We start from the raw sequence: 57,671 nt of genomic DNA on the forward strand, positions 1-57,671 counted from the left end.
CCTTTTGTACTTTTAATCGGTGAAACGGAAGCTCAAAATAAAACTGTTACTATAAAGAATATGGTCACTGGCGAGCAAATAACTACTGATTTTGATGGTGCTTACGAAATAGTTAATGTATAAATCAATATTCCACAAAAAGTATAAAAATATTTTATTTTTTGTGGGGTAATCATACTTGTAAACTAAAACAAAGGTTAATTCTAGAATATCAATATGAGTTCATATATTGATATTTTAGAATTAACCTTTGAATATATTATTAGCCTTTTTTAGTCACCTTTTCTTCATAAGCCTAATACTATATACTGTAAATAATTTTACGAGGAGGATTATATGTCTAGTAAAGATAATAGTCCAAGCTACAGAGATCTGATACTTGGCATAAACAAAAAGGTACCCCTTATATCAGGAAAAAATGTTACTGCAATTAATTTTGATAACGCAGCAACTACACCTCCCTTTAAATCTGTTATGGAAGATATTATTGATTTTGCTCCGTGGTATTCCTCCATTCACCGTGGTGAAGGGTATAAGTCTCAACTAACTACTAGATTATATGACGATTCTAGAAATATCGTCAGCAAATTTGTTAATGCTGATTTTAATAATACAGTAATTTATGTTAAAAATTCCACAGAAGCCTTTAACAAGCTTTCCAACCTATTAACCGACCCCTATAAAAAAAATGTTATTCTATCAACAGATATGGAGCATCACTCAAACGACCTACCTTGGAGAGATAAATTTATTATCGATTATATATCCGTAGATGCGGATGGTCGCTTGTCCTTAGAGGATTTAGAAGCTAAGTTAAATAAATATAATAATCATATAAAATTAGTTACGATTACAGGTGCTTCAAATATAACTGGCTATAAAAACCCTATTTATGATATCGCTAAATTAGTTCATAAATATGGTTCAAAACTACTTGTGGACGGGGCACAATTAATACCCCACGCTCCTTTTATTATGAGTAATAAGAATTCAGAATATAATATAGATTTTTTAATCTTCTCTGCTCATAAAATGTATGCCCCTTTTGGCACAGGTGTATTAATTGGTCCTAAAAATATCTTAGATAAATGTGAACCCGATTTAGTAGGCGGTGGAACAGTAGATATTGTTACTCATGATTTTATAAAATGGGATGAATCTCCTCAGAGGCATGAGGCTGGCTCACCCAATGTTATAGGCTCTATAGCTCTATCATCTGCTATTAAAACCTTGAATAAAATTGGTATGAACAACGTGGAGTATATCGAAAAAAAATTGACCGCCTACGCCATTTTGAAAATAAAAAATATTCCAAACTTAAAAATCTATTGTGATACTTCTAAAGGAGTTGACCGGGTTAGCATAATCCCCTTTAATATTTGCGGAATTAACCACGCCTTAGTTGCAAAAATCCTTTCCTATGAATGGGGTATTTCAGTGAGAAGCGGATGTTTTTGTGCTCAACCATACCTTGCTAAGCTATTGAATATTTCTAATGAGTTTGCACTTAATCGCATAACAAATCCTGATTTATACCGTCCTGGAATGGTTAGAATCAGTTTTGGGCTGTATAATACTTACTCAGAAATTGATACATTAGCTTATGCTCTAAATAAAATTTCATTAAACAAAAATTTTTATGTTACCAAATATGAAAATATGAAAGAAACTCTTTTTGATGTATAACTCCTAAAATCATTTACCGGTAAATAAAAATAATATACTTTAGTTTTTATTTAAAATTAAGAAGATACAAGTCTCACTATGGGGAGCTTGTCTCTCTTAATTTTGTTTTAGCGTTATTAGAAAAAATTGTTATGAACCTAAATACTTGCTATTTATTTTTAGGTATTATAAAATGTAATTCCTTCCGTCTTCTTATGATTATTTAGTATTTTTATAATCTACAATAAGAGCTTCACACTTTTTCAAAAAACAAAACACCTAGAAAATATAAACTACTTTCTTGGTGCTATAAAGCTTTTTTAGCGTAAAATATTTAATTTATAACTTCTATAATATATTATGAAAGAACTCTATGATTTGTTTTTAGTATATATCCTCCACCAGAGATTGTGGCATCATATGTTCCAGCCATAGTTTCCATACTAACAATCCAATTAAATGTAGTCACCCCTGTTCCATCAGTAGTTCGCCATTGAATGACTGAAACTGTTTTATTTGCTAATTTATAAGAAGTCTTTATATTGTATAAAGTATTCGGCGTTCCCTGTATTGTTATAACACCTGTTTCTCCACGTTTAACAACGGATACTTTATTTATAATTTTTATTTGACTTTGAGCTATTGCAGACTGTTTTTGTGGGATATTTAAATCTTCTATCATAGTTGCGGTGTCAATAGTGCGATTACATCCTATCATACACATACCTAATAATAAAACACATGTTATCTTAATTTTCATAAATTCACCTCTTTTTATATATTAGGATGCCCATATTATAATTATATATTGCAGTAAATTATTTTATATTTTGTAAATATATGTTATAATTTCATTTGCAGGAACAATAAAATTATAATGGGAGGATCATTTCAATGATTGAAATTTTAAATCAATTTAGCTCTACGTCTGGTCAATCTATTAAACTTATTGCTATCATATTATTTGTTTTTGGAATTTTACAATGTTTTTTAGGGTATAAGATATTTAAATTTTGGATTGCTGTTTATGGATTTTTAATATTTGGTATACTAGGTGGATTAGTCAGTGTATTTATTATAGGAAGCTCAGGAGCAGGAATATTTTTCGGGTTGCTATTCGCTATAGGAGGAGCTTTTATATCATTAAAGATATATAAGGTAGGAGTCTTTACTCTTTGTGGTCTTATGGGATTTTTATTAGCTTACATATTGGCACAGAGTATTGCATTATCAATATTTATATCATTAGTGGTAGGTATTTTAAGTCTATTTTTTGTAAAACATGTAATTATTCTCTCCACTAGTGTTTCAGGTGGCTTCGCGGCTGGCATGAGTTTACTTGTAATACTTAAAACAGATAGTGATTTAGCTAGTATACTTATTAGTGTAGCTTTTTCTATAGTTGGAGTATTAGTACAATTAGCTTTACACAAAAAAGCAACTTATTCAAATTCATGCTTCTCAAAAATCAAGTCACAGCAACTTAAAAATCTTCCACTAAGAAATACTTTCTCTTCGAATATAAAAAACAAAATAGAAATGGATAATTCGCTTGTGGCAAAAGAAGCAACTGGGTTAACTTTTGATAAAGTTTGTCAAAATCTTCTTGAAGTGCTTTATTCCTATAAAGGCTCAAAAACTATTATGCCATTTATAGATTATATTTTATATTTTGTAAGCTTTATATCCATTGCAATATCCATTTTTACTGACTTTATATGGATTAACAGTAGCGTAACAGTATTATTGCTTGTAGGTGCTTTGTGCTTTATAAAGAAAAAGTATATTGCTCTTACTCTATCCTTTCTAGTTGTTACTATCTCGAAATTAATAATGCTAGCTAGCTCTTTGTCAAAAATACAGCATTTCAAACATAGTATTCCTTACGAATTAATAGATACAGCAATTATAGGGTATATTGCATTTGAATCACTAAAATGCTTTTTAAAATCAGACGAGGGCATTTTATTAAAGAATAAACTACAAAATTTATTTCAAAAGCGAAATCACACTAACCATAATACTACCACACCACCTCAATCTTCAAATGGACTTAAAATTATGATAAGATGTCCAAATTGCTCTGCACTTAATAGCGAGACTTCTGAATTTTGTAATAGTTGTGAATCAGTGTTAATAGCTAAAAAGACTGCTGCAAACGATGCCGAAACTCAAGATATAAATGTGTAAAAGCTAGACATAAATCAACTTTCTAGTATAAATCACCACTTGCAATAGGCTACAACAAAATTCTAATAAATATAAGTATCGCACCAGTATATTTACTGATTATACTACGAATTTAGAACTTTTAATCCAACAAGTAAATAGCGCTATGTATGAAGCTAAAAAAAGAGCACCTGCCAATAAGCAGGTGCCCTTCCATACACACAAATATTATGTTTCTACTCCACTAGTACAATGGGAATTTACTACATAATTGTATTACTTTTTCTCTAATTGGTTCTAAGTTCCCTTCTCTATTTTCTAGAGTTTCATTTATAAGTTCAGCTATTTTTTTCATTTCTTCTTCTTTAAATCCTCTTGTAGTTACAGCAGGCGTACCAATTCTTATTCCACTTGTAACAAATGGACTTAAAGTTTCATTTGGTACAGTATTTTTGTTTACAGTAATACCTACAGTATCTAATAACTTTTCAGCTACTTTTCCAGTAATATTTTTGTTTGTTAATTCTATAAGTAAAAGATGGTTATCTGTACCTCCGGATACTAATTTAAACCCATATTTTAAAAGTTCTTCTCCCAATACCTTTGCATTTTTAACTACTTGGTCAATGTAAACTTTGAATTCCGGTTTAAGAGCTTCTCCAAAGCAAACAGCTTTGGCTGCAATAGTATGCATTAATGGTCCACCCTGCATTCCTGGAAAAATAGACTTGTCTATTTGTTTTGCATATTTTTCTTTACATAAAATTGCTCCACCTCTAGGTCCTCTTAGTGTTTTATGTGTTGTAGTAGTAACAAAGTCAGCATATGGCACTGGAGACTGATGGGCTCCTGTTGCAACAAGTCCTGCTATATGAGCCATATCAACAAACATATATGCGTTTACCTCATCGCAAATTTCTCTAAATGCTGCAAAGTCTATAGCTCTTGGATAAGCAGACGCCCCAATAACTATCATTTTAGGATTATGCTCTTTAGCTAAAGCTCTCACTTTTTCATAATCTATAGTTTCTGTTTCTAAATTAACGCCATAAGGAACAACGTTATATAAAATTCCGGAAAAATTCACTGGACTACCATGAGTTAAGTGTCCACCATGACTCAAATTCATACCTAGTACTGTATCTCCTGGCTTAAGCACTGAAAAATATACAGCCATGTTAGCTTGTGAACCTGAATGAGGTTGCACGTTAGCATGTTCTGCTCCAAAAAGTTCTTTCATTCTATCACGAGCTAAATTTTCTATTTTATCAACTACTTCACACCCACCATAATATCTTTTAGCAGGATAGCCCTCTGCATATTTATTAGTTAATATAGAACCATTTGCTTCAAGTACGGCTCTGCTAACAACGTTTTCAGAAGCAATTAGTTCAATATGATCCTCTTGCCTCGTATTCTCCTCTTTAATAATATCGTAAACTTTTGAATCATTGTTTTTTAAATACTCTGTCATGTCATACCCATCCTCTCATCTTTTAGATTAAATAATTCACTAAAATGGTTTCATTAATAATTTTTGAAATAAATAAGAATAATACTCTAAAATTATAAAAATATGTATTACACTTATATTATAAAAGTTAATAGCATATTTATCAACAAGAACATGAAAATCTTCTCATTTTTTTATTAAATCATCTCCTGCGGAGCTGCACAGCTTTAAAGAAGATGAATTGACGACTTCAGAAGGAGATTTATACTCCCACTTATAGAAGTAGGAGTATAAATCTCCTTCTGAAATATCGTTAAATATAATTATTATAGGAATTTCACACTTCTTATTCTATAGTCATATTATACGCGTTTATGTATACATGTCAATTTTTCTACTACAAATACTAATAAATAATAATAATTTTTCAACTAATAATTATTTATTTGATTTATGGTATATAATGGTGTAGGAATTTTATTATATACCATACAAAATTAAATATTTAAATCTTGTAATAGTCTACAAAAACTAAATTTAATTTTAAACTGAAAGGAGATACCATGCATATTGATGATATCATTCATATAGCTACAGAAGCTGGTAAAATCATATTAGAAAATGGTGGAGAAACCTATAGGGTTGAGCAAACAATCACTATGATATGTAAATCCTACGGCATACCAATTACTGAAAGTTTTGTTACCCCTACTGGTATTATGGTTTCTATAACTAATAGTAAAAATCGGACCATTTCATTAGTTAAAAGAATAAATATTAGAACAGTTAACCTTAGTAAAGTTTCCATGATTAACAATCTCTCTAGAGAAATAGTTTCTAATCCATTATCCATTGTGGATATAAGAAATAAAATTGATTATATCAACAATTTACAACCTTATTCCCAGAAGACCACTACATTTTTTTCTGCTTGCTCTGCTGGATTTTTCACTTTACTTTTTGGTGGCAATTATAAAGACTTTTTTGTAGCCTTTATAATTGGAGCTCTTATAAATTGTTTAAGTGTATTTTTAGATAAATTAGATGTAAATGACTTTTTAAAAAACATGCTTGGTGGTTCTTTGGCTGCATCCATAGCCCTATTAGCTACATCTATAGGTCTAGTAGGTAATGTAGATACTATAATAATAGGCTCTATAATGCTACTAGTACCCGGTATTGCCATTACAAATGCAATAAGGGATACTATTGCTGGTGATTTAGTTTCTGGCATGTCGAGGTCAATAGAAGCTTTATTCATAGCCATTGCAATATCTGCAGGCACAAGTATAGTTTTCAAAATATGGTTCTTGTTATTTGGAGGTACTCTTATATGATTGTTAATGCTTTTTATGCTTTTTTAAGTTCTCTTGGTTTTGGAATAATATTTAATATTAGAGGTAAAAACCTAATAATTGCTTCATTTGGAGGAGGCCTCGGCTGGTTCACCTATCTTCTTGCCTCAAGACTACAACCTTCCATAGTTTTTTCATTATTCCTTGCCTCTATGGTTGCGAGTATTTACTCAGAAATAGCGGCAAGAATATATAAGAATCCGGTGACCATGTTTATAATCTGTGCAATTATACCTCTTGTGCCCGGTGGTGGAATGTATTATGCTACTCTCGAGGCAGTAAAAGGAAATTTAAACGCTTCTCTATCTAAAGGAACTGAAACCCTGTTTAGTGCAGGTGCCATTGCAATTGGAATAGTTTTTGTGTCCTCAATAAGTAAGATCTTCAAAAAAATAAAGAAGTAAAATTTAGTATCAAATTTTACTTCTTTATTTTTTACTTCAAAAACATAAGAAAAGTTGAAACTAACTCTTCGATTTTTTCTTCCTCTGCTGCATCATCTTCATGTATAAGACAGTTTTTGGTATATCTCTCTAAAACAAGACCACCAACTTTATTCATAGCAGCTCTAGCTGCAGCAACTTGCACCAATATGTTTTTGCAGCAAGCTTCACTGGTAACCATCTTTTCAATCCCTTTAACCTGACCTTCAATTTTCCTTAGTCTCACTTGGATATCTTTCACTAATTCATCGTTCATTGCTTTTTCTTTTTCATTTATCATTTTACCACTCCCCTACACAATATAGTGGACAATTGACAGTTAGACACAAACAAATAAAAAACAAACCAGTCTCCTATTTCTCCTCTGCTTTTTTGATGCCGAGTTCTTTAAGCTGTTTATCATCAACCATGTTTGGAGCTTCACTCATTGGACAGTAAGCATTTTGATTCTTAGGAAATGCTATTACGTCTTTAATGTTTTCAGTTCCTGCTAAGAACATTATCATTCTATCTAATCCAAAAGCAAGGCCGCCGTGTGGTGGTGGTCCATATTTAAATGATTCTAGTAAGAATCCAAATCTTTCCCATGCTTTTTCCTGAGTAAATCCTAAGACTTTAAGCATAGTTTCTTGCAATTTAGAATTATGTATCCTTATACTTCCTCCACCTAATTCTTCTCCGTTTAAGACTATATCATAGGCTTTAGCACGAACTCTTCCTGGCTCTGATTCTAGATACTGTAGATCTTCATCCATTGGCATTGTGAAAGGATGGTGCGCAGCAACATATCTATTTTCTTCTTCGCTATAATCAAATAATGGGAATTCTGTAACCCAAACAAAGTTAAATTCCTTGTTATCTTTTAAAACTTCAAGTTCTTTAGCTACATGTAATCTCAATGCACCTAAAGACTGCAAGGCAACGCTATCTTTATCCGCAACAATAAGTACTAGATCTCCAGTTTTTGCCTCTACCTTATTTAAAACAGCCTGTATTTCTCCGTCACTTAAAAATTTAGCTATAGGTGATTTAATCCCATCTTCTTTCCACGCAATCCATGCAAGTCCTTTTGCTCTATAAGTCTTAACAAATTCACCTAATTTGTCCAATTTCTTCCTGCCCATATCTGCAGCATTACTAATCTTTATTGCTCGTACGCTGCCACCATTATCTATGGCGCCTTTAAATACTACGAATTCACATTCTTTTACCTCTTGGGTAATATCTTTTATTTCCATTCCAAATCTTAAATCTGGTTTATCTGATCCATATTTATCCATAGCTTCTTTATATGTAATTCTTTTTATAGGAAGCACAACATCCTCATTTACAACTTCTTTAAATACCTTTTTAATTAAAGCTTCATTAACAGCTATAACATCTTCTTCTTCAACAAATGACATTTCTATATCTATTTGTGTAAACTCTGGTTGTCTATTCGCTCTTAGATCTTCATCTCTAAAACATCTTGCTATTTGGAAGTACTTATCATATCCAGACACCATTAATAATTGTTTAAACAATTGTGGTGATTGTGGAAGTGCATAGAACATTCCTTGGTAATTCCTACTTGGAACTAAATAGTCGCGAGCACCCTCTGGAGTACTTTTTGTGAGCATAGGTGTTTCTATTTCTAAAAAACCATTCTCATCTAAAAAGTCGCGAACAGCCTTAGTTGTTTTATGGCGTATCATAAATATTTTTTGCATATCCGGTCTTCTTAAATCAAGATATCTATATTTTAGACGTATGTTTTCTGACGCATCTAAACCCTCTTTTATATATATAGGTGGAGTTTCTGATTCAGATAATATCTTTATGTTTTCACCTTTAACCTCTACAAATCCTGTTGGTAAATTTTCATTCGGAGATTGTCTGTTAATAAGTTCACCGGTTACAGCAATGCAGTATTCCGGTTTCACTAAATCTGCCTTTTGAAAAGCTTCTTTATTTATTTCTTCTCCAAATACTAATTGTAATAAACCTGTTCTATCTCTTAAATCGATAAAAACAAGTCCTCCTAGATTTCTTTTTCGTTGAACCCAACCCATTACTGTTACTATGTTTGATATATGTGCTTCTCTAAGATCACCACACATATTGGTTCTCTTTAAACCATCTAATGCTTCTGCCATTTTGCTTCCTTCCTCTCTAAATACTATTTTTATTACTTATTTGTTAACTCTCAATTATCAATTATATAAAGTATTGAGCAATGCGATTTTCTTCTCAATCATCTCATCTACTCTTTTTATATACTCTCTAACATCTTTGATATTGGCAAACCTTTCATGCCTGTTTTCCTCTAAAAAAACAACTTTACAAACCGCATCCGCACCAAGTGCAATAACTGTCTGCTTCTCCTCAATCATTTGAATATTGTATATTCCTTCTTTTCCAGGTGTGGTATATCCAATGTTCTCCATATTACCCACCATGTTTTTCTGCCTATACATATAATAAGGTTTCATATGAAGTTTTTTAGATAATTCAACAGTGTGCTCATACATTTGGTTTAATTCTTCTTGAGCTGGAATTTGAAACCTATAATTATTAAGCATATTTTCATGAAGCTTTGAAGCTCTTTTTATGGACATTCCATGAATTGTAATGCTGTCAGGTTTAATTTGAAATATTTTATCGCAAGTTCTTATTATATGTGAAATCTTCTCTCCCGGCAGTCCTACTATTAAATCCATATTTATATTATCAAAGCCTAGTTCCCTGGCCATAGCAAATTTTTCGTTAACACTATTTACAGAATGATATCTTCCAATTAATTCCAATGTATCATCGTTCATAGTTTGAGGATTTATACTTATTCTATGGACTCCATACTTTTTCATAGTAGTTAACTTTTCAAAAGTTATACTATCAGGTCTTCCGCATTCTACTGTAAATTCGCTCACATTATCATTTTGAATAAAAGCTTCATAAATGCACTTCATAATAAATTCAAATTGCTCATCATTTACGGAAGTTGGAGTCCCACCTCCAAAATATACACATTCAATGTTAAGCTTCTTGTCTTTAATATATTCACTTATTTTTTTAATTTCATGAGACAAGGCCTCAAGGTAAGGTTCTACTATGTTCTTACAACTACTTATAGGATTAGATGCAAATGAACAGTATAAACAACGTGTAGGGCAAAAAGGCATACCAATATAAACACTTATATTGTCTTTCTCATTGTTTACAATACTTTTTTCAAACTTTGCAACATCAATACAAAGTCGCGCCTTATCTTCTCTTGTAATATGTTTTTCTTTAAATTCTTCTATGATATCCTTCTCAGAAATGCCCTTTTGGAGTAGCTCAAGAGCTCTTTTAGAAGGCCTAATTCCTATTAAAGTTCCCCAAGGTAGCTCACGAGTTGTATCCTTTGAAAAATATAAGAAAACAGCTTTTTTAACCTCTTCTTTAAGTTTGTATAATTTATTAATTGTGTACTCAAAACTTTCGAAGCCTTTTTGAATAACTACCATATTTTCTTTTACCTCAATATTAAAATCGTAATTTTCTTCAACAAATTTAATATCTGGAAATAAAAAAAACAAATTTATCATTTGATATACATCATAATTAAATTCTGCGTTATTTAATTTTACCTTAATCATCCTAACTCCTTAATGAAACATAGCTTATAAAATTTCTTGTGCTATTATCCCCTATATTAATTCTGTAAAAATGGATTGTTTAATTTTTCATTATTTATTGTGCTACATGGTCCGTGACCAGGATACACTATAGTGTTCTCTGGCAAGCATAAAAGCTTTGATTTTATACTAGTAATTATAGTATTAAAATCTCCTCCTGCAAAATCTGTTCTTCCGATTGAACCTGCAAAAAGAGTATCTCCGGTGAAAGCACAGCTTTTTATTAAAAAGCTCATACCACCAGGTGTATGACCTGGTGTATCTATACAGGTAATTTTCAAATTAGAAACTCTTATTATATCCCCATTCTTTAGTAATTTATCTGCCCCACCTTCAATAAGCGGCCCAAATAAATTTACGCCTTTAGTTATTAAATCATCGTCTTTCTTGCTCATACATACTACTGCATTTGTGATGGTTTTAAGCTGCGCAACTCCTGATGTATGATCTAGATGTCCATGGGTCAATAGTATATACTTAACTTTCGCACCTATAGTATCTATAGCCTTAACAATATCATCCACATCTCCACCTGGGTCTAACACTATCGCTTCATTGGTATTCTTATCCATTACAATATAACAATTTGATCCATATATTCCTGTAACAACTTTTCTAATTTCCATTTTAATCCTCCTAGAAGTCTTTTTTACTCTCTAAAAGTAAGGTTACTGGTCCATCATTTTGTATATAAACCTGCATATCTTCTCCAAAATCTCCAGTTTTAACTTCACCTAATACTTCTTTACACTGTTTAACAAATTCTAAATATAATATTTCAGCTTGCTCCCCACCAAGCGCTCTCATAAAATTTGGTCTTCTACCTTTTCTGCAATCTCCATATAACGTAAATTGAGAAACTACAAGAAGTTCTCCCCCTACGTCTATTAATGACTTACTCATTTTCCCATCTTCTTCAAAAATTCTCAGGTTTAATATTTTATCCTTTAAAAATTTTATATCATCTTCCGTGTCTTCTTCACAGATTCCAAGTAAAACATTTAATCCAAAACCTATTTCACTAACTAATTTACCACTTACTTCAACCTTTGATGATTTAACTCTTTGCACTACTGCTCTCATAAATATCCCTCTCCCAAATGAAGTAAAACTATTATCTTAGTTTTTTATTCTGTAAACTTCTATTACACCAGATAGCTTTGTGATTTTTTTCTGTAATTCTTTCAAATTCTCTACATCAGTAACCCTTAGCTTTATATTTATTAAAGCAATATTATTTTTTAAAGTTTTTGCATTGATTGAGTATAACTGTGTTTTTGTGAGTGTTATTATCTCCATTAAGTGGGACAATAGTCCATACCTATCATCTGCTTTAATTTGGATTTCAGTAATATAGCCTTTTCCTTCGGAAGCTCCCCAGCTTACCTCAACCACTTTATTTATTTCATTATTTATTAAGGCTTCAGCATTTTTGCAATCACGTCTGTGAACAGAAACTCCGCGACCCTTAGTTATGTAACCTATTATATCGTCACCTGGAACGGGATTACAGCACTTAGCGAAGCGTGCTAGTAAATTGCCCTCACCCTTGACAATTAAACCTTGGTAACCCATTATCTTTTTATCATCTTTACATTCACTCTTGGTTATCTTTTGCTCAATGTCCTCAATGGTCATATTCTCTTGCTTGTTTTTATTTTCAAAAGACTCTCTCAATTTATTAACTACAGTTGGAGGCATAATATCTCCCACTCCAACATAAGCGAATAAATCGTCTACAGTTCTAAAATTATATTTCTTGTATATTTTTTCTATTGATTCGCCCTTAGCAATTTCTCCAAAATTATATCCTTGTCTCTTTGATTCTCTTTCTAATAATTCTTTACCTTTTTCAATACTTTCATCTCTTTTAGCCTTTTTAAACCAAGCTTTAATTTTACTTTTAGCTTGATTGCTCTTTGTAATATTCAGCCAATCAATACTAGGACCCTTAGTCGTAGATGAAGTTACAATTTCAACTATTTCTCCGGTTTTCAAGTGATATTCTAAAGGTACCATTCTTCCATTTACTTTTGCACCCATACACTTATGCCCTATATCTGTATGAATTCTATATGCAAAATCAATTGGTGTTGCGTCAAGTGGTAAATTAATAACCTCACCCTTTGGCGAAAATACAAAAACTTCATCTGAAAACAAATCGATTTTAAACCCTTCCATAAACTCTTCTGCATCAAAGGTTTCTCCTTGCCATTCAAGAATATCCTTAAGCCATGAAAATTTAGAATCGATGTTTTCATCTTCACTATCCTCTGTCCCTTCTTTATATTTCCAATGAGCTGCAATACCATACTCTGCAGTTTTATGCATCTCATAGGTTCTAATTTGGATTTCGAAAGGTTTTCCGTGTGGGCCTATTACTGTTGAATGTAATGATTGATACATGTTGGGTTTTGGCATTGCAATATAATCTTTAAATCTTCCGGGAATTGGTTTATAAACCGTATGCACTATACCTAGAGCTGCATAACAATTTCCAATATCATTCACTAAAATTCTAACTGCAGTCAAATCAAAAACTTGATCTATAGTCTTATTTTTATCAACCATTTTTCTATAAATGCTGTAAAAATGTTTTGGTCTTCCATCTATGTCAGCTTCTATTCCAACCATATCTAAGTTGAACTTTAATTCCAGCATTATGTTATTTATATTTTCTTCTCTCTCAACTCTTTTTTCTGCAATTTTCCTTACTAAATTATAATATTCGTTTGGGTTTAAATACCTAAGTGATAAGTCCTCGAGTTCCCATTTAATCTTAGACATTCCAAGTCTGTGAGCAAGAGGAGCATAAATATCCAAAGTTTCTTTTGCCTTTTGTTTTTGCTTTGCAACTGGCATATATTTAAGCGTTCGCATATTATGAAGTCTATCTGCAAGCTTAATAAGGATAACTCTAATATCCTTTGCCATAGCTAAGAGCATTTTGCGAACATTATCAGCTTGTTCCTCTTCCTTAGTCTTATATTTTATGAGTCCAAGCTTAGTTACACCCTCTACTAAATTTGCTACTTCTATATTAAACTCCCTGCTTACATCTTCAAAAGTATATACTGTGTCTTCAATTACATCATGGAGCAAACCTGCAACAATTGTGCTAGTATCAAGTCCCATCTCTGCTAAAATGCAGGCTACTTCTAATGGGTGCACAATATAAGGCTCACCCGACTCTCTCTTTTGCTCTTTATGTGCAGCGTAAGAAAAATTAAAGGCTTTAATAATAAGATCTTTGTCTACAGCATTACAATTAGTTTCAATCTTATGTAACAATTTTTCTAACATGCTTATACACTCCTAAAATCAAAGGCTGGTTAAATAACCAGCCAATACTTTTTACTAATATTATATAATATCTTGTAGGATTTTGCAATTTTATTTAGTAATTCACTACTCTAAATTTAAATAAGAACTAAATATCGTACTTTACAAGAGACATTATATCATAGCCCTGCAATTTGTCTTTTCCATTAAGCTCTGTTAATTCAATTACAAAGTTTAAGGAAACAATTTCTCCACCCATTTGCTCTATAAGTTTTGTTACGGCTACCACTGTCCCACCCGTCGCAAGTAAATCGTCAACTATCGCTATTTTTTGTCCAGGCTTTATTGCATCCTTATGAATTTCAAGTTTATCCGTGCCATATTCAAGGGCATACTCAATTTCTATTGAGTCATAAGGTAACTTACCAGGTTTTCTAACTGGTACAAATCCTGCGCCAAGAGCATAAGCCACTGGTACACCGAATAAAAATCCTCTTGCTTCTGGTCCCACTATAACATCTACTTGTTTATCTTTTAAATATGCTACCATACAATCTATAGTGTACTTAAGTGCATCACCCTCTTGTAGTAACGTAGTTATGTCTTTAAAACTGATATCTTGTTTTGGAAAATCTTCTATTATTCTTATACTATTTTTTAAATCCACAGTTATTCCCCCTAAAATAAAATCAAGGTATAGAAGCACACGAACACTTTATTCTTTTTCGACTTCCACTTCTTATTATATAATATATTGCCTTATATAAGCAATACGATATTATGTAGTATTTCATCAAATCATCTTCTACGAAGCTGCATAGCTTTGAAGAAGCTGATTTGACGACTTCAGAAGGATATTTATACTTCCACTTATATAAGTGGGAGACTTTACTTCTGAAATGTCATTAAAATATGAGACTGTTTTTTAGTTCATTATCTAAGTACTTTGATATCTGTAGTGCTCTATTTTTATCTGTGGTAATAAATAACTCAACAACAATTTTAGCATTATCCATTCTTCCAACAGGATTAATTGTAGGCATTACCTTTAATGCCAATTTTAATACTGTATCTTCATTAATAATCTTAATATTATGAGTTTTTAGGAGTGCACAAATTCCATAATTATTAGTGCAATTTAATTGCTTTATACCTTCCTCAGCAATTATTTTATTTTCACTCTCAAGCTTTGCTTTACTATAGCTAGTACCTATCATTACCAAATCCATATATTTATTTATAGACTTCATCTTGTAGTAAGAAGAAATTGCTTGAGCTAGTTTAAATGTAAGTCCTGAAGCACATAATCCCTTGAATGGATAATTGCAACCCTTCTGTTTTGGATCCACAACAATAGTGTCAGGGACGTTTTTAATAGGTTCGTGGAAATCTGTGATTATAACATCAATTCCCATGTATTTACATGATTCTATTTCACTGAAAGAATTGATCCCACAGCCTACTGTTATTATAAGTCCTGGTCCTAAATATTTTATATGATTATTAATATCTTTTTCATTTAAATCACGGCTTTCACTTAGTTCATTTGGTATAAAATACTCAACATCAGCATTTACAAACTTCAGTACCAGCATCAATAAAGAAATTGCCGTAATACTATCCACATCATAAAAACCATAAAGGACAATTTTTTCTCTCTCATTTATAGCTTTGACAACCCTATATAATGCAGCCTCCATTCCTTTTAATAAAAATGGATTATACATATTATAATCTATAAAGCTATTTTTATTCATTTGCATGTTTTTAAGATAATCCAGCATAAAAGCTCCTCAAAGTTAATAGAAAACACATTGTTGTAATTCAAATTAGTTTTTTACAATAAATGCAAAAGTAATTATTTTTCAATGATTTTCTACTCAATAATTGATTTTAAATTTTCTGATTTCCTATTATAAAAATAAAAAACAAAGAAGTAATTAATACATCATACTTCTCTGCTTTAATTTTTAACCATTTGAAACAATCCTTAGCTTAGTAATCTGGAACAGCTTAGACTGTTGCTTTCTTACTTCTTTTTTTAAGAAATACCCAAACAGGACTTGCTATAAAAATTGAAGAATAGCATCCAACTAATATACCGATTATTAATGGTAAACTAAGCTCTCTTATAGATGGTACAAATACATATACCGCAATTATAGTAAATAAAGTTGTAGCAACTGTATTTATTGATCTTGCCATGGTTTGTGTAATACTAGTATTAGTAATGTCTTCTATAGATGCTTTTCTCATATTCTTTTGATTTTCTCTTATTCTATCAAATACAACGATAGTATCATTAATAGAGTAACCAACTATAGTCAGAATAGCCGCTATAAACGTTGCGTTTACCGATATTTGGAATATTGCATACACTCCAACCATAATTAAAATATCATGTACTAATGCAACTATGGCCGCAACTCCGAATTTAAATTCAAATCTTAATCCGATATACGCTAGCATACAAATCATAGCAATAATTAAGCCACTCATAGCTTTTGTCTGTAATTCATTACCAACAGACGCCCCTATTGTATCTTCTGAAATTAATTCACTAGATTTAAACTCTGCCTTAATTTCCTTTATCATAGTTGCTGTTTCATCAGCAGAAAGCGCATCACTTTTTACGGTTATTTCCAAGTTTTTACCATCATCTACTGTTTTTGATAAATATTCATTCTTTGCGTGTTTATCAATTATTTTATCTACATCGGCTTTTTTAAATTCCTGATTCATATTTATAGTAAGTGCTGTACCACCTTTAAAATCTATACCTAAGTTTAGCCCTTTTGTTACCATGAATCCCATTCCTACTACAATTATGAATAGAGACATAGCAAACCATAGTTTAGTTTTTTCAACTATTTTCAGCATATGCTTACCCCCTCTTCACGCCAAAATGAGATAGTTTACTTAATAGTCCCATTTCGACAGCTAATTTTAATAAGAATTTAGTACTAGTAAGTGCTGTAAATACACTTATAACTATGCCAATCATCAATGTAAGTGCAAATCCTTTAACTGCGCCTGTTCCAACTGTATATAGAACTAAAGCAGCAATTATAGTTGTAATGTTTGAATCTAATATTGATGACAATGCTCTATGAAACCCAGCATCTACAGATGCTTTTATTGATTTTCCAGTTCTAAGTTCTTCTCTTATTCTTTCAAATATTAACACATTTGCATCTACTGCCATACCAACTGTAAGTAAGAATCCCGCTATACCTGCAAGTGTTAAAGTGGCATTAATGGCTGAGAATGCTCCAAGAACCAATACCACATATAAAATTAAAGATATATCTGAAATCATACCTGGTACTCTATAATATAAAAGCATAAATATTAATATAAATAATATTCCTATAGCTCCAGCCTTCATACTTAATGGCAATGCATTTTTACCTAAAGTAGCTCCAACTGTTTTAACGGAAACAGCTTTTAAAGTTACAGGCAATGCTCCTGATTTTATAATTTGAGATTTTGTTGTAGCTTCTTCTAATGTCTTACTCCCTGAAATCATAGCCTTACCGTCTGTTATAACTGCTTCTACTGTAGGACTAGTTAACTCATCAGCATCCATATAAATAGTAATTGGCTGTCCTAAAAACTTCTTTGTAGCTGTTGCAAATTTTTGCTTTCCTGATTCATTAAGTTCAAGCCCTATAGTAGGTTTATTATCTTGACCTATGTATGCAGTAGCATCTTTTACATCTTTACCAGTAAGAATTGTCACTTTATCAGGACCAACAAATTTAAGCTCTCCTGATTTTGCGACAGTATCAAGAATTTCTTTAGAATCGAACTTTCCTGGTATCTCAATTCTAATTCTATTATCGCCTTCCTTGGCAACTAGTGTCTCACTAACTCCCATTTTGTTGATTCTCATAGAAATAAGCTCAATTGTTGTGTCTAAGGTTTTTGAATCAGCCTTTCCACCTTGAACTTCTTCTAAGACAGAAATTCCACCCTGCAGATCTAACCCTTTATTTATTGTTTCAGTAAATGGTTTAAACCTATAATTTCCTATTTCAAGTCCATAAAAACCTGCAAATGCCAATATCCCCACAACTAAAACACTGGTCAGAAAAAGCATCATACTTTTTTTCTTTTTCATCTTTATCTCCCCTTCGTTGCATATTCATAAGTACAATTATATTATGATTAACTGTTTTAGTCAATATTTGTCAAAATAATTTTACTTATTCATAGTTTTTGATTTTAAAGCTATAGCACATTCTATTCTTTTCTTTTGCATCTTGCAGCCAAGTTCATAAGGAATATGCATATCTCCGTTAAAGTTAAAGTTATTTGCTTGGCATCCACCACTACAATAAAATTTAGCCCAGCACTGCATACATGTAGGTTTGTTGTAAATATGTGCTTCTTTAAACTCTTGTACCATTTTTTTATTAGTAATTCCATTATATATATCGCCCATTATATAATCTTTATTACCAACAAATTGATGGCAAGGGTATATATCTCCCTTAGGGGTAACAGCTATATATTCATGACCCGATCCGCATCCAGAAATTCTCTTATAAACGCAAGGTCCACCTTTCAAATCTATATTAAAGTGGTAAAATTTAAATTCATTTCCATCTTTATATCTCTGAAGCATATCCGTATATAATTTATCATATTGCTCAAAAATAACTGGTAGATCTTCTTCTCTAATTGAAAGTTCATGTTCAGATGGTAACACTACTGGTTCTATAGATATTTCTTTAAACCCTAAATCTGCCATATGTTTTACATCTTCAAAAAAGTCAGTATTTCCTCTTGTAAAGGTTCCCCTAGCATAATAAGCTTTTGACTTATCTCTCATTTCTACCATTTTTTTTATGTTAGGAAGTACCCTATCATAGGAACCGCTTCCATCTACTCTTACTCTAACCTTATCATTAACAGATTTTCTACCATCTATGCTAAGTACTATATTACCCATGTTTTCATCCATATATTTCATGATTTCATCATTAAGTAATGTAGCATTAGTTGTCATAGTAAATCTTATACTTTTTTTATATTTTTTTTCTTGCACTTTAGCATATTCCACTACTTCTTTTATCATATCAAAAGCCATAAGTGGTTCTCCACCAAATAAATCCACCTCAATGTTTTTTCTTGTCCCAGATTTTTCCAGAACGAAGTCTATTGCTTTCTTGCCAACTTCCGCTGACATTACTTCTCTAGCGCCATGGTACTCACCCTCATCAGCAAAACAATATTTACATCTTAAATTACAATCGTGTATTACATTAAGACATAAAGCTTTTATGTACGACTCCGCTTGTCCACTTTCTTTTGCAATTGATTCATATAAATCTTTTGTGTATAGCATTTCTTCCTGTATTAAACTTTGAATTTCACTATACGCTTCCTGAATATCTTCTACCTTATATTTACCTTTTAAACTTTCTATTAACTCTTCTTTTTCCCCAAGGGAAGCCTCATCTAAAAGATCATAAACTATTTCATCAACTACATGTAGTGCCCCAGAATTTACATCTATTACGTAATATTCGCCATTTTGGATATATTTATGAATTAGTGACAATTTTATTCCTCCTAACAAATTTAAAGCAGTAACCTTAAGTTACTGCCACATTAATATTATTCGTTTTCACAAGCTAAGTTTGCTACTGTGCAAGAAGTTTTACATGCTGATTGGCATGAATTAGCACATTCCTTACATCCTGGTTTTTTCAAACTTTCTTTAATGCTTGATTTGTTTATAGTTCTTATATGTTTCATATTTATTCCTCCATATCGTAAAGTTTCTGCATAATTATATCATAATATCCTAGCTAAATAAAGTATTCTTATAGATTTATTCCAAGCATTCCTGAAAAAGCACCGGTGCCTAGAGCTAAAGCTGTTCTTACTACTTCCCTCATACCTATAGCAGTGCTTCCACCGCCAACTACTTTAACTAAGTATAAAACTAACATGTAAGTAGCTGCCACCAAAATACCCATTAGCCATCCTTTTTCTCCTGCTTTTTTTGCAGCAAATACAGATCCATAAAGCACACTAACTAATGTTATTACAATGTAAAAAACGGATGTTACCTTCATGCTAGCTGGTAGAAAGGTTGTTATTATAGAATAAATCACTAATATAATTAAGGTTAAAATTGCAGCCCTAAATACTCCTTCTGCAGCATAAGAATATTTTTTTTTATTTTCCATGTATATTCCCCCTTTACTATAGATTTCAATATTTTTTTCATTGAAATCTATAGTATTAATTATGATTAAAAAGGGGGGTTTATTACTAATTTTCTACTTTTTCTCTACTACTTCATCATTGTCTAAATTTATAACTGCGCCTATTCCACTTTTTGATAATTTAATTCTAGTTCTGTCTGGACCACTTTCAACTATAACGTACTCATCTTGAATATTGATAATTTTTCCCATTATACCGCCTTTAGTCATTACTTCATCATTTACTTTTAAATTATTTAAAAGTGCAGCATATTTTTTCTTTCTTTTGTTTTCTGGTATAAATACTACTAGATAAAATACAGCAAGCATTAATACTATAGATATTAATGAACCGAATTGTCCCATCTATGTTCCCCTCCTTTCAATAAAAATTTAAGACTTATAATAAAATAATTTCCTATAAACTTAATTCCTAAAGGACTACAACATCCCTTATTACATTTATAGGTTAATTATATTATAGTAACTACTTATATTTCCTCATTCCACTGAGCAAGTTTCTCAGCCTTAAACTCTTCAAAACAATCATTATCAATGGCATTCCTAATGTCTTCCATAAGTTTATTATAAAAATATAGATTATGAAGCACACAAAGCCTCATGGCGAGCATCTCTTTTGCCTTAAATAAGTGTCTTATATAGGCTCTTGTATAGTGCATGCAAGCAGGACATTGACATTCTTCATCAATCGGAGCGCTATCCAGCTCATATTTAGCATTCATTATATTTATTTTACCATCACTCGTAAACACATTTCCGTGCCTACCATTTCTTGCTGGCAATACACAATCAAAAAAGTCTACTCCCCTAGATACTGCTTCTAAAATATTACTTGGATAACCCACTCCCATAAGGTATATTGGTTTATCCTCCGGTAAGTGTGGAACAACTGCATCAATGACTCTATACATGTCTTCATGGGTTTCTCCTACTGCAAGTCCTCCTATAGCATATCCATCTAAGTTCATTTTACTAATTGTTTTAGCATGTTCTATTCTAATATCCGCGTATGTTCCACCTTGATTTATGCCAAATAACATTTGTTTGTTATTTATGGTGCCTGCACGCGAATTTAATCTATCCATTTCAGTCTTACACCGTTCTAGCCACCTTGTAGTTCTTGCTACTGAATCTACTACATATTCTCTGGTAGATGGATTGGGTATACATTCATCAAAAGCCATGGCAATGGTAGATCCTAAATTGCTTTGTATTTGAATACTTTCTTCTGGCCCCATGAATATTTTTTTTCCATCAATATGTGAATTAAAGTAAACTCCTTCTTCTTTAATCTTTCTCATTTTAGATAAAGAAAATACTTGAAACCCACCGGAATCTGTAAGAATAGGTCTATCCCAATTCATAAATTTGTGAAGTCCTCCCATCTGCTTTATAACCTTATCGGTTGGCCTTAAGTGCAAATGATAGGTGTTAGATAATTCTACTTGACAGTTAATTTCTTTTAAATCCATAGTAGAGACAGCACCCTTAATAACCGCTTGAGTTCCTACATTCATAAATACAGGTGTTTGAATAGTGCCATGAGGTGTTGTAAACTCACCACGTCTTACTTTACCACTTTTCTTAAGTAATTTATACATGTTTCCCCTACTTTCTATACTATAATAAATAGTTAATTAATATAAAAACATTGCGTCTCCAAAACTGAAGAATCTATATCTTTCTTTTACTGCCATATCATATGCACTCATAATTAAATCTTGGCCTGCAAAAGCGCTAACTAACATTATTAGTGTGGATTCTGGCAAATGAAAATTTGTTATTATTGCATCAACAATTTTGAATTTATATCCTGGATAAATAAATATATCTGTCCAGCCTGATTTTTCCTCTACTCTTCCATTATCATCTGCTATACTTTCGAGTGTTCTATTAGATGTAGTACCTACTGCAATTATTCTGCCGCCCTTCTCTTTTACTTCATTAATTACCGCTGCTGCTTCAGAACTAAGCATATAGTACTCTGAATGCATTTCATGTTCTTCTACTGTATCTGCTTTTACAGGTCTAAAAGTACCCAGTCCTATATGTAATGTTACAAATACAATTTTAACACCCTTAGCTTTAATTTGGCAGAGCAAATCTTCTGTAAAATGGAGTCCTGCAGTAGGCGCCGCTGCAGAGCCTACTTCTCTTGAAAATACAGTCTGATATCTTTCTTTATCTTCTAATTTTTCAGTTATGTATGGTGGTAGTGGCATCTCTCCGAGTTTATCTAAGACTTCTTCAAAAATTCCTTTGAATTCAAATTCCACTATTCTACTTCCACCCTCAGAAACGCTCATGATCGTTGCCTTTAGCTCTCCATTCCCAAAAACAAACCTAGTTCCAGTCTTTGCTTTTTTACCCGGTTTAACTAAGGTTTCCCAATGGTTAACATCTATTCTCTTTAGGAGCAGGAATTCCATTTTACCTCCTGTTTCCTCTTTCATTCCTAGAAGCCTTGCTGGTAATACTCTAGTATCATTTAGTACTAAGCAATCTCCGGGATTTAAATACTCTATTATATTTTTGAACTGTTTGTGCTGTACTTCTTTATCTGTTTTATTGACTACCATAAGCCTTGACTCATCCCTTTTTTCAACTGGATGTTGAGCAATAAGTTCCTTTGGTAAGTCAAAATAAAAATCCTTTACTTTCAAAAAACTACACCCTTTCTTTAGCAAAAATCATTTAAACTTCATCATCAAATACTGTGAATTGTTTTAGATTTTTATGCTTATTTGGCTTTTTAAAAGGCCTATTCAAATGTTGATAAGCCTTTTTAGAAGCCATTCTCCCCCTTGGGGTTCTTATTATGAATCCTTTTTGAATTAAATAAGGTTCATAGACATCTTGTAGCGTTCCTAATTCTTCTCCTATAAAATATGATAAGGTCTCTATGCCTACCGGTCCCCCATTAAAATTATCTATAATCGCTTCAAGCATTTTATTATCTATTCTATCAAAGCCTTCGTCATCTATTTCAAGAAGTTCACAAGCAGACTTCGCTAAATTCAAATCAATAATTCCATTACCCTTAACATCACAATAATCGCGAACCCTCTTAAGCAAACGATTAGCAATTCTCGGAGTACCTCTTGAACGTCTTGCAACTTCAATTGCAGCATCTTCCGTAATATCTACCTTTAAAATAGATGAAGAACGAATTACTATTTCTTTTAACTCACCTTGCGTATAATATTCCATGGCACTTAGCACACCAAATCTATCACGAAGAGGTGCTGTTAATAGTCCAATCCTAGTAGTTGCCCCAATAAGTGTGAACTTAGGCAGATCTAGTCTTATAGATTTTGCTGAAGCTCCTTTTCCAATTACAATATCTAAAACATAATCCTCCATAGCAGGATATAGTATTTCTTCGACAGCTCTATTAAGTCTATGTATTTCATCAATAAAAATAACATCATAATCGCTCAAACTAGTCAAAATAGCTGCCAAATCCCCTGCTCTTTCAATCGCTGGCCCGGAGGTTACTTTTAAGTTACCCTTCATTTCCTTTGCAATAATGTTGGCAAGCGTTGTCTTGCCAAGCCCAGGAGGACCATATAAAAGCACATGATCAAGAGCTTCTTCCCTATTTTGAGCTGCTTTAATAAATATATTTAATTTTTCTTTAATCTTTGGTTGACCAATATACTCTCTAAGTTTTTGTGGTCTTAGCGAATATTCTGCGTCCATATCTTCTTCAATGACCGATGAAGTAATAATTCTTTCCTCAATATCATCCATAGTGTACTCCCACCTTAGTTCATCAAATATTTCAAACAATCTTTAATCATATTTTCAAGTGATTGTTCTTTACTTATAGCTTTTAATGCTTTTTCCGCTTCCTTTTCAGAATATCCAAGGGAAATAAGCGCTCCTAAAACCTCTATAAGTTTTCTATCATCTTCTAAACTACTACCTGAAATTTGTGATAAAGTGTTAGCTGTTGACTGTTCAATATGAATTTTTTCTCTGAGCTCTAGAATTATTCTTTGAGCAATTTTCTTGCCTATTCCAGGTGCCCGTATTAAAGTTTTTTCATCTCCCGATACAATCGCATATTTTAAATTTGTAACACTGCAAATAGAAAGTAATGATAAGCCGGCTTTTGACCCAACCCCATTTATACTAATTACAAGGCTAAACATCTCTATCTCATCTTTTGTTAGAAATCCGTATAGTCCAATAAAATCTTCTCTAACAATCTGTTTTATATATAATAATACATGCTCGTTAGTTTTGGGCATCTTTGCCATAGTACTTCCAGAGGTATATATTTTATAACCCATGCCATTATTATCTACTACAATATAGTCCTTACTAATGCCTACAAAAATCCCCTTTATATATTCGTACATAATATTTCCTCCTTGATGCTTTCGTCGAAGATATAAATTATTAATCTTTATCTTCTCATTTTTATAAAGGCTACATAACACTTTACCACCTAAACAGTATTAATTCAATAATTAAGATGCATGAAAATAAATATTAAGTAAAAAAACCTTAAGAAATACATTTTTCTTAAGGTTTTTTTACATATTTTTTTATTTCACATTAGGATTTTAAGACTTTAATAAACCCCTAGCATAATCAAAAGCCTTTTCGGGAGTTTTAAATTCTCCTTTTTCATATTCTTCGCTTTCTTCCACATCCTTACTACCATCACCGTCTTCACTATTTTTTCTACCGCGAATTAGGTCATCTACCAACCCATCTTTTTCTTTCAAATCACCTATCTTGACATATTGTAATTCCCCTTTGTCTCGAGCCTCAAAGTCATATTTCTGCTGTTTACCATTTGCTATATAAACATTTGAATTAAATAGTTTATGAGCTGTTATGTCTCCATTTTCATCTGTTTTATAAATTGTTACAAGGTCCTCATATACTCCCAAAAAATACCTATTAGCTTTGTAACTGTACCTATTACTATTATTAACAAAAACTATTTCATCATTACTCATACTAAAAACTGTGTAACCTTGGTTTTCAAAAAATTCATTAAGTTCTGCTTTTGTTTTTTTATTTAGAACATCAGACCCATTAAATTGTTTTTCAAGCACCCTATTTCTAACTTCATTATCTTTATATCTAATCTTAAACATAAATTTTGTATCCTGAGATACCCTAACCAATTTAGTATTCACGGACGTTTGCATTAAATTATTTTTGTCATTATCATTAATGCCTTTCGCAGTGAATTTTAAATATGGCAATTTGCCACAAGCTTCAAGCTTTAAATCATTTTTATTCATATAGTGATTAAGAGAATAGTTAGCACCAACGAAAGTTATTAATATTATTGTAAATATTGAATATAAAATTTTTCTGTTTTTCATATTACCACTCCTTATTTGGAATTATGTCCATATAGGGGGGTATTCATTCAATTGATTGAAAAATATAACATAAATATCAATTTCCTATAATTATGAAGAAATATAGAGTTGCCTTTGATACTTGGTTCAGAGATGTTATATCTAATTGTTCCAATACACGAAAAGAAACAGGTACATGGATTACAAATGAAATGATTGAAGCTTACTGCAAGCTTCATGAACTCGACTATGCCCATTGCGTGGAAACCTGGCACAAAGATAAGTTAGTTGGTGGATTATACGGCATAAGTATGGGGAAATGTTTTTTTAGTGTATCAATGTTTTCAACTATGGATAATGCCTCTAAGGTAGTCTTTATTACTCTAGGCAAGTCATTGGGATAAAAAGGATTCACTATGATTTACTGTCAGGTTCATACAACGCATTAACCCTTTGAAATTGCGCTTTTAAGTTACACAAATCCTTAAATTATCCAAGTTCTAAAACTTCTTACAAACAGAAACACTGAAACATGGAAACGCATTGACAAACGCCAAGGATTATAATATTATTAAATAAATATTGCTTAGGTACTTTTGTCACCGGATAAATGTATTGAAATCATAAGCGTTAGGAATTCATGCCGTTAGGTCTTAGGGTATGAATCGCCTAATGCTTTTTTTGTTAGGAGGATTATAGTATGAAAACAAAAACTGATACAAGCATTAATAAATTATTTTTCAAATATGTATTGTTAAATGTAATCAGCATGATAGGGCTGTCTTTCTACATAATGGCAGATACGGTTTTTGTATCAAGAAATATGGGTAATAACGGTTTAACTGCATTGAATTTAGTATTGCCTATTTATAGTCTTGTGAATGGTATCGGTTTAATGCTCGGCATGGGAGGTGCCATAAGGTATTCCATTCTCTGCAGCGATGGAAATTTTAAAAATGCGAGCAAGACCTTTACGCAAACCATCTATTTGGCTCTTGCCTTCGGGTTCCTGTTTACGGCAGTCGGAGCATTCTTCTCTGGTGATATTGCGAGACTGCTAGGTGCTGATGCAGAGGTTATGCCAATGGCAAGTTCATACCTAAGAACAATACTACTATTTTCCTGTGCTTTTATGGTAAACACTGTGATTGTTTGTTTTGTACGGAATGATAACAATCCTAAGCTCTCGATGATTGCCATGCTTGCAGGAAGCCTTGGCAATGTCATTCTTGATTATATTTTTATCTTTCACATGAACCTTGGTATGTTCGGCGCCGCATTTGCGACAAGTCTTGCCCCTATCATAAGTATTGGTATACTGTCTGTCCACCTTATACAGAAGAAAAACCATTTTAAATTAGTAAAAACATCATTACAAAAGAAGTATGTTAAAAAAATATTTTCGCTCGGATTACCGTCTTTGTTCACAGAGGTATCTTCGGGACTCATTATGCTTTTGTTCAATTTTGAAATTTTAAATCTTATCGGAAACATCGGCGTTGCAGCATATGGAATTATCGCTAACCTTGCTTTAATTGTTATCGCTGTTTTTACTGGTATTGCACAGGGTATACAACCCATTTTGAGTATAAATTTCGGTACAGGAAATAAAGACAACATAAAGAAAGTATTCAGATACGCTGTGATACTTTCATTTTGTATTGGCTTCGCTTTCTATATTGCGGGGTTGGTTTACCCAAATGTTATTATCCAATTGTTTAACAAGGAGCATAATGCAGCGCTTGCTGATATGGCGACACCAGGTATAAGGCTGTATTTTATTTCCCTCTTCTTCATGGGTTTTAATATTCTAACGTCTTCATTTTTTGCTTCTATTAATCAACCTGCAAAAGCATTTACCGTTTCTCTTACAAGAGGTTTTGTTACTGTTATCCCTTTGATTTTCATTCTTCCGCATTTTCTGCAAATGACAGGAGTTTGGTTAACTATTCCGTGTGCAGAAGTGATTACCTTATTATTGAGCTTATTCCTTATAAAGAATTATCTCAAAGATGCCATTTCTATGCATCCGCCAATTTGACATATTATCACGCTCCATTCGATAGCTTTTATTACAAAAATAAAAGCTATCAAAAATATATAATGTACACTATAGATTCGGAAGCTAAAAAAAGCGAACGTCACCCTGCGAGCTATACAGGACGCCGTTCATAATATAATAGCGCGGTTTTTTGTTATGAAATAAATCAATACTATTCTTAATAGTATGCTACCATCTTATCTTTGGTAAAAAATACTAAGTAAAATATTCAATTATTGCCCGCTTAAAATTATTATTTATAAGTTCTGAGATATAATTTTTAATATCCTCGCTGTCTGGTTTTTTATAGACATATTTGAATTTTCCATACGGCCCCCATTTCAATTGCCTTTTTTCTTCATTCAGATCAAGTTTAGTATTTTTAAATCGTTGAACTATCAAATCCTTTGCCGCTTTAGTAAATCTATGTTGAATAAGTTCAAAACTTACTTCCTCACTATAATCACCTAGTGCTATTTTTAGTGTTTCAAATAACTCCTTATATTCTTCCCGCCAATTATCATATATCATAATAGGTGCAATTATGAATCCTATTGGATACCCACCAGCAGCAATTTTTTTAACTGCGTCTATTCTTTCATGAAAACTACAAGTATTGTGTTCGAAATTATCTATTACATAACGCGAATTTAAAGTAAATCTGAATTTTGTGTGCTTGTTATATTTTAGCTTTAAAAATGGATCAACATCGTCAAATTTAGTTACAAGCCTCAATCTACCATTGGAACTTTCCCCAAAGAACTCTATGCATCTTTTTAAGTTACCACTTAAGTGTTCAAGCGCAATGGGATCTGTTATACTTGCGCATTCAAAGGTCGTAATATTCGGCATATTATCCTCTATATAAGTTTGTATAATCTCTAAAATTTCTTCAATATTCATAAAAATCTTCATGAAAGGTTTTTCACCTTGAGTAGTCTGAAGATAGCAATATTCACAATTTGCAGGGCATGAACTTGATAGTGAAAATTGATAGTCAGCAGATGGCCTGCAACTTACTAATTTTTTTTTACCATTTATAGTAAAAAGAATAATCTTTTTTGACATTGCATAGTTTTTTTCAGATGATCCACAATCTATTACCACCCTTTTAGAATTAACTATGGGTACCTTTAATTTTTCTAAGTATTCTATAACTTTTTTGGCGGCATCATATTTCAGAACTTTAGGATCTATATATGCAACGTCCGGTATAAACAACTCCATTATCCTCACCTCACAAGTATTATTTTATTAAAAAAAGTTATTTATAAATCTCAGATCCTTTATAGTCTTCCTTATTTCTTACTTATTATCACTTATAAACACACAATAATTATTATACCTACTGATTCCACAATAACACCGTGATTTTATATTTACCAATGAAACTAAAATATAGGGATAATGGTATAGTAAATATATACCATTATCCCCATATTTCAGTGCTTTTACCAACTTAATTTTTTTATCTAGTGTTGTATTTATTGATCACCTTTTTTTTTAATTTTTTTCCCAGGGTTTCTCCTATAAATCTATCAATCATTTCTTCCTTAGTAGCTTTACCTTCTACAAATATGTTAAATTTCTTACACAGCTTGCCTAGGTCCCCTTTACTTATATCACAAGTTTTAATAAAGTTTTTTGCAGTTTTAACACTAGTCATAGCTATTATACGTTTATACATTTCATCATTAGTCATGGATGCACCTCAAATTTCTTATTTATCGAATACATTATAACATCTTAAATAACATCAATAAATCATTTCTAATTAAATTAATAAGTTTTTTTTAAAAAGTTTTCTAAAAATCAAATATTAATGATATTTACCCATTATTTTATTTTTTATTATCATGCAAGACTTGATCAATTACCATTGCTAAGGTAAAAGCATAATTTTCTCCAAATAAAAATTTATTCTTATATATTTTATTATACATTGTAAATGTAGTTCCATTAGTTACTAATCATATTTTAATTTCAATAAAACTAAAGAAGTTCGAATGGAGTCTATTGTTAATTTTTTTCATATATACTTATATTAAAATGGAGCAAAGTTGAAAGCTTTGAGGTATCATTAGCTTTTTCTCTCATAGCATTATCAATAGTCCAATAGTAAGGAGTCATTGCAATAAGACTCTTTATATCTTCACCATTTCCCACGTCGATATTGTACTTAACTTCCATACTCTGATTTAACTTAAATCCCTCAAATGTTGTTACTTTTTCCTCATGTTTTCTAGCATTTACATATAATATTTCTTTTAATCCATATAAATGTTGAACCCCAGGCGTTATAACAATTAGCTTGCCTTTATCCTTTAGAACCCTATTAAGCTCAGTCTCATCTGACGGTGCAAAATTTCTTATAATGATATCTATAGTGTTTGGCATTATGGGTAGGTTAAAATTACTACCTACTATAAATTTTATTTCTTTATCTCTCTTAGTTGCATAAGTAACTGCAGCTTTTGAAATATCTACGCCATAAAAATTAACTTCTTTATTTTGAGTGTAGCTAGCTTCTTTTCTATATATGGCTTCCTTTAACCTGCATAAAAAATATCCTTCTCCACACCCAGCATCAAGTATATTTATATTATTTCCACTTATATTTGATATTATTACATCATTTAATTTATCAGAAAAAGTGTGATAATACCCTTTATTTAAAAAGTCTCTACGTCCTTCCATCATTTCTTTGCTGTCACCAGGATCTTTTGTTTTCTTTTGATTAGCAAGCAAAAGGTTAATATGTCCTTTACTTGCTATATCATAACTATGATTATTTAAACATAGATATTGTTTTTCATACTTTTTTAAACTTAAATTGCATACGGGACATTTTAATATAGATTCATTATTTTCTATTGTCACAAAAACACTGCCTTTCTTTAATTTTCTTTAATTTTCTTTAATTTTGGAATTGTTTTTTCACTAAACTCTACTCCTATTGAATCTAATATAAATATAAATATTGGTATTCCAAGGAGTAGCCCCCAAATTCCCATAAAATGCTCTGATACTATCAATGTTACAAAAGTAAAAAACATTGGAAGATTAGTGGTATCAGACATAAGCTTTGGGTTTAAAATAAATATCATAAATGCAAGAGCGAATAATTGAGGGAATCCCATTATCGCCAGTCCGATCACTGATACTACTATATATAAAAAAATTAAAACTCCACTCTCCAAAATTAGTTACAAAAATCATAATACTTCGAATACCTGATTTAGCATAACTTGCAATGTTAATTTGATCAAATATTGGTATATATTTGACTGCTAGAAGAACTACTCTCATTTATCTTCTTTTATTGGTTGTTTTTGAAAATTCGTTTAAATACTATTTTGATTTTTCGCTATAATAAATTATTTTTGGGCTATTTCATTATATCAAATTGTTTAACTTATTTCTATTAATTACTATGCACTAAAATTTTAAATTTCATAATACACGAAGAATAAGAAAAATGGTGTATAATATATATACTAATAAGAAAGTTTGGTGATGATAATAAATGAAACCCGTAATTATGTTTGTAACTGAATGGTGTCCATATTGTAAAAAAGCACTTGCTTGGATGGACGCTATAAAAAAACAAAATCCAGAATACGCTGGTATTGATATTAAAATAATTGATGAAGAGCTTCAACCGGATATAGCAAAACAATATACTTACTATTATGTACCTACCTACTATGTTGACGGAGTTAAAGTTCATGAAGGCGTTGCCTCTAAAAATATTATTCTTGGTATATTTGAAAAGGCATTAAAATAATTTTAGTAAACTAAAAATGTAAGAAGATAATTTAAAATTATCTCCTTACATTTTTTTAATTTCATGTATATCTTTTTAATTGCGGGATATACTATTATTGTAGTCGACAAACAAACATTAAACTTATAAAAGGGAGATGTTAGTTATGTTAATTTATAAATTACCTGTAATTTTAAGCGTAGGCAGTGTTGCTAGGGCTAAAAATGGGGACTACTAAGTAATTCCGTATGAAAATTAAAATACGGAATAATAAATCCATATTTTAATATGGATTAGTAAAGCCAATGATTATTTTATATAATCATTGGCTTTATGTTTTTTATCTTGTTGATCTAAAATTTTTAGGTTGTTGATTTCCACCATGATTTCTTCCATTTCTCCTAGCATAGCCTGTTTGTTGAGGCTTTCTTGTTGAAGGTTTATTTGCCTTATCATTACTTGCTACTACAGGTTCATTACTTGCAGGATAAGGATGATTTTCTATTACTGGTATTGATTTTGATATAACCTTTTGAATATCCTTAAGAAAAGGTTTTTCTTCTTCATCACAAAATGAAAGTGCAACTCCACCAAGTCCTGCCCTACCAGTTCTTCCTATTCTATGAACATAAGTCTCTGGTACATTTGGCAAATCAAAATTGATTACATGAGATAATTCATCAACATCAATACCTCTCGCTGCTATATCTGTTGCAACTAACACTCTTGTGATGCCCGTCTTAAAATTATTTAAAGCAAGTTGCCTAGCCCCCTGAGATTTATTACCATGAATAGCTTGTGCTTCTATTCCTACATTGTTAAGGTCTTTAGTGATTTTATTTGCACCATGTTTTGTTCTTGAAAATACCAAGGCAGAGACTATGGACTTATCTTTTAGCAAATGAATAAGTAGCGGTTTCTTATCTTTTTTATCCACAAAATATACTGATTGTTCAATAAGCTCAATGGTAGATGAAACAGGTGTCACTGCTACTTTTACTGGATCCACAAGAATAGAATCCACTAGCTTTAAAATTTCTTGCGGCATAGTTGCTGAAAATAACATAGTTTGTCTAATTTTAGGTAGTTGCGCTATGATTTTTTTTACGTCACGCAAAAATCCCATATCAAGCATACGGTCTGCCTCATCAAGTACAAACATTTCCACATTGTGTATGTTAATGTATTTCTGTTGCATTAAATCGAGTAGTCTACCAGTAGTGGCAATTAAAATATCCACTCCATCTTTTAAAGCATCAGTTTGTTTTTTTTGTGATACGCCCCCAAAAATAACTGCACTAGTAAGATTCATGTGTTTACCATAGGCTGTAAAACTTTCTCCAATTTGAATTGCTAGTTCCCTAGTAGGTGCGAGTATTAAGGCCTTTATATTTTTAGGTCCCTTTATAACTTTTTGTCTCCCACAAAGAATTTGAAGTATAGGAATAGCAAAAGCTGCTGTCTTTCCAGTTCCTGTCTGAGCACAGCCTAGAACGTCTTTTCCTTCCAATATAGTAGGAATTGCAGCTTCTTGTATAGGCGTAGGTTCCAGATAACCTTCAGTTTTTAAAGCCTTGTTTATTGGCGTAATAAGATTTAAGTCTTCGAATAACATTTTTTTCTCCTTTGGAAGTGGCTGTCTTTAACTTTAAATGTCACAAATCACTGATATCCTGTTATGAATTTTCCCGAAAATTGGAAACAACAACTTTCTTACATGATTATATTGCATCTAAGAAACCACCCTTTTATTAGTGATATGAGCATATTTAGGCTGATTTTTCTTCATTTAGCTCCGACTTTGTAGGTCTATGATGTATAAATAAATATGTTTCTTTTATATCAACTTCAATCTTATAACTGTTTTAATTCAACTGTTCGTTGCACTCATATTTTTTTATTATAACATATTTCGACTCTTGTTGCTATTCTTCTAATTTTCATAAATAAATGTGAATATAAATGTTGATTTGCCACAAACTATAGCTATAAATTTTTTTTACAAAAGGAGACATTTATATGAATGAAAACTTTAATTACCCTATGAGCGTACCTGAGCAAAAACAAGATAAACAACCAGGATTGGAAACACTTATGAATCCAAGACCTATTTTTGAAACTTCAAATTGCATAGGCTCTGGAAAATTAATGAATAAAGTTGCTTTAATTACAGGTGGTGATAGTGGCATTGGAAAAGCAGTTGCTCTCGCATATGCCAGAGAAGGAGCTGACATAGCCATAGTATATCTTGATGAGCATGAAGATGCAGAAGAGACAAAAAAACTTATTGAAGCAAAGGGTAGAAAGTGTATTTTAATTACCGGCGATATAGGAGACGATATTTTTTGCAATAATGCTGTAAACAAAATAATAAAAGAATTGGGTAAATTAGATATTCTTGTGAACAATGCCGGGGAGCAACATCCCCAAAATAGCATTGAAGATATTACAAAGCAGCAACTAGAGAAAACTTTTAAAACAAATATTTTTGCCATGTTTTATATGGTTAAAGCTGCATTACCCCATTTAATAGAAGGCGCTACTATTATAAATACTTCATCAGTTACAGCCTACAAAGGACATGAAACTTTAATTGATTACTCCTCAACTAAGGGAGCAATAGTTACCTTTACTCGTTCTTTATCCCTCTCCCTAGCAAGTAGAAAAATAAGAGTTAATGCAGTGGCTCCAGGCCCCATATGGACGCCTCTTATACCATCTTCCTTCAGTGCAAGCGAGGTTGGTGAATTTGGGAGCAACACTCCTATGGGAAGGCCAGGTCAACCCGTAGAACTCGCTGAAACTTATGTATTTTTAGCTTCCGAAGGTGCTTCATTTATAAGTGGTGAAACTATTCATGTAAATGGTGGTAATATCATAAATGGTTAATACCTGCATCATCCAGGTTACAAGTGGCATGTTTCTTATCGTAACTAAATAGAAAAATACAAAATAGGCATCAATTTTTTGAGGCCTATTTTGTTCGCTTTGTGGTACCGTTATTTCTACTTCTCTCCTTTTGAAATTTTTTAAAAACTTATAATTATTTTATTTTTATTGGAAATAGCTTCACTTAATTTGTTAATATATCCACACATATAATAATAGTACATCGGCAAATATATATACCAATAGTATTATTAATAAGTAATCTGATCCTTATATATTTCTTAAAAATCTCTTAAAATAATTTATTTTTTTTAAGGAGGAGGATATTATCAAAATCAAAATTTTTACTCTCACGCTTTTTATTAGTTTGCTTCTTAATATTTGCAATATGACAATAGCCTCAGCTAGTAATTTTACTTTTACAGATCAAAACACTGATAAGTATAACATAATAATGAAGCAAGACCTACTCTGCCTAATGATAGCTTATCCTGAATATATTACAAATATTGAAGAAAATAATGGACGCGTATATTTAATAATGAAGTCTGGAAAAAAGATATGCTATGACGACAAGAAAGAGAAAAATTCACAAGAAAAACTATCAAACCCAGATCTTCAAGACACGTTAGATCAAATTTATCCCCTTTCTGCTGTTAAAAGCATTATGGAGTCTAACTTTGATCCTGGTCGCTCTCGGTCCTATGATTTATTATCAGAAGTTTATGGCACTTCAAAAAAGGCTGTAGAATCCAAACTTACAGAAGTCAAAGTAGGTTATAGCAATTTTCAATTCAATAATAGTAGTAGTGCAGCCGATTCACTGCAAGCTGTTATGAGTGAGCTAATTCCTATGTCAGAAAGAAACCAAAATGTAAGAAGATGTCTTCTTCCCTGTAGTGGCACTTTTAATTATCGTGTAATTGCAGGTACAAATCGATTAAGTCCTCATTCTTTTGGTATTGCTATTGATCTTGCTAGTGACAAAAGTGATTATTGGAAATGGGCCTCTAAAGATGCAGGTGAAAACAGATTATCCTCATATCCGAACGAGCTTGTAAAAATTTTTGAAAATAATGGCTTTGTTTGGGGTGGTAAATGGTCACACTTTGATATCTTACATTTCGAGTATAGACCTGAAATCATTTTAAAAGCTCGCTATTTTACAGGCAATGTAGGTTCAAAAAATGCTTGGTATGAAGGTGCACCATGGCAACAAGTGCCTATAAAAAATGCAATTGATAGAATCAATGCATTAATAAAATAATAGGAGTATAATATTATGAATTTTTGTAAAATTAAAAAATTACAATTATCTAAAAGTAGATTATTTATATTTATCATACTTCTTTTATTAATACAGTTATGTAGCAATAGTTACACATATGCTATTACGGATGATTCAAAAAAGAAGTTACTAGTTGTATAGATCAAATTTATCAAAAAAGAAATAAAGCCATACTTATCGGTGATTTAGAATTAATACAGTCACTTTATAATATGGACACAAAATACGGAACTTGGGCATATGAATATGAAAAAAGAAAAATGGAGTATATTAACAATTGGGCAGAGAAACAAGGAGTTAAGTTTACACATATTATACCAACTGTAATTGTAAAAAACATTAAAGGTAGCGATAATAATTTTTCAGTTTATCTATTATGTTCAACAGAATATAAATATGTATATGAAAATCAGCCCGGACTAGAAAATACGTCTAGAATTGGAACCTATCACAATTTACAACTTATGAGTAAAGATGGTTCTTGGGTAATTTCTAAAGAGTGGTATAAAGATCCATTTGCAAATTCTTTAACCTTAGATAATATTAAGGCAGATTCTATAAAAAAATTTATACTATCTCAAAGCGCACGAGATTTATCTACAATAGATAAAAGAAGAGTAAATGCTGTAGAATATGCTGATAAATATTGTGGGGCTGCAAGTACCGCAGAATATGACTACAAGTATAACAAAAAATATAGAAATTATAATCCTGAACGTGGCGATTGTGCAAACTTTGCATCACAAATTCTTTTAGAAGGAAGCAAATTTAAAAAAAATCCTGCTTGGAACTACGACAAAAATGGAGCAACAAGATCTTGGCTAAATGCGGATGGTTTTAAAAGCGATAAAAACATTAAATTTTGGTTAGTTAGAGTTCATTATTAACAAAACATTAAAACAATAAACTATAAGGAGGTAAATAATTATGAAAACTGAAGAACAAATTAAATCAGAAGTTACTAGGCAGGTTATTGACAGTATGAAAACAACTTTAAATGAAGAATTAACTGAGGTAGAGAAGGAGTTTGAGGAAACTTATAAAAGCAAGCTTGAGCAAGAAATTCAATATACATTAGAACTTTCAGAGACAGGTCTTCAACACAATTCGACCAAAAACATAAAAGTAGAAAACAAAAAACTAATACAGCAATTAGATAATATAAGAAGTGAAAAGGCTAAAGTTGAGAGCAAATTAAAGACACTAAATGAATTCGAAAATTTATAATTCCCCAGAAAGAATCGCCGTGGCATGGTTAAGTTGACTTATTCTTTTCAATATAGTATCATTTAGTTTGATAAATAAATATTACATTACGCATAATATGTATATTTTAGTATAGATAAGGAGAATTAACTTACCATGAATATTTCTACTAAAGGAAGATACGGTTTAAGGGCAATGGCTGATATAGCTGTGCATTCATTTGGAGACTATATACCCTTAAAGATTATCGCTGAAAGGCAGTCTATCTCAGAAAATTATCTAGAACAAGTTTTCTCAGTACTTAGAAAGGCTAATCTTGTAAAAAGTGCAAGAGGCTCCCAGGGTGGTTATACCCTATCAAAAGAAGCATCAAAAATCACAGTAGGTGAAGTTTTAAGAACCCTTGAAGGTGATTTAGATATTACTGGAGATGATGGTGGCGCCTTAGGTGTTGATAAAACCATAAAAGTTTGTATAAACACTCTAGTATGGCAAGAGGTTAATGAACAAATCAATAAAGTAATGGATTCAGTAACGCTACAAGATCTTGTAGAAAAATATAAAAGTCTAAATGATGAGTATATCTTAGACTTTATAATATAAATGAAGAATAACAGCACTTGTGTAATCCAGGTGCTGTTATTCTTCATTTATTTTCATTAACATAAAAAAATACCTTGCTTGATTCTATTCCCATAAATCTTCAGTTAATTTTTCAATTTCTCTTATTCTTTTTTCAGTTTCCATTATATCAATAGTGATTATACCATTATCAATATTAAGTACGTCTCCTTCTTTAGCGCTATGAGGTAATTTAATCCTTTTAATATCAATCATAGTTCTATCTTCTTTTTCACATACTGCATAACAGCCAACAAATCTATCTATTATTATTTTGATACAATCAACTCCTTAGCGAGGTGCCCCACAAACGCTACATGGTTCATATCCAGCTTTTGCATTATCCAAACTTATAGGTATTTTACTTTTCTTTAAGTATCTACAACCATCACTGTGATACTTTTCACCTGATTCAGTAATATATACTGTAATGCTCTTATTTTGAGTTGCTATTACTTTTTTCTCAGGGGATGGATTAACCACAGGGGGCTTAACTATGGTTGATGATGCTTTATTGACTACATTAGTTGACGAACTACTTGTCTTATTAGCAGATGCTCCAGTGCCCTTATAAGCGTAACTTCCTGGTTTAACATTAAAAGTTATATCCTTACCATTACTAGTTGCAATAATTGTTCCGGACTCATCAGTTCTATACACAGAAATATTCTTTGCCTTAAGTCTATCCATGGTTCCCTTATGAGGATGACCATAACTATTATCCACTCCAACACTTACAACTGCATATTTGGGACTAACTTTATCTAAAAACTCTTGTGTTGTTGAACTATCACTACCATGGTGGCTTATTTTAAGCACATCTGATTTAAGGTCAAATCCCTTTGATAACATTTCCTTTTCCGATATATCTTCTCCATCTCCAGTAAATAAGAATGAACTACTCCCAAAGTTTACTTTAATAACTATAGACTCATTATTAATATCTTCGTAACCACTTCCATTAGGAGCTAATATAGTACATGTAGCCTCTCCTAACTTAAAACTATCTCCTGGCATTGGCGCTGTAGCTTTTAGTCCTTTATTTTTAATTGCATTAATTACATCTTCAAAGGTTTTGGTTGTTGCAGTTCTTTTAGGCATGTATATTTTACCTACTTGAAAACTGTTTATTACGTAATCTAATCCGCCTATATGATCCTCGTGAGGATGTGTTCCTATTATGAAATTTAATTTAGTAATCCCTTGATCCGTCATGTATTTTTTTATTAGAGCACTATCAGGGTTATTTCCTGCATCTATTAACATAGAGTTTGAGCCTTGTTGCAATAAAATACTATCTGCTTGACCAACATCAATGTAGTGTACTTTTAGCTCCCCTTTAGCTTCAAATTTAATTTTCGATTTAGAATTAGCATTTAATTTCGCTTTTGCAGCTGCATCAAATTTAATTTCAGAATCAGCCTTTTCTTTTGTATCTGATTCTTTTTTAATCTCTACTGCAATTTTTTCATTCTTTTGTGAAACTACTTTGTTAGATATAACTTGTGTTGTTGCACTTGCAGTTTTATTTTTAGATGCTGAATCATCTAATTTTACACCCATGGTAAATATTATTATACCCACTATGAGCATTAATACCGCTGTTTTATTTATATGTTTTCCAAAACTTGCAATAGCAAATATTATAATTGGAATAGAGGTCACTATTAAAAATGAAGAAATGCCATTTATTAATATGCACAAACAAAATAGATAGTATATTATTGCAACTATTTTCTTCCATTTTTTCTCTGTTCTAAAACCTGGTATATATTTCAAAATATCTTTCATTAATTTTATTCCCCTTTTTAGTCTTAATAATACAAATGATATAAATATATTTAACTTTATTCGCATTTCAGCTTCATAGAAATAACAATGAAAATTAAGCATGTCCAATTTATACTACTAATTTTAATGATAATGCATTACAAACCAATTTACAACATATAATGCTAATTTTAGCCAAATCAAAGCAAAAACACCTTAGTGTATTGATAATTAATCAATACACTAAGGTGTTATACTATCATGAAACAATTTTATTCGAATATCTATTGTACTAATTTATTATCCTATAATATATTTGTGATTTTTTTCATATATTTTGTTTCTTCTTCATCTTCAATTAGTTTTTTCGCTTTATCATTTTTCTTGTTATTATCAATTTTATCTTTGATACTTTTTTCTAAATCAAATAAGTATGACCAGTCTTCTTCATTTATATTTTTTGGTCTATCCATCTGTAATTTATTACATTTTAAAATTCCATTAATCAATTGTAGTTTTTCTTTATATTCTTCTCTCTTTTCGTCAATCTCAATTTTACCCTTTAAATCTAATACTATTATTTTAAAATCAATATCTTTAATCCAAACAGGTTTTTCCTTTTTAATTAGTTCTTTCGGATTATTAGTATAACAAAGTATTTTAAAGGCAAGTAATTCTAATCTATATGCTTCATGCTTTAATTCATAAATTTTTTCGTCTTCCAAATATTCTAGTGGATGATTATTTATAAATTCAATCGGAGACTTTACAGAATATAATTTACTTGATAAATTTTGTAAATACAACTCTTTTAAAAAATTATAATAATCCAACCACTTATCTTCTGCCATTCCATTTTGTTTTTTTTCTTTTAGTAAATCCAGTATTTTATCTGTATTAAAATAGTATTGACTAGCATTGTATTTTTTTAATAATATAAATACATCAAAAATTTTATTTTGTATTATATTCCATATATCTTGCTTAATATTTTGAGGTTTATTCAAACCCAAAAGCACCGAAAAATCATTGTAATAATTTATTTCCAAAACTATTTTTTTGATTTGTTCCTCTAATACCTCTGTAGATTTTTTCAATATATAATCCCATTCATTGTTATTAATATAAGATGGCTTATTATTATTCAAAAATTTATAGCAGGTACTAAATTCAAGCTCTCTAATATTTCTAGGATTTTTGTTTTCTCCTACAAATTCATCTATAGCGACTTTACGAATATTTAACCATTTTTGTCTTGATACATAAATAGGTTTCCTTTTTTCTAATATTTTCTTACTTTCATAATATGCCTTACGTTCTAAATCATTAATTAACATATTTTTTAAGAAATTATTAAAATTCTTCATCTTATCCACCTCGTATATAATTATTTTTTATCCGTTTTTATATATCCATATTATATCATAATTTACATAATATTTTATAATTATGAAAAATTTGGTTAACTAATTTATCGACTTTCTTAATAAACCTGATATTTTTGCAAATTAAAAGACAAAAGTAGTATTTATCCTACTCTAATCGTGTTAAATCATCTCCTGCGGAGCTGCAATATTAATGACTTCAGAAGGAGATTTATACTCACATAAAAGTTTTCTATTTGTTAGGGCATGTAACTCCCACTTATTGAAGTGGGAAACTTTCCTTCTGAAATGTCGTTAAAACTATATAATAAATAAAAAAAGAAATCATATATTACCATCCTTTTTGCACGACAAAAAAGAAGCTCATCTCTAAGCTCCCCTATTATTCTACGGGTAATCTTACCCTTAGCTACTTACCCTCAATACTTTTCATACCTTTCTCAATTTCTTGGTTTATTTTATCAGCTTGTATTTGAGTAATTACACGATTTTTTACTAATGTACTTAATCTATTAATACTACCTTTAACTTGTGACACATTCTTTGTTACTTCTTCCATTACTTTATCTGACTGAGTTTGTGTTATTGTCTTAGCCGTAACTAATCCTTTAAGAGTGTCAGAATAAATTGTTTTTGTTGCTGTTGGAAGGATAGCTTTTGTAGTATTATTAGTCGGCGACTTCATGGAATTACAAGCAGTAAATAGCAGAATAGATATACTAATTATAATAAATGTTGAAGCAATTTTTACATTCTTCATTTTTACACACCATCCTAAAATTATTTGTTCTTTATATTATTAGGATAATTGAATGAAAATATACTATTTTTGCAACTATACAAATTTATATTATATTTACCACCATATTTTTCTGTAAAATAAAAAACCACCTCCAATAACAGATACATTGTATATCTATTATGGAAAGTGGTTAAATTCAGTATATCATTGTCTTAAATTTTCTACGGTAGCATGTATGTCATTATACAAACATCTAAATTTCTGATGATTGCCCGCAAACCATCTATCCCTCAAATTCCTCAGGGTACTCTGCATTGTGGTAGACATCCTGCACGTCGTCATCCCCTTCAAGCGCATCTATAAGTCTTTGCACTTTACCGGCGCCTTCTAGGCTAATAGGTATCATGTTATCTGGTATCATTGTAACCTCTGCAGAAGCAAATTCAAAACCCGCTGTTTCTAACACTTCTCTTACTTCTCCGAAAGTTTCTACAGCTGTAATTATTTCAAACATTTCCTCTTCTGCATTAAAATCTTCTGCACCCGCTTCTAATGCTACCATCATGATTTCATCTTCATCCATAGTTTCAGTTCTTTCTATGATGATCTGTCCTTTTTTAGCAAACATCCAGCTTACGCATCCAGATGCTCCCATGTTTCCACCATGTCTATCAAAAGCATGCCTTACAGTTGCCACACTTCTATTTTTCTTATCTGTTAGCGTATTAACTACTATAGCAACGCCTTCTGCTCCATAGCCTTCATAAACTATTTCTTCATAGTTTACGCCTTCAAGCTCTCCGGCACCTTTTTTTATTGCTCTAGTTATTGTATCTAGAGACATATTATTAGATTTAGCTTTCGCAACTACATCTCTAAGATGAGCATTAACGTCTAAATTAGACCCACCATTTTTAGCTGCCATTATTATTTCTTTACCTAATTTTGTGAATACCTTACCTCTTATAACATCAATCTTACCTTTTTTCTGTTGTATGTTATGCCATTTTGAATGTCCTGACATTTGATATCCCCCCCAACTAACTATTTTTTATGTGAAATATTTCTAACCGAACCTAATAAATAGCAATACTTCTATGAATTAGTTATAAGTACATTACATTTCCATTATATCATAGAAATAAAACACTTTTCAAATAAAAAAGAAAAGTATATATACTTTTCTTACATGTCGTTAAATGATAGAGTTTATAATTTCACTATCATATAATCTATGTTCTAATTTGAAGTACATTTTTGGATCTTCTTCATAAAATAAAGCTTTTCCTGAGGTAACCTGGGTTATTTCTGACCTTAATTTTTCTAGATTACTAAACTGACAAAGTATTTTAATCCTCACCTTGTCAGTATACTCTACGTTCTCTATATAAAAATTTTCTTTAGAACATACATGTTGTATCTTACCTAGTAAATCGTATTCAATTAGTATTTCTATTGAAATACCTTCAACCTTTTCCACTACCCCTGCATCTTTAATAGCAAGTGATGCACCTTTCGAATATGCCCTTGCAAGGCCTCCAGTGCCTAGAAGAATTCCTCCAAAATATCTGGTAACTACCACTGCTACATCTGTAATATCACTTTTTTTCAAAACTTCTAGCATAGGAATTCCTCCCGTACCTTGAGGCTCTCCATCGTCACTATACCTTTGTATCCCTCTATTTTCGCCAATTATATAGGCATAAACATTGTGTCTTGCTTGTTTGTGGTTATTTTTAACCGTTTGGATAAACTCCTTAGCCGCGTCTTCGCTTTCAACTCTTTTTCCATGTCCAATAAAAATTGATTTTTTCTCTTTAAATTCAGCGATTGATTCATCTTTTATTGTAAAGTAACTCATTTCAATTCTCCCAACTATTACTAAATATTCTAAATAAAAATTTAAGCTCCCACTATAATTTCTATTTATATTTGCTCCATTAGCAATAAAAACCTCTCAGCAGCATCAATTATGTATTTTTTTTCTGTGTTGTCATATATGTTTTTTATTTTTGTAATAGCTTTTTCACTTTTTATTTTACCTAGAGATTTTATTGCATAGCTTATTACTTGTGGATTCTCATCCTCTAAGGCTCTAAGTAATGCTCCTTCAGCTCTTGCATCTCCCATTTTACCCATAGCTGAAACTGCCATTCTCCGTACATTTAAGAATTTATGCACGGAAGCCTTGATTAAAATGTTTAAACAAGATTTTTCTTTTAATTCACCTAAGATCCAAACTGCGACTTCTTTATCTTTAGGGTGCATCTCCACATAACTCGTTTTTATTAGCTGCGTTAATTTATATTTATTATCCTCTTCCAATGAATTCAAGAAATAAATTTTATCCTCTTTTCCTGCTTTAGCAATACTCTTAAAAAGCTCATCAGTATCATTGCTATTCACTAAAAATCTATATTTTATTTTACCATCTATGATATGTTTTTGCACAATGGCATTATCCAAGTTTCTAATTTTACATATGGCTTCCATAGTTTTCCCTTCCAAAAACAAGAAATAAGATATTTCTTCGTTGGAATATTTACTAATGCACAACCAATCAATGTCCACTAATCCCTTTTTCAAAAGCTCCTCTCCTTACCTTTTAGCCATTTTTCTACTTTCCTCTTAATATCTCTGAAATAATTTTAATTCCTTCTTCTATTTCTGATTTCCTTATTTCTGAAAAACTTAATCTAAAGTAATCATTACCTTCTTTAGCATTTTTATAAAATAAAACCCCTGGCGATATTAGAACTTTTCTATTCTTACACAAATAAAACAATTCCATGGAATTAATCTTCAAACCAGCAGCTATCTTAAAATAAAAATGAATTCCCCCTCCAGGGGTATAGCAACTAGCCTTTGCACACATGTTTTTTTCTATACAAGTTATCATAAAATTATATTTGTCCTTATAAGCCATATTTAGACGACTTATATGTTCTTTCCAAAGATCTTTATTTATATATAAATCTAAAGCACGTTGCATAAGACTTGAAGTTGATATATCTGTGTTAATTTTGGAATTTTGAATATGCTCCTTGCATTTCTCTGGTGATATCATGTATCCGAGCCTTATTCCTGGAAGAAATATCTTTGAAAAGCTCTTTATATAAATAACTCTATCATTTATGTCTAAGCTCATAAAACTCTTATATTTCTTTTGGTCATATATTAGTTCAGATAAATAATCGTCTTCAACGATATAAAAATCATATAACTCTGCGAGTTCTAATATCCTTAGCTTTTTTTCCAAACTATAGGTGGCCCCTGTAGGATTTTGAAAATAACTCATGGCATAAAAACATTTTATCCTATTCTTTTTTAGTATCTCTTCAAATTGGAATAAATCCACGCCATCCTCTAGCATATCAACTTCAAATATATTCGCCCTTCTCCATTTAAAAACCGTTAGAGCTCCACCATAGGTTGGCTTTTCTACAACAACATTATCATGAATATTTATTATAGATTTTGAAACTATATCAATCCCCTGTTGCGCACCTGAAAGGATCAATATATCTTCAGAATTCACCTGATTATTCCAAAAAAAACTACTTATACTATTTCTAAGTCCCTCATACCCCAATGATTCCTTATAGGCAAAAGCCTCCGTGCCATCTCTATCTAATACCTCATTTAATACGTCTTTAAAGACTGCTACAGGGAAATATTCGCTACTGGTAATTTCTCCTGTAAAATCTATATATTTTTTCAGGTCTTGACCAGAGATTTTTTTTAAGGTATTAGAATATTCCTTTTTAAACTTAATGTTTGTATCTCTTCTTTTAGCATAAGTTCCACTCCCCATCTTTTGATACGCATAGCCCTCAGCTTCAAGTTTTTTATAGGCACTAACTACGGTAACATCATTAACTACCAATAGTTTTGATAATTTCCTTATTGAGGGTAATTTTTCACCGTCGTCAATCATATTTTCATCAATCATTTTTTTTATATGCTTTGATATTTCTATATACTTAGGAATTTCGGAGCTAAATTTAATTTCATACTTATGCATATCTCCACCTATTTATCCCCCAAATATTAAACAAAGTAAACATTTTGCTTAAATAAGATTTTGTCCTTGTTTATCTTAAAATCTCTAATTTCCTTTTTAATAATATTTCTTTCCCATAGTTTATTAAGCAATTCTTCCATTTCTATATCAAAATCCTTAAACAAATCCTCCGCCATAATTTCCTCAGCGCTTAAAAACTTATCTTTTTCTCTCAGATAGTTTAAAAGCAAGCTACAATTACTCTTAATACTTGAATTTATGCTTTCTTCTAAAAATGTCATAGTTTCTTGAATTGTCTCGGCTGTATTTGATTTTTCAAAAAACAATTTATCAACGCAAAGTTTAAAGTTTGCATTTAAATTAAGTGCCATAGTCATAACATCCTTACTAATCATATATCCCGATGAGTTAACAAATAATCTTGAATACTTCTCTATACATCTTATAGCAGTACTATAAGATGTATATATACCGTCGCTGGATAAATATTTTTTACATACTCCAATATCTTTTAAGAGTTTTCCTAGAAAACACATTCCCCAACGTTCTCTATCTACATCAGGAAAAAATCTACCACCGTCATACCTTACTGTTATATCCATATCTTTTGAAAATATTAATCTTGAAGATGAGAAAATTCTATGTATATATCCACCCTTTAGATTATCAGAATAAATTTGTATGAATTTCTCCTTACCCATAAGTTTAATATGGACAGAAACACCCTCTTCTTCAGTATATATCTCCCTAATTTTATCAAAATCCTCCTTTACAATTACGAAAAGATCAATATCTGATTCTTCCCATAAATCACCTGTTACCATACTTCCGAAAACCATTACTGATAAAACAGATTCATCAATCTTTATTCTATCTACTACGCTATTAAAAGCTTTTTGATATTTCAAAATAGTTTTTGTCATTCCCTTCCCTCCCCCAAATTTTTATGTGCCTTATTAATTTTAAAATGTGTTTAAGTATCTTAAAAAGCGAAATCCCTAAATGAATATTTTATTAACTTTAATTCGCTCATAAAAATCACAATTACTGCACTGATATATATGAACACAAAACTGATCTTTGTCATCAATCTCCATATTAGCAGTATAATCATCATAAAATTCTTGTATTATCCCTTTATCGTTCATTATAGCACTACATTTTTCACAATTACAAATATTCCTTTCTAAATTATTGCAAACTGGACATATTTTTTTCATGATGTTACCTCCAAATTCATTATCATATCTATTTTTACCCATTTTTATTATAATAATCTTCATATAAAAAAGAAAAGTAAATAATTTTCTAATAAAAAAATAAAGAGAATCAAGTTTAATATTAATAACCCTGTTCTCTTTATCATTATGAAAATCATTTACAATCGTACTTTGATAATTTCAGCATGTTATCAACTTTACATCTCAATACTTTAATTAAATCTTCAGAAGTTTCATTAACTTCTTCAGCTAAACCTAGAGCATTTTTTATTTTTGAACTGCGTCCAAAATTTGTATTTGACATATTACTTGCAGCAGTTGAAAAATCAAGAGATGCAAGGCCTAAATCATATAGAGTGTCTATTAAAGGTCTTACATCATTTTCAAAATAAGCCCTTGCTTTAAAATCTAGTTGTAACCTATCTAATTCGAATCTTAAAACATTTATATTTACAACCTTATCTGCCAATGATTTAACATCAAAATTATTAGATGTGTCGCAGGTATCAGATAATGGTCGTGTAGCATATTCAGCATCATTGAGCTCCTTATTTTGTTCATTAATATCATCTATAATTTTTTTAATTTGAGTATTTACATCATACTGATTTTTTTTGTTTTGTCTCTTTTCATTATCTGGCTTTGATTCTTCTTCTCCCATATCTACTCCTAAATTCTTTGATAAATGCTACAGACCTAATATTAAATTATATAAGATGCACATTGACTTTATTACACTTATGAAGAATTTTTTTATAAAAAAGAAGTTTCAACTACACTAAAATATATTTTTCACACTTATTATAAACTTCGTCGTCCCCTTGTACTGACATAAGTGTTCCTTCTTCCATATACTCTTCTGAATCAACCTTTGATCCTCTATGCAAATATGCCACTATTGCCTGATCAGTATATGGAATAAGCACCTTAAATTTTTTAAGAGTATATGGAAGTTCTTTACAGGTTTCTTTTAGAAGTTCCTCCAAATTTATACCCTCTTTAGCTGATATTTCAATTGACTTCAAATTTTTATATTTTCCTTTTATTTTCAAAATATTTTCTTGTGAGGCTTTATCAATTTTATTTAACACCAATATCGTTGGCTTATCAATTGCATTTAATTCTCTTAGAACCCCATCTACAGCCTCTATTTGTTGCACTGCATTTTCAGATGATGCATCTACCACGTGCAGCAACAAATCTGAATATACCACTTCTTCAAGCGTTGATTTAAAGGCCTCCACTAAGTCATGGGGAAGTTTCCTTATAAAACCTACTGTATCGGTTACTGCTGCCACTCTATTATCAGGCAATAGTAGCGCTCTTGTTGTTACGTCTAGAGTTGCGAAAAGCATATCTGCTTCAAACACTTTTTCTTTTTGCGCAACACTTTTTAGTGCTGCTACATCGCATAATGCGTTTCTAAGTGTTGATTTTCCAGAATTAGTGTACCCAACTAAAGATACTTTTGAAATGCTATCGCGACTTCTCTTTTCTCTTTGCACATTTCTAGTATTTCTTATTTTTTCGAGTTCTTTATTTAATTCATAAATATCTTCTCTTATTCGCCTTTTATCTATCTCTAATTTTTTCTCTCCAGGGCCTCTTGTACCAATTCCCGCACCTGTTCTTGAAAGCATAGTTCCAAGTCCTGTTAAACGTGGTAATCTATATTTTAATTGTGCAAGTTCAACTTGAATTCTTGCTTCCCTAGTTCTTGCTCTTCGTGCAAAAATTTCTAGTATTAGCGTAGTTCTGTCTATAACTTTACATCCCAGTACTTCCTCCAAATTTCTAACTTGAGAGCCTGATAATTCATCATCAAAAATAACTATATTCGCTCTTATTGCTTGTCTAAGACCCGCTACTTCTTCTGCTTTACCTCTACCTATATATAAAGCTGAATCTATTTTATGTCTATTCTGAAGTACTGCATCTATAGTTTCTACATTGCATGCTCTTGCAAGTTCTGCAAGTTCTACTAAATCATCTTCACTTTCTATTCCTACTAAAATAGCTCGTTCTGCATCATCCTCAACAATTTCACTTGTTTTAATTAATTTTTCAATATATTTAATTTTGTCTAAGATATCATATTCCATTACTTCATTTATGTTTATTGGTCCTATTTCTTCTTCTATTAAAATGCGATTTTCTATTCCACAAAAACCTATGTTATACTTTAAATTCTCTTTTTCTCCTATCCCAATAGCTACAATGCAATCTAACTTTAATTTTGTTAAAGCTGACATATCTAGCGCAGATAATCTAGAATTACCATTTGGGTGAGTATGTACTACTTTAACCCCAGATAATCGACCTTCTTTTATATCGATTATAGGCAATTCCACTGTACTACTATCACCAATTGCTATACTAATTATTTTACCTTTTCTATCAATTGCAGCACTAACTTCTCTATCCAAATCTTTTGTTACCTCAACTAGTATGTCTACCAATTCTTCAGATAAAATGCAATCTTTGGAAACTCTTATATCGCAAGCATTTTCTAATTTATTTAAAATTGAATTTTTAACTCCACCAATATTTCCATATATCAACGTAAATCACTCCATTCTAATAATATTTAACAAGTATCCTTATACTTATACTTGACAACTTTCATATAATTTTATACCATTAGAGCATTATTGTAAATATATATAGAGGGTGGGATTAACATTGGATGATAAAAAAAGAAATATTCTTATAACTAAAGACCAAATTGATGAAAGAATAAAGCAACTTGGTACTGAGATTTCGAAAGATTATGCTGGAAAAAAATTATATGTTCTTTCATTATTAAGGGGTAGCTTTATATATACTGCGGACCTTGTGCGTCAAATTACTGTGCCTACAAAAATAGGATTTATGACAACTTCAAGCTACGGTGATGGTGAAGAGTCTTGCGGATCAATTAACGTTATAAATGATATTCCTGACAATATTGAAGGTTTTGATGTATTAATAGTAGATGATATTGTTGATACTGGAATAACTATGGATTTCGTTGTGGCTCACGTTAGGTCTTTAGGTGCCAATAGCGTTAAATCTTGCGTTCTTTTAGATAAACCACTTAGAAGAAAAATTGATATAGCACCTGATTATTGTTGTTTTGAAATTCCAGATCTTTTTGTAGTTGGGTATGGATTGAATTACGGAGATTACTATAGAAATATACCATACGTATTCAATTGGGAAGATTAGTTATCTTCTATATCAGATAAGTCCATATTAACGACATTTCAGAATGAAAGTCGTTAATATTGCAGCTCCGCAGGAGATGATTTAATATCTCACTTTTGGAATATTCCTTAAATACATATTGCTAGTTTATAAAAATAAAGTACGTTATTAATAATAGCGTACTTATTTTTTATATTTTTGTTAATCACTACCACTATTACCTAGTTTAAAACCTGTACCATTTAAATCTAATTGAACTGCAGTATTAGGTGTTTTTCCCACTATAATAGTTTCAGCAATTGGTACTTCATTACCTACTTCGATATCATTACTTTTTAAAGGAGCGATTACTTTAACGGTAGTTTTTACTTTAACATAAATTTTATGTCTTGTTTGATTTACACCTGCACTTTCAAACTCAGAAGAATATTTAGTTTCTACATAGCCTATAGGCTGCATTTTTATGGTTACTTTTGGGCCATAATAAGATAAAATACTATTTCTTGTTATATAACCTATTGGAATTTTCATACCAACCTCCCCCAATTTCATAAGTTCCTTTTGGGATTCTAAAGCAACATCACATGCTATTTTATTCATTTTTAGAGTATCCGCTTTTAGCATTACAATATTCCCCTGCGAATCTTTATCGACTCTTATAACCTGGTCGTAGTTAAATTGCTTGGAATATTCATTAATAATTGATCTATTAACAATATCTGTAGCTTTTGCTCTCATTTCTGCATCCGCCACCGCCATTACAGTTGGCATTATGGATTTATCAAAAATGTATATGAATATTGTAAAATTTATCATTATTATGGCTATAATTATTAATATTCTAACTTTAATTTTATTTTTGATATTTATTACCTCCATCTAAGGTTATATGTTATTATATGTAACTCTTTTACGGTAAAGAATTTAAATACCCAACTCAAACTCAATATTTTATATTAAGCCACCTTCAAATAAATAACCTGATTATATGGTATAATATTAAAAGCTAGTTATAGTTAAACAAGATGAATTTTAGGAGGCGGGAAGCTACTTAATAAGTGTTTTCTGCTCCTGAGAAATGCAAGGAGGATACTTAATGGAAAAAGAAGAAACTAATAAAAAAAAGAAAAAAGGAACTGAGAAACATGTTTTTAGAACCCTTGTTTTTACTTTTCTAATTATAGCCTTAATAAGCAGTGTAGCTATTGGAGGAGCAATTCTAGCTATGATTAAGACAGCTCCTGCCTTAGATATTAATGAATTTTTAAAATTGGATGAGATTACAATATTATTAGACGATTCTGGAAAGGCTATGGATGAATATGTTATTTCGCAAAGAAGAATTAATGTACCTATTAATAAAGTTCCGGTCATCCTTCAGGATTCATTTATAAGTATTGAAGATGTTAGATTTGAAACACACCCAGGTGTTGACTTAAAAAGACTTGGTGGTGCTATTTTTAATGATATAAAGATAAAAATAGCTGGTGGTGGTCAAAGTCTCCAGGGCGCTTCAACTATAACTCAACAATTAGTTAAATATAGAGTATTTTTAGAAGATTCTATGGAAAACAGAACTTCTATAAAGAGAAAAGTTCAAGAAATGTCTTTATCCTTACAAATAGAGAAAGTTTTGACCAAGTCTCAAATTTTAGAGACTTATATGAACACTATTTTTCTAGGAGGAAATGCTCACGGTGTAGAAGCAGCCTCTCAGCAATATTTTAACAAATCTATTCAAGATTTGTCCTTAAAACAATGCGCTTTTATTGCTAGCGCTGCACAAAATCCTAGTGTTTCATATAATTTGGCATCTAAATCAAATAAAAACAAAGAATCTTTTGATTCAAATAGAACAAAAGCCGTTCTTGATAATATGTACAATAGTGGCAAAATCAGCAAAGACCAATTTGATTCAGCTATGGCTGAAGATTTACAATTTAGTTTTTCACAAAAAGATGCAAACAAAATGAACTATGAGTACTTCTCAAGACCTGTAATACTACAGGTTGCTGAGGATTTAATGAAACAAAATAATATTAGTAAAAAAGAAGCATATTCAATGCTTATGTACGATGGTGTAAAAATTTATACAACCATGAATAGAGATATGCAAAATGCATCACAGAAACTAATTGATGATCCTATGAAATCAACGCAAGCAGACCTTCAAGCCGCCTGTGTTATCACAGATTATCATACAGGTGAAGTTAAAACTATTATAGGTGGACGTGGTGACCAAGTTCCTATGTCTTATAACCGAGGTGCGTCAGATGACTACTTAAAAGCTCCTGGATCAAGCATTAAACCTTTAACAGTATATGGTCCAGCTATTGATTCAAAAATAGCTACAGCTTCTACTATTATTGAAGATTCACCTATACCTGAAGACATTGGCAAGAAATATTCTGCTCCAGGTACCCCTCCTTATAATCCTAGAAATTCCCCGATTGGATATAAGGGCTATTTACCTCTTAGAGATTGCTTAAAATATTCTGTTAATGTGGCTGCTGTAAAACTTGTAGATATGATTAGTCTTAAGACTAGTGTTTCTTATGGCGAAAAGTTTGGGTTGCAGTTAGATGACCAAGATAAGAATAGTATATCTGCTATGGCACTTGGACAATTAGATGGTGGTACTTATAAGGGCACTAATCCTCTCACTATGTCAGCGGCATATGGTGTTTTTGGTAACAATGGGCTACGTACAACTCCCAGATTATACACTAAAGTAGTCGATAGATCTGGTAAAGTATTGCTTGAAACAAAACTTGAAACAACACCTGTTTTATCTCCTCAAAGTGCATACATTATGTATGATTTATTAAAAGGACCTGTAGGTCCCGGTGGTACTGGAACAAATGCTGTTTTTGGCGACATGCCGGTCAGAGGTAAAACTGGTACTTCTTCTGATTCAAAGAATTTGTGGTTTGTTGGTTTAACTCCATATTACTCTACAGCTGTTTGGATTGGAACCGATAAGGGAGATGAACTTAAAAATATTGGAAGTAATGATGCTGCTTCACTGTGGGGCAAAATTATGAAAAAAGCCCATACGTCTCTTCCAGTGAAAAACTTAGAAATGCCTTCTGGTATATCCCCCTATTCCGTATCAAAAGATTCAGGCGATATACCTACTGATTTAACTTATGCAGACCCAAGGGGCAATAGAGTTTACTCCGAATTATTTATTGATGGAACTCAACCTACAAGCCTTGATAGCATACATGTTTTGGCTAAGGTTATCAAAAACCCAAGTGGTAAATATGTTCTTGCATCAGAATTTACGCCACCTGGCAAAATTGAAACAAAAGTTTTTATAAAGAGAAATTATGCACCTACTGTGTTTTTAGAGGACTCTGCTTTTGTATTGCCAACAGAAGTTGACACCTTTTCAAATAATAGTATAATTCCCCCTGTCATTACTCCTCCAACTGGTACTCCTAAAACTAAAGGTAAATATTTTACTAAGCCTTAACACATAAATAAAAAACTACTATCAAATATAAAATGGATCCTATATGATAGACACTAAAAAAGTCTATTCATATGGGATTTTTTTTTGTACAATTAAATTAGAAAGGTTGTGAGCATTATGAGTAAAAAAGTATTTACTAATGAACAAATTTTAGCGCTCTCAAAAAACAGATATATTAAACGAGTTAGTGAAAAAGGAATTACATATACAGATGAGTTCAAATCCTTATTTGTAGCTGAGCATATAATGGGGAAATTATCGTCTCAGATTTTTCAAGATGCAGGGTTCGATATAGAAACACTTGGTAATACTAGAATCAAGTCTTCTAGTAAGAGGTGGCGCAAGGCTTATAAGGAATCTGGCGAATTAGGCCTTAGAGATACTAGAAAATTCAGCAGTGGACGCCCACTTAAACGTGAATTAACCCTAGAAGAAATAATCACAAGAAAAGATGCTGAGATTGAATACTGGAAGGCAGAAGCAGAACTATTAAAAAAAATCGAGCTGCAAGAAAGGCAGGTGAAAAACGGTAGTTTAAGGATCTCTTCAATTTTTGCACTTATTCAGAACATTCTCTCTAAATCTAAATATAAAAATATGATTAGACATCTATGTGGTGTAATTGGAGTATCAAGATCAGGTTATTATAATTACCTAAAATCAGAATCTACACGTAATATTCGAGAACAAAGAGATTTACAATTAAGGAAAATAGTTCTTAAGGCATTTGAACATAGGGGTTACAAGAAGGGTTCACGTTCTATTAAGATGGTACTCGAGCAAGAGTTCAATTTAATTATTAATAGAAAATGTATTCAAAGAATTATGCGTAAATATAATATCAAATGTCCAATTAGGAAAGCAAATCCTTATCGTAGGATGATGAAAGCAACTCGAGAACATACTGTTGTACCAAATCTTTTAAATAGAAAATTCAAACAGGACATAGCTGGAAAGGTTTTGTTAACGGATATCACTTATATGCCATATGGAGCTTCTTGTATGGCTTATTTATCAACAATTAAAGATGCTTCTACAAACGAAATACTTTCATACCACCTGTCTAAGCGCATTACATTAGATATTGCAACGGAAACGATTGAAAGATTAATTAGACGTCATAAGAAATTATTGACTTCAGAATCGTTTATACATTCTGATCAAGGGGCTCATTATACCAGTCCCAAATTTCAAAAACTACTTAAAAAATATAAACTTGGACAGTCAATGTCTAGAAGAGGAAACTGTTGGGACAATGCCCCACAAGAATCATTTTTTGGTCATATGAAGGATGAGATTGACTATAAAAGTTGTGATACATTTACTGATTTACAGAATCTAATTGATAATTATATGGATTATTATAACAACTATAGATATCAATGGGGATTAAAAAAGTTGACTCCTGTACAATACAGAAATCAACTTTTAGTTGCATAGTCTTTTTTAAATGTCCTTGACATAGGATCCATTTTAATATTTGATAGTAGTTTTTTATTACCCTTTAGTTTTAGGATTGAATAATAACGCCATAATATATCCAAAAAAAATTGCAGCAGTAATACCGCCCGCAGTCCCCTTTATACCTCCTGTAAATGCTCCTATGATACCAACTTCATCTACTTCCTTCATTACACTTTTAGCTAAACTAGACCCAAACCCAGGCAGAGGTATACTTCCACCTGCTTTTCCATATTCTATCACTACATCATATATATTTAATGCACCTAATATTACACCAGCAGTTACAAATAAAACTAGTATTCTAGCTGGAGTTAATTTAGTAGTGTCCATAAGTATTTGACCTATTACACAAATTATCCCTCCAACTATAAAAGACATAATGTAATTATTCATTTATTCACCCCCAAACTCTATTGAAACGGCATGAGCGATTCCTGGTATTGTTTCTCCTTGAAGCGGTGAAGTTGAACTTAAAAGTGCACCTGTAGAAACTAGCAATATTCTTTTAAATTTTCCCTTTAACATATTTTTGAGTAAGTACCCTGTTGCAACCACTGCAGAACATCCACAACCACTACCACCTGCATTAGTTCCTTGTGTCTGTGCATCGAAAATATCCTCACCACAGTCAATATAATGACCTTTCATATCATACTTATATTCCAGCAGTAATTTTTCTGTAAATTCTCTTCCTATGATGCCCAAGTCTCCAGTAGCTATAATATCATAATCCGAAGGCTTTCGACCTGTATCCATAAAATGTTGTTTAATAGTGTCTACAGCTGCTGGCGCCATTGCAACTCCCATATTGTTTACATCATTTATTCCATAATCTTTGACCTTTCCAGTTGTAACATGAGTAACATATGGAAATTTACCTTTTTTACCCAAAACCATTGCTCCTGCACCTGTAACAGTCCATTGCGCTGTTGGAGCTCTCTGACTTCCCATTTCGAGTGGCAATCTAAATTGCCTTTCAGCTGATGAGAAATGTGATGAAGTAGCTGCTACAACATGATTAGCCAGCCCGCCCTCCATTATCATTGAAGCCACGCTTAAAGACTCTGCCATAGTTGAGCAAGCTCCGTAAAGTCCTAGGAATGGTATATTCAAATCTCTAGCTGCAAAACATGAAGAGGATAACTGATTTAATAAATCACCTGCTAGTAGATAATCTATATCAACTTCTTTTAGTTTTGCTTTTTTTATACTCTCTGATACAGCAGTATATAATAAACTAGTTTCAGCTTTTTCAAAGCTTTCAGTTCCATTAAGATCATCTTCTAAAATTTGGTCAAAATACTCTTTTAATGGTCCCTGTCCTTCCTTAGGCCCAACTATATTATATGTGCTAATAATTCTAGGTTTACTTTCGATTTCTACTGTTTGAAGACCGATTCTTCTACCCATTTTAAATCACCACCTTAAAAAATAATATAAAATTCCTACAATTACAGATGAACCTATTCCATATACTAAAACGGGCCCTGCAATAGTAAACATTTTAGCTGCAACACCAAAAACAAAACCCTCTTTTTTAAATTCCATTGCTGGTGAAACGATTGAATTTGCAAACCCTGTAATTGGTACAACAGAACCTGCTCCTGCAAAATCACCTAGCTTATCATATACTCCTATGCCAGTAAACACAGCTCCAAAAAAAACCATAACTATAGAAACATATGTCCCTAGCTCATCTTTAGGAATACCAATTCCAGAAAAAATGTCACTGATAAATTGTCCTATTACACATATTAATCCTCCAACCCAAAAAGCATTAAAACAATGCAATCCTAAATTAGGCTTAGGGATGTTATTAGAATTAAGTTTATCAAATTTTTTTCTTATAGTTTTTTCTTCCACTTTCATGAAATGTCCTCCTTGTAGCTTTTAATAGTGACTACTAATCATTTATTATATTGTATTATGCAAATATAATATGCTAATTCTTTATGTTAGTATTTGCATTAATATTATTTTTAGTCAAAAAAATAAGACGAATTTATAGATAAGGAACTTCAAAATTAAAAATTGAAGTTCCTTATCTATATTTCATCTTATACACTCACTTTTATTAGATCAACTTTTCCTTCATTATTTTTAAAACTTTTTTTTCTATTCTCGATACCTGTACCTGGCTAATTCCCATCATTTTCGCAACTTGAATTTGTGTATTATCTTTAAAATACCTGAGCATAATTATTTGCCTTGATTTTGCATCAAGTTTTTTAAGTGCTTCTTTAAGGGAAATTTTATCTAAAACCTGATTATCTTCTTCGTATTTTTCACTTAATTTATCTATTAATAGTACTGGGGCACCATCATCTTGGTGTATTGTATCAAATAAATACAGCATATTGCTAGCAGATTCTAATGCATATACTATATCCTCTTTTTCAATTTTGGAAAAAACCGATAGTTCATCAATAGTAGGATCTCTACCCAATTTTTTGGTTAGAGTATCTTTATCATAATGTAATTGTCTTGCAGTAATCTTAACGCTTCTACTTACTTTTATAATTCCATCATCTCTAAGAAATCTTTTGATTTCTCCAATTATCATAGGTACGGCATATGTAGAAAATTTCACATTATACTTAGTATCAAAATTATTAATTGCTTTTACTAAGCCAATACATCCAATTTGAAATATATCATCGTACTCATATCCCCTATTAAGAAATTTTTTACTTATTGATGAAACTAATGGTAAATTCATTTCCACCAGCGTATCTAGTGCACCCGGTTCTTTATTTCTAGCCAATTGAATAAGTTGCATATTATCTTCATAAGTATAGTCTTCTTTTCTTACTATTTTTTGATCCATAATATTCCACCTAACTTAAAGGATTAAATATTTTTTTCATTATTATACTTGTTCCCCTACCTTTATCAGACTTTACTTCTAAGCTGTCCATAAAAGTCTCCATTACAGTAAAACCCATACCTGACCTCTCTAAATCTGGTCGGGAAGTGTATAATGGTTGCCTAGC

General features: G+C 31.3%; 60 protein-coding genes and 1 pseudogene (2 of these 61 cut by a window edge). 17 read left to right on the forward strand and 44 right to left on the reverse strand.

Annotation, left to right across the window (positions count from 1 at the left end; translation table 11 throughout):
* Together hisS and ACWJJ7_RS03555 are read left to right on the forward strand one after the other, a co-directional pair.
* Positions 1-123, forward strand: the final stretch of a protein-coding gene (gene hisS / locus ACWJJ7_RS03550) for a histidine--tRNA ligase (RefSeq protein WP_462963967.1). It extends 1,194 nt beyond the left edge of the window; only the last 123 of its 1,317 coding nucleotides appear in the window; its start codon lies beyond the left edge, outside the window; it ends in the stop codon at positions 121-123.
* A 213-nt stretch (positions 124-336) separates the two neighbouring features.
* Positions 337-1,686 (forward strand): aminotransferase class V-fold PLP-dependent enzyme, encoded by a 1,350-nt coding sequence (locus ACWJJ7_RS03555; RefSeq protein WP_462963968.1) that lies wholly within the window; start codon positions 337-339, stop codon positions 1,684-1,686.
* Positions 1,687-2,023: 337 nt separating this feature from the next.
* Here ACWJJ7_RS03555 and ACWJJ7_RS03560 read toward each other — a convergent pair whose 3' ends face one another.
* Positions 2,024-2,425: a hypothetical protein gene (locus tag ACWJJ7_RS03560; protein ID WP_462963969.1), complete on the reverse strand. Its 402-nt coding sequence runs from the start codon at positions 2,423-2,425 to the stop codon at positions 2,024-2,026.
* A gap of 134 nt (positions 2,426-2,559) precedes the next feature.
* Between ACWJJ7_RS03560 and ACWJJ7_RS03565 the strand changes: the two genes are divergently transcribed.
* Positions 2,560-3,855, forward strand: a complete 1,296-nt coding sequence (locus ACWJJ7_RS03565; RefSeq protein WP_462963970.1) for a hypothetical protein — start codon at positions 2,560-2,562, stop codon at positions 3,853-3,855.
* A 223-nt stretch (positions 3,856-4,078) separates the two neighbouring features.
* Here the strand turns inward: ACWJJ7_RS03565 and ACWJJ7_RS03570 are convergent, their stop codons facing one another.
* Entirely contained in the window at positions 4,079-5,308 is a 1,230-nt protein-coding gene (locus ACWJJ7_RS03570) for a serine hydroxymethyltransferase (protein ID WP_462963971.1), read from the reverse strand.
* A gap of 542 nt (positions 5,309-5,850) precedes the next feature.
* Between ACWJJ7_RS03570 and ACWJJ7_RS03575 the strand changes: the two genes are divergently transcribed.
* The gene (locus ACWJJ7_RS03575) at positions 5,851-6,624 is read left to right on the forward strand and encodes a threonine/serine exporter family protein (protein ID WP_462963972.1); all 774 of its coding nucleotides are present in this window, start codon (positions 5,851-5,853) and stop codon (positions 6,622-6,624) included.
* Positions 6,621-7,046: a threonine/serine exporter family protein gene (locus ACWJJ7_RS03580; RefSeq protein WP_462963973.1), complete on the forward strand. Its 426-nt coding sequence runs from the start codon at positions 6,621-6,623 to the stop codon at positions 7,044-7,046. Before ACWJJ7_RS03575 ends, ACWJJ7_RS03580 begins: the two co-directional genes overlap by 4 nt.
* A gap of 31 nt (positions 7,047-7,077) precedes the next feature.
* On the opposite strand, the gene ACWJJ7_RS03585 is transcribed toward ACWJJ7_RS03580, so the two are convergent.
* The 19 genes from ACWJJ7_RS03585 to ACWJJ7_RS03675 form a co-directional block, all read right to left on the reverse strand.
* Complete coding sequence (locus ACWJJ7_RS03585) at positions 7,078-7,365, reverse strand: metal-sensitive transcriptional regulator (protein ID WP_462963974.1); 288 nt, start codon at positions 7,363-7,365, stop codon at positions 7,078-7,080.
* 73 nt (positions 7,366-7,438) lie between these two features.
* On the reverse strand, positions 7,439-9,220 hold the full coding sequence (gene aspS / locus ACWJJ7_RS03590) for an aspartate--tRNA ligase (RefSeq protein ID WP_462963975.1): 1,782 nt from the start codon (positions 9,218-9,220) through the stop codon (positions 7,439-7,441).
* 57 nt (positions 9,221-9,277) lie between these two features.
* Complete coding sequence (locus ACWJJ7_RS03595) at positions 9,278-10,705, reverse strand: coproporphyrinogen III oxidase (RefSeq protein ID WP_462963976.1); 1,428 nt, start codon at positions 10,703-10,705, stop codon at positions 9,278-9,280.
* A gap of 56 nt (positions 10,706-10,761) precedes the next feature.
* Positions 10,762-11,370, reverse strand: a complete 609-nt coding sequence (locus ACWJJ7_RS03600) for an MBL fold metallo-hydrolase (protein ID WP_462963977.1) — start codon at positions 11,368-11,370, stop codon at positions 10,762-10,764.
* Positions 11,371-11,380: 10 nt separating this feature from the next.
* Entirely contained in the window at positions 11,381-11,827 is a 447-nt protein-coding gene (dtd, locus tag ACWJJ7_RS03605) for a D-aminoacyl-tRNA deacylase (protein ID WP_462963978.1), read from the reverse strand.
* Between the two features lie 36 nt (positions 11,828-11,863).
* A complete protein-coding gene (locus ACWJJ7_RS03610; RefSeq protein WP_462963979.1) occupies positions 11,864-14,047 on the reverse strand; it encodes a RelA/SpoT family protein in 2,184 nt (727 codons plus the stop codon).
* A gap of 127 nt (positions 14,048-14,174) precedes the next feature.
* A complete protein-coding gene (locus ACWJJ7_RS03615; protein ID WP_462963980.1) occupies positions 14,175-14,693 on the reverse strand; it encodes an adenine phosphoribosyltransferase in 519 nt (172 codons plus the stop codon).
* Between the two features lie 238 nt (positions 14,694-14,931).
* Positions 14,932-15,810 (reverse strand): DHH family phosphoesterase, encoded by an 879-nt coding sequence (locus ACWJJ7_RS03620; RefSeq protein ID WP_462963981.1) that lies wholly within the window; start codon positions 15,808-15,810, stop codon positions 14,932-14,934.
* A gap of 229 nt (positions 15,811-16,039) precedes the next feature.
* Positions 16,040-16,906, reverse strand: coding sequence for a protein translocase subunit SecF (gene secF / locus ACWJJ7_RS03625; protein WP_462963982.1), 867 nt, complete (start codon positions 16,904-16,906; stop codon positions 16,040-16,042).
* 4 nt (positions 16,907-16,910) lie between these two features.
* Positions 16,911-18,149: a protein translocase subunit SecD gene (secD, locus tag ACWJJ7_RS03630; RefSeq protein ID WP_462963983.1), complete on the reverse strand. Its 1,239-nt coding sequence runs from the start codon at positions 18,147-18,149 to the stop codon at positions 16,911-16,913.
* An 81-nt stretch (positions 18,150-18,230) separates the two neighbouring features.
* On the reverse strand, positions 18,231-19,595 hold the full coding sequence (gene scfB, locus ACWJJ7_RS03635) for a thioether cross-link-forming SCIFF peptide maturase (protein WP_462963984.1): 1,365 nt from the start codon (positions 19,593-19,595) through the stop codon (positions 18,231-18,233).
* A 56-nt stretch (positions 19,596-19,651) separates the two neighbouring features.
* A complete protein-coding gene (gene scfA / locus ACWJJ7_RS03640) occupies positions 19,652-19,792 on the reverse strand; it encodes a six-cysteine ranthipeptide SCIFF (RefSeq protein ID WP_165412773.1) in 141 nt (46 codons plus the stop codon).
* A gap of 68 nt (positions 19,793-19,860) precedes the next feature.
* Positions 19,861-20,229 carry a TIGR04086 family membrane protein gene (locus ACWJJ7_RS03645; protein WP_462963985.1) on the reverse strand — a complete coding sequence of 123 codons (369 nt, stop codon included), beginning with the start codon at positions 20,227-20,229 and terminating at the stop codon, positions 19,861-19,863.
* Positions 20,230-20,322: 93 nt separating this feature from the next.
* Positions 20,323-20,613: a preprotein translocase subunit YajC gene (yajC, locus tag ACWJJ7_RS03650; RefSeq protein WP_462963986.1), complete on the reverse strand. Its 291-nt coding sequence runs from the start codon at positions 20,611-20,613 to the stop codon at positions 20,323-20,325.
* Positions 20,614-20,738: 125 nt separating this feature from the next.
* A complete protein-coding gene (gene tgt / locus ACWJJ7_RS03655; RefSeq protein WP_462963987.1) occupies positions 20,739-21,869 on the reverse strand; it encodes a tRNA guanosine(34) transglycosylase Tgt in 1,131 nt (376 codons plus the stop codon).
* 36 nt (positions 21,870-21,905) lie between these two features.
* Positions 21,906-22,931, reverse strand: a complete 1,026-nt coding sequence (gene queA / locus ACWJJ7_RS03660; RefSeq protein WP_462963988.1) for a tRNA preQ1(34) S-adenosylmethionine ribosyltransferase-isomerase QueA — start codon at positions 22,929-22,931, stop codon at positions 21,906-21,908.
* A gap of 31 nt (positions 22,932-22,962) precedes the next feature.
* Positions 22,963-24,012 (reverse strand): Holliday junction branch migration DNA helicase RuvB, encoded by a 1,050-nt coding sequence (gene ruvB, locus ACWJJ7_RS03665; RefSeq protein WP_462964934.1) that lies wholly within the window; start codon positions 24,010-24,012, stop codon positions 22,963-22,965.
* Positions 24,013-24,035: 23 nt separating this feature from the next.
* On the reverse strand, positions 24,036-24,635 hold the full coding sequence (gene ruvA, locus ACWJJ7_RS03670; protein ID WP_462963989.1) for a Holliday junction branch migration protein RuvA: 600 nt from the start codon (positions 24,633-24,635) through the stop codon (positions 24,036-24,038).
* A 207-nt stretch (positions 24,636-24,842) separates the two neighbouring features.
* On the reverse strand, positions 24,843-25,619 hold the full coding sequence (locus ACWJJ7_RS03675) for a hypothetical protein (protein ID WP_462963990.1): 777 nt from the start codon (positions 25,617-25,619) through the stop codon (positions 24,843-24,845).
* Positions 25,620-25,711: 92 nt separating this feature from the next.
* Here ACWJJ7_RS03675 and ACWJJ7_RS03680 point away from each other — a divergent pair, with 92 nt between their 5' ends.
* Together ACWJJ7_RS03680 and ACWJJ7_RS03685 are read left to right on the forward strand one after the other, a co-directional pair.
* Positions 25,712-26,002 (forward strand): leucyl/phenylalanyl-tRNA--protein transferase, encoded by a 291-nt coding sequence (locus tag ACWJJ7_RS03680; RefSeq protein WP_462963991.1) that lies wholly within the window; start codon positions 25,712-25,714, stop codon positions 26,000-26,002.
* A gap of 296 nt (positions 26,003-26,298) precedes the next feature.
* Complete coding sequence (locus ACWJJ7_RS03685; RefSeq protein ID WP_462963992.1) at positions 26,299-27,639, forward strand: MATE family efflux transporter; 1,341 nt, start codon at positions 26,299-26,301, stop codon at positions 27,637-27,639.
* Positions 27,640-27,855: 216 nt separating this feature from the next.
* Here the strand turns inward: ACWJJ7_RS03685 and splB are convergent, their stop codons facing one another.
* The 4 genes from splB to ACWJJ7_RS03705 all read right to left on the reverse strand — a co-directional run bounded on the left by splB (position 27,856) and on the right by ACWJJ7_RS03705 (position 30,797).
* Complete coding sequence (gene splB / locus ACWJJ7_RS03690) at positions 27,856-28,866, reverse strand: spore photoproduct lyase (protein WP_462963993.1); 1,011 nt, start codon at positions 28,864-28,866, stop codon at positions 27,856-27,858.
* A gap of 241 nt (positions 28,867-29,107) precedes the next feature.
* Positions 29,108-29,341: a hypothetical protein gene (locus ACWJJ7_RS03695; protein ID WP_462963994.1), complete on the reverse strand. Its 234-nt coding sequence runs from the start codon at positions 29,339-29,341 to the stop codon at positions 29,108-29,110.
* A gap of 317 nt (positions 29,342-29,658) precedes the next feature.
* Positions 29,659-30,519 carry a methyltransferase domain-containing protein gene (locus tag ACWJJ7_RS03700; RefSeq protein ID WP_462963995.1) on the reverse strand — a complete coding sequence of 287 codons (861 nt, stop codon included), beginning with the start codon at positions 30,517-30,519 and terminating at the stop codon, positions 29,659-29,661.
* A gap of 17 nt (positions 30,520-30,536) precedes the next feature.
* On the reverse strand, positions 30,537-30,797 hold the full coding sequence (locus ACWJJ7_RS03705; protein WP_462963996.1) for an AI-2E family transporter: 261 nt from the start codon (positions 30,795-30,797) through the stop codon (positions 30,537-30,539).
* Positions 30,798-31,165: 368 nt separating this feature from the next.
* Between ACWJJ7_RS03705 and ACWJJ7_RS03710 the strand changes: the two genes are divergently transcribed.
* On the forward strand, positions 31,166-31,426 hold the full coding sequence (locus ACWJJ7_RS03710) for a glutaredoxin family protein (RefSeq protein ID WP_462963997.1): 261 nt from the start codon (positions 31,166-31,168) through the stop codon (positions 31,424-31,426).
* A 319-nt stretch (positions 31,427-31,745) separates the two neighbouring features.
* Here the strand turns inward: ACWJJ7_RS03710 and ACWJJ7_RS03715 are convergent, their stop codons facing one another.
* Positions 31,746-33,020: a DEAD/DEAH box helicase gene (locus ACWJJ7_RS03715; protein WP_462963998.1), complete on the reverse strand. Its 1,275-nt coding sequence runs from the start codon at positions 33,018-33,020 to the stop codon at positions 31,746-31,748.
* Between the two features lie 404 nt (positions 33,021-33,424).
* Here ACWJJ7_RS03715 and ACWJJ7_RS03720 point away from each other — a divergent pair, with 404 nt between their 5' ends.
* The 6 genes and pseudogenes from ACWJJ7_RS03720 to ACWJJ7_RS03745 all read left to right on the forward strand — a co-directional run bounded on the left by ACWJJ7_RS03720 (position 33,425) and on the right by ACWJJ7_RS03745 (position 37,391).
* A complete protein-coding gene (locus ACWJJ7_RS03720; protein WP_462963999.1) occupies positions 33,425-34,294 on the forward strand; it encodes an SDR family oxidoreductase in 870 nt (289 codons plus the stop codon).
* A 388-nt stretch (positions 34,295-34,682) separates the two neighbouring features.
* Positions 34,683-35,561: a M15 family metallopeptidase gene (locus ACWJJ7_RS03725; RefSeq protein WP_462964000.1), complete on the forward strand. Its 879-nt coding sequence runs from the start codon at positions 34,683-34,685 to the stop codon at positions 35,559-35,561.
* A gap of 15 nt (positions 35,562-35,576) precedes the next feature.
* Positions 35,577-35,723: a hypothetical protein gene (locus tag ACWJJ7_RS03730; RefSeq protein WP_462964001.1), complete on the forward strand. Its 147-nt coding sequence runs from the start codon at positions 35,577-35,579 to the stop codon at positions 35,721-35,723.
* Positions 35,705-36,424: pseudogene (locus tag ACWJJ7_RS03735) on the forward strand (amidase domain-containing protein); the annotation flags it as partial. The gene ACWJJ7_RS03730 and the pseudogene ACWJJ7_RS03735, both read left to right, overlap by 19 nt.
* Before the next feature lie 85 nt (positions 36,425-36,509).
* A complete protein-coding gene (locus ACWJJ7_RS03740) occupies positions 36,510-36,809 on the forward strand; it encodes a hypothetical protein (RefSeq protein WP_462964002.1) in 300 nt (99 codons plus the stop codon).
* A gap of 135 nt (positions 36,810-36,944) precedes the next feature.
* Positions 36,945-37,391, forward strand: a complete 447-nt coding sequence (locus tag ACWJJ7_RS03745; RefSeq protein WP_462964003.1) for an RrF2 family transcriptional regulator — start codon at positions 36,945-36,947, stop codon at positions 37,389-37,391.
* An 84-nt stretch (positions 37,392-37,475) separates the two neighbouring features.
* Here ACWJJ7_RS03745 and ACWJJ7_RS03750 read toward each other — a convergent pair whose 3' ends face one another.
* From ACWJJ7_RS03750 to hflX, 12 genes are all read right to left on the reverse strand, one after another.
* Positions 37,476-37,688: a DUF3006 domain-containing protein gene (locus tag ACWJJ7_RS03750; RefSeq protein ID WP_462964935.1), complete on the reverse strand. Its 213-nt coding sequence runs from the start codon at positions 37,686-37,688 to the stop codon at positions 37,476-37,478.
* A 12-nt stretch (positions 37,689-37,700) separates the two neighbouring features.
* On the reverse strand, positions 37,701-39,200 hold the full coding sequence (locus ACWJJ7_RS03755) for a ComEC/Rec2 family competence protein (protein ID WP_462964004.1): 1,500 nt from the start codon (positions 39,198-39,200) through the stop codon (positions 37,701-37,703).
* 284 nt (positions 39,201-39,484) lie between these two features.
* The gene (locus ACWJJ7_RS03760) at positions 39,485-40,546 is read right to left on the reverse strand and encodes a hypothetical protein (RefSeq protein ID WP_462964005.1); all 1,062 of its coding nucleotides are present in this window, start codon (positions 40,544-40,546) and stop codon (positions 39,485-39,487) included.
* A 427-nt stretch (positions 40,547-40,973) separates the two neighbouring features.
* Positions 40,974-41,324, reverse strand: coding sequence for a hypothetical protein (locus ACWJJ7_RS03765; RefSeq protein WP_462964006.1), 351 nt, complete (start codon positions 41,322-41,324; stop codon positions 40,974-40,976).
* Positions 41,325-41,589: 265 nt separating this feature from the next.
* Positions 41,590-42,330 (reverse strand): YebC/PmpR family DNA-binding transcriptional regulator, encoded by a 741-nt coding sequence (locus tag ACWJJ7_RS03770; protein WP_462964007.1) that lies wholly within the window; start codon positions 42,328-42,330, stop codon positions 41,590-41,592.
* A 171-nt stretch (positions 42,331-42,501) separates the two neighbouring features.
* A complete protein-coding gene (locus tag ACWJJ7_RS03775; RefSeq protein ID WP_462964008.1) occupies positions 42,502-43,167 on the reverse strand; it encodes a YigZ family protein in 666 nt (221 codons plus the stop codon).
* Between the two features lie 65 nt (positions 43,168-43,232).
* Positions 43,233-43,892: a HEAT repeat domain-containing protein gene (locus ACWJJ7_RS03780; protein ID WP_462964009.1), complete on the reverse strand. Its 660-nt coding sequence runs from the start codon at positions 43,890-43,892 to the stop codon at positions 43,233-43,235.
* Between the two features lie 31 nt (positions 43,893-43,923).
* Positions 43,924-45,330 carry a MocR-like pyridoxine biosynthesis transcription factor PdxR gene (gene pdxR / locus ACWJJ7_RS03785; protein ID WP_462964010.1) on the reverse strand — a complete coding sequence of 469 codons (1,407 nt, stop codon included), beginning with the start codon at positions 45,328-45,330 and terminating at the stop codon, positions 43,924-43,926.
* A 26-nt stretch (positions 45,331-45,356) separates the two neighbouring features.
* The gene (locus ACWJJ7_RS03790; protein ID WP_462964011.1) at positions 45,357-46,253 is read right to left on the reverse strand and encodes a nucleotidyltransferase domain-containing protein; all 897 of its coding nucleotides are present in this window, start codon (positions 46,251-46,253) and stop codon (positions 45,357-45,359) included.
* A 75-nt stretch (positions 46,254-46,328) separates the two neighbouring features.
* Positions 46,329-46,550 (reverse strand): hypothetical protein, encoded by a 222-nt coding sequence (locus tag ACWJJ7_RS03795; RefSeq protein WP_165413405.1) that lies wholly within the window; start codon positions 46,548-46,550, stop codon positions 46,329-46,331.
* 154 nt (positions 46,551-46,704) lie between these two features.
* Positions 46,705-47,211 carry a hypothetical protein gene (locus ACWJJ7_RS03800; RefSeq protein WP_462964012.1) on the reverse strand — a complete coding sequence of 169 codons (507 nt, stop codon included), beginning with the start codon at positions 47,209-47,211 and terminating at the stop codon, positions 46,705-46,707.
* 112 nt (positions 47,212-47,323) lie between these two features.
* Positions 47,324-49,111, reverse strand: coding sequence for a GTPase HflX (gene hflX / locus ACWJJ7_RS03805; RefSeq protein WP_462964013.1), 1,788 nt, complete (start codon positions 49,109-49,111; stop codon positions 47,324-47,326).
* Between the two features lie 121 nt (positions 49,112-49,232).
* On the opposite strand from hflX, the gene hpt reads away from it, so the two are divergent.
* The gene (hpt, locus tag ACWJJ7_RS03810) at positions 49,233-49,757 is read left to right on the forward strand and encodes a hypoxanthine phosphoribosyltransferase (RefSeq protein ID WP_462964014.1); all 525 of its coding nucleotides are present in this window, start codon (positions 49,233-49,235) and stop codon (positions 49,755-49,757) included.
* Between the two features lie 180 nt (positions 49,758-49,937).
* Here the strand turns inward: hpt and yunB are convergent, their stop codons facing one another.
* The gene (gene yunB / locus ACWJJ7_RS03815; RefSeq protein WP_462964015.1) at positions 49,938-50,615 is read right to left on the reverse strand and encodes a sporulation protein YunB; all 678 of its coding nucleotides are present in this window, start codon (positions 50,613-50,615) and stop codon (positions 49,938-49,940) included.
* A gap of 217 nt (positions 50,616-50,832) precedes the next feature.
* On the opposite strand from yunB, the gene ACWJJ7_RS03820 reads away from it, so the two are divergent.
* Together ACWJJ7_RS03820 and ACWJJ7_RS03825 are read left to right on the forward strand one after the other, a co-directional pair.
* On the forward strand, positions 50,833-53,214 hold the full coding sequence (locus tag ACWJJ7_RS03820) for a transglycosylase domain-containing protein (protein ID WP_462964016.1): 2,382 nt from the start codon (positions 50,833-50,835) through the stop codon (positions 53,212-53,214).
* Positions 53,215-53,331: 117 nt separating this feature from the next.
* Positions 53,332-54,654: an IS3 family transposase gene (locus tag ACWJJ7_RS03825; RefSeq protein ID WP_462961899.1), complete on the forward strand. Its 1,323-nt coding sequence runs from the start codon at positions 53,332-53,334 to the stop codon at positions 54,652-54,654.
* Between the two features lie 57 nt (positions 54,655-54,711).
* Here the strand turns inward: ACWJJ7_RS03825 and spoVAE are convergent, their stop codons facing one another.
* The 5 genes from spoVAE to spoIIAB form a co-directional block, all read right to left on the reverse strand.
* Positions 54,712-55,071, reverse strand: a complete 360-nt coding sequence (spoVAE, locus tag ACWJJ7_RS03830) for a stage V sporulation protein AE (protein WP_462964017.1) — start codon at positions 55,069-55,071, stop codon at positions 54,712-54,714.
* A complete protein-coding gene (spoVAD, locus tag ACWJJ7_RS03835; RefSeq protein WP_462964018.1) occupies positions 55,072-56,088 on the reverse strand; it encodes a stage V sporulation protein AD in 1,017 nt (338 codons plus the stop codon).
* A gap of 6 nt (positions 56,089-56,094) precedes the next feature.
* Positions 56,095-56,547: a stage V sporulation protein AC gene (gene spoVAC, locus ACWJJ7_RS03840; protein WP_462964019.1), complete on the reverse strand. Its 453-nt coding sequence runs from the start codon at positions 56,545-56,547 to the stop codon at positions 56,095-56,097.
* A 205-nt stretch (positions 56,548-56,752) separates the two neighbouring features.
* Complete coding sequence (sigF, locus tag ACWJJ7_RS03845; protein ID WP_462964020.1) at positions 56,753-57,505, reverse strand: RNA polymerase sporulation sigma factor SigF; 753 nt, start codon at positions 57,503-57,505, stop codon at positions 56,753-56,755.
* A gap of 10 nt (positions 57,506-57,515) precedes the next feature.
* Positions 57,516-57,671: the 3' end of an anti-sigma F factor gene (gene spoIIAB / locus ACWJJ7_RS03850; RefSeq protein ID WP_462964021.1), read on the reverse strand. The gene runs 273 nt beyond the window's last position; the window shows 156 of its 429 coding nt (coding positions 274-429); its start codon lies off the right edge, out of view; the stop codon is at positions 57,516-57,518.

Source organism: Clostridium sp. CM042 (assembly GCF_055080995.1).

Bases quoted from the DNA above. Each gene is read 5' to 3' on its own strand.
- ACWJJ7_RS03800 (WP_462964012.1), bottom strand. From the start codon at position 47,211: ATGGGAGAAGAAGAATCAAAGCCAGATAATGAAAAGAGACAAAACAAA.
- spoVAE (WP_462964017.1), bottom strand. From the start codon at position 55,071: ATGAATAATTACATTATGTCTTTTATAGTTGGAGGGATAATTTGTGTA.
- ACWJJ7_RS03770 (WP_462964007.1), bottom strand. From the start codon at position 42,330: ATGTCAGGACATTCAAAATGGCATAACATACAACAGAAAAAAGGTAAG.
- yunB (WP_462964015.1), bottom strand. From the start codon at position 50,615: ATGGAGGTAATAAATATCAAAAATAAAATTAAAGTTAGAATATTAATA.
- spoVAD (WP_462964018.1), bottom strand. From the start codon at position 56,088: ATGGGTAGAAGAATCGGTCTTCAAACAGTAGAAATCGAAAGTAAACCT.
- ACWJJ7_RS03580 (WP_462963973.1), top strand. From the start codon at position 6,621: ATGATTGTTAATGCTTTTTATGCTTTTTTAAGTTCTCTTGGTTTTGGA.
- ACWJJ7_RS03720 (WP_462963999.1), top strand. From the start codon at position 33,425: ATGAATGAAAACTTTAATTACCCTATGAGCGTACCTGAGCAAAAACAA.
- splB (WP_462963993.1), bottom strand. From the start codon at position 28,866: ATGGAGTTGTTTATACCGGACGTTGCATATATAGATCCTAAAGTTCTG.
- ACWJJ7_RS03600 (WP_462963977.1), bottom strand. From the start codon at position 11,370: ATGGAAATTAGAAAAGTTGTTACAGGAATATATGGATCAAATTGTTAT.
- ACWJJ7_RS03610 (WP_462963979.1), bottom strand. From the start codon at position 14,047: ATGTTAGAAAAATTGTTACATAAGATTGAAACTAATTGTAATGCTGTA.
- ACWJJ7_RS03555 (WP_462963968.1), top strand. From the start codon at position 337: ATGTCTAGTAAAGATAATAGTCCAAGCTACAGAGATCTGATACTTGGC.
- ACWJJ7_RS03820 (WP_462964016.1), top strand. From the start codon at position 50,833: ATGGAAAAAGAAGAAACTAATAAAAAAAAGAAAAAAGGAACTGAGAAA.
- ACWJJ7_RS03765 (WP_462964006.1), bottom strand. From the start codon at position 41,324: ATGAAGAATGTAAAAATTGCTTCAACATTTATTATAATTAGTATATCT.
- ACWJJ7_RS03695 (WP_462963994.1), bottom strand. From the start codon at position 29,341: ATGACTAATGATGAAATGTATAAACGTATAATAGCTATGACTAGTGTT.
- tgt (WP_462963987.1), bottom strand. From the start codon at position 21,869: ATGTATAAATTACTTAAGAAAAGTGGTAAAGTAAGACGTGGTGAGTTT.
- ruvA (WP_462963989.1), bottom strand. From the start codon at position 24,635: ATGTACGAATATATAAAGGGGATTTTTGTAGGCATTAGTAAGGACTAT.
- ACWJJ7_RS03585 (WP_462963974.1), bottom strand. From the start codon at position 7,365: ATGATAAATGAAAAAGAAAAAGCAATGAACGATGAATTAGTGAAAGAT.
- dtd (WP_462963978.1), bottom strand. From the start codon at position 11,827: ATGAGAGCAGTAGTGCAAAGAGTTAAATCATCAAAGGTTGAAGTAAGT.
- ACWJJ7_RS03710 (WP_462963997.1), top strand. From the start codon at position 31,166: ATGAAACCCGTAATTATGTTTGTAACTGAATGGTGTCCATATTGTAAA.
- ACWJJ7_RS03575 (WP_462963972.1), top strand. From the start codon at position 5,851: ATGCATATTGATGATATCATTCATATAGCTACAGAAGCTGGTAAAATC.
- ACWJJ7_RS03825 (WP_462961899.1), top strand. From the start codon at position 53,332: ATGAGTAAAAAAGTATTTACTAATGAACAAATTTTAGCGCTCTCAAAA.
- yajC (WP_462963986.1), bottom strand. From the start codon at position 20,613: ATGGGACAATTCGGTTCATTAATATCTATAGTATTAATGCTTGCTGTA.
- spoVAC (WP_462964019.1), bottom strand. From the start codon at position 56,547: ATGAAAGTGGAAGAAAAAACTATAAGAAAAAAATTTGATAAACTTAAT.
- ACWJJ7_RS03645 (WP_462963985.1), bottom strand. From the start codon at position 20,229: ATGGAAAATAAAAAAAAATATTCTTATGCTGCAGAAGGAGTATTTAGG.
- sigF (WP_462964020.1), bottom strand. From the start codon at position 57,505: ATGGATCAAAAAATAGTAAGAAAAGAAGACTATACTTATGAAGATAAT.
- pdxR (WP_462964010.1), bottom strand. From the start codon at position 45,330: ATGCATAAGTATGAAATTAAATTTAGCTCCGAAATTCCTAAGTATATA.
- ACWJJ7_RS03740 (WP_462964002.1), top strand. From the start codon at position 36,510: ATGAAAACTGAAGAACAAATTAAATCAGAAGTTACTAGGCAGGTTATT.
- secD (WP_462963983.1), bottom strand. From the start codon at position 18,149: ATGAAAAAGAAAAAAAGTATGATGCTTTTTCTGACCAGTGTTTTAGTT.
- ACWJJ7_RS03725 (WP_462964000.1), top strand. From the start codon at position 34,683: ATGACAATAGCCTCAGCTAGTAATTTTACTTTTACAGATCAAAACACT.
- ACWJJ7_RS03755 (WP_462964004.1), bottom strand. From the start codon at position 39,200: ATGAAAGATATTTTGAAATATATACCAGGTTTTAGAACAGAGAAAAAA.
- ACWJJ7_RS03595 (WP_462963976.1), bottom strand. From the start codon at position 10,705: ATGATTAAGGTAAAATTAAATAACGCAGAATTTAATTATGATGTATAT.
- ACWJJ7_RS03620 (WP_462963981.1), bottom strand. From the start codon at position 15,810: ATGCTGGATTATCTTAAAAACATGCAAATGAATAAAAATAGCTTTATA.
- ACWJJ7_RS03565 (WP_462963970.1), top strand. From the start codon at position 2,560: ATGATTGAAATTTTAAATCAATTTAGCTCTACGTCTGGTCAATCTATT.
- ACWJJ7_RS03560 (WP_462963969.1), bottom strand. From the start codon at position 2,425: ATGAAAATTAAGATAACATGTGTTTTATTATTAGGTATGTGTATGATA.
- aspS (WP_462963975.1), bottom strand. From the start codon at position 9,220: ATGGCAGAAGCATTAGATGGTTTAAAGAGAACCAATATGTGTGGTGAT.
- ACWJJ7_RS03775 (WP_462964008.1), bottom strand. From the start codon at position 43,167: ATGAGTTACTTTACAATAAAAGATGAATCAATCGCTGAATTTAAAGAG.
- ACWJJ7_RS03790 (WP_462964011.1), bottom strand. From the start codon at position 46,253: ATGACAAAAACTATTTTGAAATATCAAAAAGCTTTTAATAGCGTAGTA.
- ACWJJ7_RS03715 (WP_462963998.1), bottom strand. From the start codon at position 33,020: ATGTTATTCGAAGACTTAAATCTTATTACGCCAATAAACAAGGCTTTA.
- ACWJJ7_RS03730 (WP_462964001.1), top strand. From the start codon at position 35,577: ATGAATTTTTGTAAAATTAAAAAATTACAATTATCTAAAAGTAGATTA.
- ACWJJ7_RS03745 (WP_462964003.1), top strand. From the start codon at position 36,945: ATGAATATTTCTACTAAAGGAAGATACGGTTTAAGGGCAATGGCTGAT.
- ACWJJ7_RS03675 (WP_462963990.1), bottom strand. From the start codon at position 25,619: ATGAAAAACAGAAAAATTTTATATTCAATATTTACAATAATATTAATA.
- ACWJJ7_RS03570 (WP_462963971.1), bottom strand. From the start codon at position 5,308: ATGACAGAGTATTTAAAAAACAATGATTCAAAAGTTTACGATATTATT.
- ACWJJ7_RS03680 (WP_462963991.1), top strand. From the start codon at position 25,712: ATGAAGAAATATAGAGTTGCCTTTGATACTTGGTTCAGAGATGTTATA.
- ACWJJ7_RS03760 (WP_462964005.1), bottom strand. From the start codon at position 40,546: ATGAAGAATTTTAATAATTTCTTAAAAAATATGTTAATTAATGATTTA.
- secF (WP_462963982.1), bottom strand. From the start codon at position 16,906: ATGCTGAAAATAGTTGAAAAAACTAAACTATGGTTTGCTATGTCTCTA.
- scfA (WP_165412773.1), bottom strand. From the start codon at position 19,792: ATGAAACATATAAGAACTATAAACAAATCAAGCATTAAAGAAAGTTTG.
- ACWJJ7_RS03685 (WP_462963992.1), top strand. From the start codon at position 26,299: ATGAAAACAAAAACTGATACAAGCATTAATAAATTATTTTTCAAATAT.
- ACWJJ7_RS03795 (WP_165413405.1), bottom strand. From the start codon at position 46,550: ATGAAAAAAATATGTCCAGTTTGCAATAATTTAGAAAGGAATATTTGT.